Here is a 54887-nt window from a genome sequence, read left to right on the forward strand (position 1 = left end):
CGAGCGCGAGCTGGGTACGCCGCCGCGCCGCCTGCCGGCGGAACTCGGCCCGGAACGGCAGGGTCGCCGACGGCCGGTAGCCCGCCGCCGCTCCACCCCGGCCCGCCGTACGCACGGATGACGACTCTCCCATCACCGGTCCCCGCTCCCCCGAGAGTTCTCGCCGACCAGGGCGAGGAACGCGTCCTCCAGGCGGCGCCGGGGCACCACCCGGTCCACCCCGATGCCGGCCCGGACCAGCTCGGCCACCACCTCACTGCGGGCGGTGCCGTTGGTGTCCACCACCAGCCCGCCGTCCCCGCCCGGCAGCACCCGTACGCCGTCCAGCCGGTCGAGCACGCTGCGTGCCGCGTCCGGGTCACTCACCTCGAACAGCACGCTCGGCGACTCGCCGACGATCTCCTCGACCGGGCCGGAGGCGACGATCCGGCCCTTCGTCACCACCACCGCGTGGGTGCAGGTCTGTTCCACCTCGGCGAGCAGGTGGCTGGAGACCAGCACCGCCCGCCCGTCGGTGGCGTACCGCTGGAGTACCCGGCGCATCTCGGCGATCTGCGGCGGGTCCAGGCCGTCGGTCGGCTCGTCGAGCACCAGCAGCTCCGGCAGGCCCAGCATGGCCTGCGCGATGGCGAGCCGCTGCCGCATGCCGTGGCTGTACTTGCGGGTCTTGCGATGCACCGAGTCGCCCAGCCCGGCGATCTCCAGCGCCTGGTCGAAGTGCGCCTCCGCCCAGGGCCGCCCGGTCGCCCGCCAGTACGCCTTCAGGTTCTCCAGGCCGGACAGGTGCGGCAGGAACCCCGGCCCCTCCACCAGCGCGCCGATCCGGGACAGCACCGGCGATCCGGGCACCAGCCGGTGCCCGAAGACGTAGATCTCGCCGGCGGTGGGCTGGGTCAGCCCCATCAGCACCCGCAGGGTGGTGGTCTTGCCGGCGCCGTTCGGCCCGAGCAGGCCGACCACCTGGCCGGGGTGCACCTCGAAGTCCACGTTGGAGACGGCGACGAAGCCGTCCGCGTACTCCTTGCGGAGCTGGCGGACGACGAGCGGCACACCCGCGTACTCCGGGTGGACCGAGCTGTCCTGGCGACGGTGCCGGCGGCGGGCGACCAGGACGACCACGGCGAGCCCGACCGCGATCGCGGCGAGCAGGCCGACCAGCGTCCAGCGCCAGACGGTGGCCGTGGTGGGGATCGGCTGGGCGTCGACCGTGGGCAGGGTCAGCGGGCCGCCGCCGAGGGCGACGGTGTGCACGGCCGGCTCGGCCGGGGTCGCGTACGCCTGGTCGGAGGTGGACACGACGACCCGCAGCCGGTGCCCGGACTCGATCCGGCGGACGATCGCCGGCAGGGTGACGGTGACCGGCTGGGCGGCGTCGATCGTCGCCGGCAGATTGGTCAACCGGACCGGCGCGACCAGGCCGTCGGGCAGGGTGGCCGCGCCCTTGGGGTCGACGTCGTAGAGCTTGACGAAGAGCACCGCCTCGCCGGTGGGCGAGGCCGCCCTGATCCGTACGGTCGGCGCGCCGACCACGTCGACCGGCTCGGCCAGCGGCGCGGACTCGAACCGGGCGTGCTGGCCGGGGATGTCCCCCGCCACCCCGTTCAGCAGCGAACCGACCGCCCCGGCGAACGGCACCGAGGAGATCGCCGCCGGGTTGCCGTTGGGCGGGTTCGCGACCGGCCGGGCCGGGCCGGTCAGCGTGACCTCGGTGCGGCCCTGCCCGGCCAGCCCCGGATAGTCGGCGGTGTGGTAGCCGGTGGCCACCAGACCCCGGTCGAGCGCGTCGAAACCGGCGATCCGGGAGAAGGTGAAGGAGCCGCCCGGTGCCGAGCCCTCGCCCTTGACGTAGTGGTCGAGCCACTGCGCGGTGAGGAACTTCACCCGGTCGGAGTCGGAGGTGGGACCCGCGCCACCGTCGTGACCGCCGGTGAACCAGGCGACCCGGACGGGGGTGCCGGCGGCGGCGATGCCGCGCGCGTTGGCGTCCGCCTCGGTGAGCGGGAAGAGGGTGTCCGCCTCGCCCTGCACCAGCAGGGTGGGCGCCTTGATCCGGTCGAGCACCCCGGCCGGGGAGGAGCGGCGCAGCAGGTCGACCGCCTGGGCATCGGCCCGACCGGTGGTGGCGATCCGCAGGTACGCCGCGCAGACGTCGGCGGCGAACCGACCGCAGGACGGGTCTGCGGGGCCTCCGGGCACCCGCCCGGAGCTGGTGCCGGGACCGGCGCCGGGCTGCGGGCTGGGCGCGCCGGCCGACGCGGGGGCGCCCTCCGGCTGGCCGGCGGTGGTGCCGGAGACGCCGGCCGGGCCGGAGCCGACGCTGCCGCCGCCGCCGAAGAAGAGGCCTGCCCACCCCTTCTTGAACACGCCCTCGGTCGGCGCCTTCCCGGTGCTCTCCGGCAGGAAGGCCCGGGACAGGTCGTTCCAGGTGATCATCGGGACGATCGCGTCGACCCGGCGGTCCTGCGCGGCCAGCAGCAGGGCCAGGCCGCCGCCGTACGAGCCGCCGACCACGCCGACCCGGGGGTCACCGGCCGCGTCGAGGCGGATGTCGGGGCGGGCGGCGAGCCGGTCGATCAGGCGTTGCGCGTCCCGCACCTCGTAGTCCGGGCTGTCCAGGTGGATCTCCCCGCCGCTGCGGCCGAAGCCCCGCGCGGTCCAGGTGAGCACGGCGTACCCGTGGTCGGCCAGGTCCTCCGCGTCGGCGCGGACCGACTCCTTGGTGCCGCCGAAGCCGTGCGCCAGCAGCACCGCCGGGACCCGGTGCCGGGCCGAGGCGTCCCGGGGCAGGTAGAGCGTGGTGTCCAGGTCGACCGGCTGGTCGCCGGCTGGTCCGGAGTGGACGGTCACCAGCCCCGACTCGGTCCGGAAGCCGGGCCGTTGCGGCCGGGCCGCCCAGGCCACGGCGGCGGCCACCAGGACGGCCGCCACCACCACGGCGACCACCCGGCGACGGCGGGTGGCGAGGGCACGCCGGATCCGCGGGACGGCGAGCGGTGATCTCATGCGGCACACGGTACGGCCCGGAGGCTGTGGGCTACCTGAGATCCGCCGTACGGCTGTCCAGTTGGGTCGTTCGACGGACGAATCCGGTCGACCGTGGAGAGCCCCGAGCATTCCGGTGAACGGAGTTCTGATTCCGCGAATTCACGCGTACGCCCGTAAACCGCTGCCAATCCGGCCATCTCGGCGACCGTCACGAACCGCTGCGTGATCACCGGAACAACCGGACGTGACACAACCCGAACTGACGCGAAGCCGACTCGGCGAGGGTGGTCGCACCGCACGCCGGTCCACTACTTTCCGTCCGGTTGCTTCCCGCCCGGTGCCCAGGACCGCGCACGCAGTCAGTCCAGACCGACCCGTCACGAAGAGGACCGTCACGGTGACCAGCCCCACCCGGCACGACAACGTCGACCGGCAGCGCCCTGCCGAGGACCTCAGCCCCGAGGCCCGCACCTTTCACTGGCTGCTCGACTCGTTCACCTCCAGCACGGCCGGGGTGGTGGAGGCGATCGCCGTCTCCGCCGACGGGCTGCTGATCGCCACCTCGGGCAGCAGAGACCGGTCCAACGCGGAACGGCTCGCCGCCGTCGTCTCCGGCATGACCAGCCTCGCCGGGGGCGCCGCGAGCTGGTACGCGCTCGGCGTCCTCAACCGGGTGATCGTGGACATGGCCGAGGGGTACCTGCTCATCGGCGCGATCAGCAGCGGCTCGGTGCTCGGCGTGGTCGCCGACCGCTCGGCGAACCTCGGCACCCTGGCGTACGAGATGACGCTCTTCGCCGGCCGGGCCGGCGGGACCCTGAGCCCGCGGCTGATCAACGAGCTGAAGAACCGCGTACCGCGCCCGGCCGTGGACCGGGTGACCCGGGCGAAGCGGGCCTGAGCCCGCCGCCGGTCCGCCCCGGATCGGGCAGGGCGGACGCGCGCCACGGGCGCCACCTGCGGCCGGCGGCTACTGTCGGGCGGGTGGCGGAACCCGAACTGACCCTGACCGCGAGCCTGCGACCGGCCGCGCTGGACGCCCGGCGCGGCGTCGTCCGCCTGCACCCGGAGGTGCTGACCGCGCTGGCGCTGCGCCCCGGCGACCCGGTCCGGCTGGCCGGCCGGCGGGTCACCGCCGGCATCGCCGCCCCGGCCGAGCCGGCCGCGAGCGCGGCGCTGCTCCACGCCGACGACCTGATCCTGGGCAACCTGGGCCTGCGGGACGGCGGGCAGGTGCGGATCAGTCCGCTGCCGGTGGTCCCGGCCCGCGCGGTGACCCTGGCCGGCCCGGTCGGGATCGTCGCCGCGGTCTCCCCGGAGATGCTCCGCCTCGCCCTGCTCGGCAAGCCGGTCACCACCGGCGACGACGTCTCGCTGCTGCCGCAGGACGTGCTTCCCGACGCCGCGGTCCGCGGTCTGGTCGAGGCCGCCCGGCGCAGCCTCGCCAACACCGTCGGCTACGCCTGGACCAGCACCCTGCTCACCGTGGTCGCGGCCGATCCGGCGGCCGGTGCGCTGGTCACCATGGACACCGTGGTCGGCTGGGAGCACGGCCCGGCCACCCGCGGCTCCGGGGCGGCCGGCCAGGACCCGGGCGGCCGGCTGAGCGTCGGCGCGACCGGGACCGGCGGGCGGACGCCGGTCGGCCGCCCGGGGGAGGCCGGGGCCGGACCGGCCCCGGCGGTGCCCGGCCTCGCCGAGCCGGCGGAGGCTCCGGGCCTCGACGAGTTGCCCGGATTGCGGGCCCAGGCCGAGGAACTGACCGAACTGCTCGATCTCGGCTTCCACCACCGGGAGGTGCTGGGCCGGCTCGGCACCACCGTGTCGCTGGGCGTCCTGCTCAGCGGGCCGGCCGGCTCGGGTAAGTCGGCGCTGGTCCGCGCGGTCGCCGCCCGGGTACGCGCCCGGGTGCGCCCGCTGTGGGCGCCGGAGCTGGCCGCGCTGACCAACGACGCGGCGGCCCGCCGGCTGCGCGAGGCGGCCGAGGAGGTACGCGCCGACGGTCCCGCCGTCCTGCTGGTCACCGACGTGGAGGCCGTCGCCCCAGCCGACGAGCCGGGACCGTTGGCGACGGTGTTCCGGCAGGTCGTCGCCGAGGCGGTCCGGGCCGGGGCGGCCGTGGTCTGCACCACCGGCCGGCCGGAGGCGGTGGACCCCGTCCTGCGCACCCCGGACCTGCTCTCGCTGCGGATCACCGTCCCCCTGCCCGACCAGGCGTTGCGCCGGGAAGTGCTGACCGTGCTCACCCGGCAGGTGCCGCTCGCCGAGGACGTGCGGCTGGACGAGGTGGCCGCCCGTACGCCAGGGTTCGTCGCCGCCGACCTGGCCGCGCTGGTCCGCGAGGCCGGCGTACGGGCGGCGCTGCGGCAGAAGACGGCCGAGACGCCGACGGTCGCGATGGCCGACTTCACCGCCGCGCTGGAGGTGGTCCGACCCACCACGATGGCCGAGTCCACCCTGGAACTGGCCTCGGTGACCCTCGACGACGTCGGCGGGCTGCACGAGGTCAAGGAGACGCTGACCGAGTCGGTGCTCTGGCCGCTGACCTACCCGGACACCTTCGCCCGGCTGGGCGTGACGCCACCACGCGGGGTGCTGCTCTACGGGCCGCCCGGCTGCGGCAAGACGTACCTGGTCACCGCCCTGGCCGGCTCCGGGCGGGCGAACGTGCTGTCGGTGAAGGGCGCGGAGCTGCTCTCCAAGTGGGTGGGCGAGAGCGAACGCGCGGTCCGGGAGCTGTTCCGCCGGGCCCGCGAGGCGGCGCCGACGCTGGTCTTCCTGGACGAGGTGGACGCGCTCGCCCCGGTCCGTGGTCAGGCCACCGACGGCGGTACGACCGACCGGGTGGTGGCCGCCCTGCTCACCGAGCTGGACGGGGTGGAGGCGCTGCGCAACGTGGTGGTGGTCGGCGCGACGAACCGGCCGGAGCTGGTCGACCCGGCGCTGCTGCGCCCCGGCCGCCTGGAACGACTGGTGTACGTGCCACCGCCGGACGGCCCGGCCCGGGCGGAGATCCTCCGGGCGGCCGCCCGGAACGTCCCGCTCGCCGACGACGTCGATCTGACCGCGCTGGGCGGGGAACTGGACGGCTTCTCGGCCGCCGACTGCGCGGCCCTGATCCGCGAGGCGGCGCTGGCCGCGATGCGCGAGTCCCTGACCGCCACCACGGTGACCGCCGCCCACGTCGCGGCGGCCCGCCCCCGGGTCCACCCCTCCCTCGACCCCGCCCAACTGGCCGCCCTGGCCGCCTACGCCGCTGACCGCCGCTGATCATCGGCGGGTCAGTCGGTGGGGAGGAGGGGGCCCAGGGGGCCCAGGTCGAGGTTCAGGTCTTCGGGGGAGAGGCCGAAGTAGTCGCGGAGGTGGGCCATCTGCTCCTCCAGCGCCATCAGCGTGCTGCCGATCCGTTCGACCTGCTCGTCGGTGAGGTCACCCAGGTCGACCCGGCGCAGCGCCTGCCGTTCCATCAACTGCCGCAGCAGCTCGACGACCGTCAGCACCAGACTGGCGAGTCCCCGTTCGACCGAGTCGCGGTCCACCGCGAGCCGGCGGTCCAGCGGCCGGACCCGGGGCGCCTGCCACTGCGGTTCCCCCAGCGCCGCCGCCAGTTCGGCCGCCTCGTCGCGCCCGGTCACGGTGCGACCTTCGCGCCGGACGGGTCGAACTCGGGCGGGGCGAGAGCGCCGACCGAGGCGACCAGCGCGCGCAGCGAGACGCGTACCAGGTCGATGTCGGCGATGGCGAGGGTGATGTCGCCGGAGATCACCACGCCGGTGGCGAGTACCCGGTCGAGCAGGTCGACCAGGGCCACCGGCCGGTAGGCCAGCGGATCGTCCGCGCTGCTCGGGGCGAGCGTGGTCACGCCCATGCCGGCCCCCGCGCACCCGGGCGAGCCGCCGCCGCGGTCACGTCGGCGTCGGGACCCCGCTGCGGCTCCGCCGACGGTTCCGCGACGAAGGAGTACGGCGGCCAGGGGCCGGTCAGCTCCAGCCGGATCGCCGGGTGCCGGTCGGCCAGCTCGCCGATCAGCGCCGAGAAGCCGTCCAGGCCGGTCCGGTCGATCAGGTACGCGCTGTTGAGCACCATCGCGGCGGCCGCGCCGGAGAGCCGCCGGTCCTGTGGGGCGTGCCGGCGGGCGGCGACCGCGTACCCGGCGAGGGCGGTGTGCACGGCGACCGCCGCGTCGGCGGCCACCCGCTGCCCCTCCTCCCGAGCGGTGAGCTGGGCCCGGCGCCGCCGCAGGTACGCCGTACCGGGCCCGCCCCCACCGGCGGGCTGCTCGCCCCGCGCGGTCGCGCCGGGGACGACGTACCCCTTCACACCCCACTCCTCGCGGCCGGTGAGCCGCGCCAGCGCGTCGGCCAGTTCGCCGCGCCGCCCGGCCAGCGCACCGGCCACCCGGTCGTCGTCGCGGTACACGGTGGCGAGCCGGGCCGGCACCACCGCGCCGGCCCGGGAGAGCGCGTCGACCACGCCGTGATGCGCCCGGGCGGCCCGTTCCAGCCAGGCCAGGTCCTCCAGGTTGCGGCGCAACGCCTCCTCGCCGTACTCGACCAGCGGGGCGTCGCTGACCACGGCGACCAGCCCGGCGGCCGGCAGCGCCCGGACCGGCGTGCCGGCGATCCCGGTGATCCCGGCCAGCGTGCCCGGGGCCGCCTCGGCCACCACGCCGTGCAGCCAGACACCGGTGTCCGGCCTGGCGGTGGCCGGGGTGCGGTCAGTGGTCGTACTCATCCCACTCCTCCCTCGCGGCCCGCTCGGCGACACGCGGCCGGCGGGACGCCTCAACCTCCTCGGGGTCGCGCGGGCCGGGCTCGACCGGCGGGCGGGCCCGGGAGCTGAGCCACGGGTCGTGCTCCCACCAGTCGATGCCGATCTGCCGCGCGGTGTCCACGGAGGCGATGACCAGCCGCAGCTTCAGCGTCAGCAGCTCGATGTCGAGCAGGCTGACCCTGATGTCGCCGGCGATCACGATGCCCCGGTCGAGGACCCGTTCGAGGATGTCGCCGAGGTTGGCCGGCTCGTGCCCCGCCGGCAGCACCTGCCCGGAGTTCTGCACCACCGTCATCGACTCAGTCCCCCTTGCCGCGCTGGTAACGGCGCGTCCGTTGGTAACCGAGCAGGCTGCCGATCATGTCCAGCTCGACCTGGTAGAGGCCGAGCAGATCGGTCGACGCCGGGATCCGGTGATCCTCGACCACCTCCACCTCGACCAGCCAGCCGTCGTCGATCGGCTGGATCGAGGTGGCCCCGAGCGGGTCCTTGCCGGTCAACCCGGCGATCTGGCGCAGCCCCTCGCGAGCCGCCTCGGCCGCCGTGATCGGCTGGTAGTCGTCCTCGACGACGTCCCGGCCGCCCCGTTCACGGTCGCCGTCGCCGCGGCTGCGTACTGATGCCATGTCATCTCCCTCACCCGCGGTGCCGCTCGCCCACCGGCGGGACCAGCCGGTCCAGCACGCGCTCCTGGCCGCGGTCCCGCTCCTCCGGGGTGATCTCGTCGGCCTCCGCCGCCCGGTCCAGTTCCTCCAGCTCCCGGCGAACGTTGACCGGGTCGTACTGCTGCGTCTCCGCCTCCCGGGCGATCACCTCGACCACCGCGGTGAGCCCGCGCACCGGGGCGTACGGCAGGGTCAGCAACGTCCAGAGGATGTCCACGGCTCACTCCACCAGCTGGTACGCGCTGACGAAGTCGTACGGGGCGACCGGGCCACGCAGGCGCATCCGGATCAGGTTCCGCCGCTGCTCGGCGAACCCCTCCACCGCCCGGACGAAGTCGTCCTCGTCGTCGGCCGCGACCAGGAAGGCGAGCTTCACCGCGTCCAGCTCGTGGCTCGGCGGGCGGACCGCGTTCGCCACCGCGTACCGGCCCACGGCGTCGACCAGCTCGCGGTTCTCCGCCTCCCGGCGCAGCGCCACGGCCTCGCTGATCATCTCGCCGAGCCGGATCCGCTGCTCCCGGCTCTCCGCCTCCGGCCGGCCGCGCACCTGGCCGGCGAGGGCCGCGGCAGAGGAGTCGCCGGCCAGGAAGCCGGAGATGAACGCCGGCTCGACGAAGCGCCCGTGCACCAGATACTGGAGGCGGTCGTCGAGTTCCGCCAGCGCCGCGACGAACCGGTCGTGGTGCGCGTCCAGCAGGTCGCCGACCGCTTCCGCGCCGGTCACGACCGTGCCGAACCGGACCGGCAGCACCGGCGCGACCACCACCGTCCCGTCGAGCAGCGTCTCGTACGCCGTGAGGTCGGCCGGGCGGCCCAGGGGCTCCTCCAGCCCGACCTCACTGACCAGCGCGGCGAGGTTGCCGTGCCGGATCGCGGTGACCTCGCTCGGCGGCGAACCCACCCCCTCCGCCTCGGGGATCGGCTCCACGTCCGAGGGCACGATGCCGTAGATGAACACTCCCGTCTCCTGGGCCATCTCAGCGCTCCCTCTGCCGGGGCCGGGGCCGGTCCCGGTCGCGGCTCCGGTCGTCGTCGGGGTCGTCGTCGGGGTCGAGACCGCTGAACGCGTCCCGGACCGCGCCGCCGAGCGCGCCGGCCGCCCGGCCGAGCCCGGAGACCGCCCGGCCCTTGGTGACCGCGCCCGAGGCGTCCTCGATCAGGTCCGGCAGGCCCTTCTGCTGCTTCGGCACGATGCTCAGCCGGTCGACCGCCTCGGCGAACCGCAGGTACGTCTCGACGCTGGCGACCACGATCCGGGCGTTGACCTCCAGAAGCTGGATGCCGATCACGGCGACCGACACCTGGGCGTCGATCACCACGCCCTTGTCCAGCACCGTCTCGACCACGTCGGCGAGGGTGCCGCCACCCCCGCCAACGCGTTCCAGGGCACTACCGGGCTGACCCGTTGCCGTGCTGACCGTCATTCCTCTCGCTCCTCCCGACGACGACCGGCCACCGGCCGTCGAGGTGGCTCCAGCGAGCGGCGGACCGTCGGGCGGGGGCGCGGCCGTTCCGCACGCGGCGTCGGTTCCTCCCGCGACTGCGGTCGGCGGGCCCGCCCGGGCTGCCGGCGCCGTGGCGGTTCCTCCGTCTCCGCCGGCTCCTCGACGTACTCGTCCTCGTCGTAGTCGTCGCCCTCGTCGTAGGCGTCGTACTCCGCGTCTTCCTCGGGCGAGCGGCGGCGCTGCGGCGGGCGGCGGCGATCATCGGGTTCCTCGGCGCGGCCCCGCGATCGTTCCCCGGCCTCCTGTTCCTCGCGGAGCGCGGTCTCGTGGTCCCTGACCACCCGGGAGTCCTCGATCTCGCCGCGCCAGCCCTCGACCGAGTCGGGGTCGAGCACGGTCTCGGTCATCACGTACCGGACAAAGTGCTTCAGCTCCAGCCGCACCCGGCGGCCCTGGGCGCGCCAGAGGTTGCCGGTACGCTCGAAGAGGCCCTGCGGCTGGTACTCCAGGACGACGAGAATCTTCGTCAACTCGGGGCCGATCTCGTGGAAGCTGACCGTGCCGTCGACCGCCCCCTTCTCGCCCTTCGACCGCCAGTGGATCAGGCGGTCCGGGATCTGCCGGACGATGGTCGACTCCCAGGTCCGGTGCGACCAGAGCACCTGGGCCTTCCAGGTCAGCTTCTCGTCGGACTCGGTCTCGGCCCGTTCGACCTTCTTCATGAAGCTCGGGAAGTCGCCGAACCGGGTCCACTGGTTGTACGCGACCCGGACCGGCACGCCGACCTCGATGGTCTCGACGATGTTGGTGACCTTCGGCATCCGGCCGCCCCGGCCACCCTTGCCGCCAGCGCCGACCGCCGACATCAACTTCTCCTTACCGCCGGCCAACCCGGCATGGAACACGGCCTTCATCGGGGAGTGGCCCTCGGCGAGCTTCTGCACGCCGGTGGCCGCGGCGATCAGCCCGGGGCCACCGCCCTGCCTGGCGTACTCACTGAGCCGCCCGGTGGCGTCGGCGATCCGATCGGCCACCGACTGCACGGCCCGCTCGGCGAGGGCGTCGGCCAGGTTGCGCAGCTCGCCACCGAGCTGGTCCCGTGCCCTGCCCGCGAGATCGCTGGTCGCCATGGTCACCGCCCCCGTTCCCGGCCGCCGGCCTCGGCGCGGTCCTCGTCGTCCCGCGCGGCGGGCTGCTCGTCCAGTTCCTGCTCCTCGTCGGGGGCCGAGCGCTCCGGTGCCGCGCCCTGCTGACCGGCGCCGGACCTACGGCGCAACGCGTCGGCACCACCGCGCAGCTTGCCGCTGAGGGTGTCGATGCCGCTGCCGGCGGCGGCGGTCGCCGCGGCCCTGCCCGCGCTGGCGAGCGGACCGCCGAGCCTGGTCAGGTTGCTGAGCTGGGGGGAGGCGTTCATCAGGTCCGTGCCGTATTTCAGCAGGCCACCGGGCTGTTGACTGGCCCGGCCGATGGCCACCGCGGCGGCGAGGGTGAGTGCGGTACGCAGCTTCCTGCGGCGGCCGATGACATAGCCGAGGCCCACCGCCAGCGCGATCCGAGCTCCGCTCTTCATCAGTTCTCCTTCGCTCCCCGGCGGACGCGGACACCCGTTCGTGTGGGGCAGGCCGGAAAACAGCTACCGGGGATCAGCGGAAAGGGCCTGCGACCGGGCGTCCGGTATTGGCGGACCCGGCGGGCAGTACCCGACCCCCTATTCGCAAAACATTTTTGCGGAACTCTTGAGGCGCGGGTCACCGGCGAATCGGACACCGGGAAAACGGCGGCAGGATACGCGTAAAGCGGTTAGCTGACCCAGGCTGAGCAGGGAAGAGGAGATAGCGGCAAAAGTAGGGCGGCGGTGTCAGCGGGCCGGCAGGACCGAATCCAGGCACATCTGCGCGTACAGCTTCCCGCCTTTTTCGCGCAATTCCGCGCCGCATTTTCTGAGTACGGAGACAGCGCCCTGGTTCTCCGGCGTCGTCTCGGCCACGACCGTGTGCATACCGGCCGCCGCGGCGGTGTTCAGCAGTTCGCGCAGGGCGGCCGCACCGAGTCCCCGGCCCCGCGCCGAGCGCCCCAGCCACATCCCGGTCTCCACCGTCCCGGGCTCGTCCCGGCGGGTCATCCGGACCACGCCGACCACCTCGCCACCGGCCACGATCGCGTACATCCGGGTGCGGGTGGGGCCGTCCAGGCCGCCGAAGCTGGCCCGGTGGAACTCCCGGAACGCGTCCCGACGGGCCAGCGACCAACCGGCCGGGGCGTCCACCGGGGGCATGACGTCCTCCGGCTCCGCCTCTGCCGCCGCCACGGAGAGCAACGGCTCCAGGTTTCGCTCGTCCACCAACTCCAGTCGTACGACACCCGTCACGAGCCGCAGTCTGCCGCCCCTGCCGGTCCACGTCCACCCCTTTGGTCCCGGACTGCCGGTCTGGACGAGCGGATCGGCCGGTCGTACCCCGTCCGGGTTCCACCTCACGCTCCGTTGTCATCCGACCGGACGTTCCGCCGTCGGCCGGTCCTCACCCGGCCGGGTCGAACGCGCAGAACACCACCGAGGCGTCGTCGGTCCGCTTGTGCCGGCGCAGCCGGTCCGGGTGGTCCCGCTCGGCGGCCCGGACCCGGCCGATCAGCCCCTCGGGCCCCTCCGCCGCCGTCACGTCCAGCAGGCCGGCCCAGTCGAAGAGGCCGAACTGCTCGACCGCGCAGGACGCTCCGTCGCTGAGCAACGCCGCCCGCCGAAGTGCCCCCGGCCCGCGCAGCGGCAGCGTCCCGGTCAACGCGTGGTACGCCGCGTCCGGGTCGGCGGCGGCGGCCCAGTAGCCGTGCGTCCGGTTCATCCGCTCCCGCTGCACGATCACCGACCGGCGGAACCGGGTCACCGGATCGGTGTCGGCCCGGGGCAGTTGGTCGACGGTACGGCGCAGCTCCGCCATGGCCGCGTCGAGCCGGTCGTCGGAGACCACGCTGACCTGGCCGCCGGCGTCCAGCACCAGTGGGCTGTCGCAGAGCACCAGGTAGTCCACCTGGTCGCCGCCCTCACGGAGCAGGCAGACGGTGGACGACGGGGTGCCCGGATGGTCGAGGTCGCACTCCCCGCCGTGGTCGGCGCGGACCGCCAGGATGGCCGCCGCCAGGCTGCTCATCAGGGTCGCCGCCGGCCGGGCCGCGACGGCCAGACCGATCCGGGCGGCCAGGTGCCGGACGTACCAGGCGGGCCCGTGCACGCAACCGGTGTCGAAGCCCTCCGGCACCGTGGCCCCGTCGAGGACCCCGACCAGCGGACCGAACCGGAAGACCACGTCCTCGTTCACCGGCCGGCCGGGGGCCGGGTCGGAGGCGGAGCGTACCCGCATCATCGGCGCCGTCCCGATCGGCCGGGCCGGCTGACTCCCGGTCGCGTACCGGCGATCTGGTGCCCCCATCCGTCGACTCCCTCCGTCGCCCGCCCGCCTACCCCGACCGGCGGACGCCATGCCCGGGGCGCTCCCGCAGGTCCGCCGAGCAGGCGGCCTGGCTCCTCGGCCGACCGGAGCGCGCCGCCTGCGGGCGTCAGCGCCGCCGGGTGCGGAGATCAGTGCCGCGGCTCAGGGGACGTCAGCGCCGCCGGTCGCGGGTCCGGGTGGAGCGCAGCCGGCGCAGCCGGCCGACCAGCACCGGCTCGGCGGCCAGCGCGGCCGGGTGGTCGAGCAGCGCGTTGAGCAGCTGGTAGTACCGGGTCGCGGAGAGCCCGAAGGTGTCCCGGATCGCCTGTTCCTTCGCGCCGGCGTGCCTCCACCACCGCTGCTCGAAGGCGAGGATCTGCCGGTCCCGTTCGGCGAGCCCGTCACCCGCTGCGGAACCGTCGTCCGTCGGGCGCACCTCGGCGGCGGGCTGTCGGGCCTCCGTCCGCTCGGCAGCGGGCTGTCGGGCCTCCGTCCGCTCGGCGGCGGGCGCGGGACCGGCGTCCGCCGGCTCGACCAACGGGCGCGCTCCCCCACCCGCGTGCACCGCGCCCTCGTCGGGCGCGGGATCGGCCTCGACGGCGGGGGCGGAACGGGGCGGCGGGACGGTGGCGCCGGTGTCCCGGCGCACGCCGTCGGCCGGCGACGGGACGGGTCCACCGGCCTCTCGTGCGGCGTCGGCGGGCCCGGACGGCTCAGTCCGGCCGGCGGCGGCCGGGGAGGCGTCGGCGGGCATGGCGCTCCTCGGAGAAACGGACGACCGGCGCGGCGACCACCGGCCGGGGAGCCCAGCCTAACCAGCGGCCGCCCCGACCGCATCGGACGTGATCTCCGCGCCGCCGACCGGGGCCGGCGGCGCGGACCACGGTCAGGCGATGTCCCGCCGGCGCATCATCCAGAACGCGGCCACCAGGACCGCCGCCCCGCCCAGGCCGAACACCAGCGCCGAGTCCTGCCAGGTGATCAGCAGCTCCGCCGGATGGCACTCGCCCTTGGCGAAATCGCACACCCGGTAGTCGAGCAGCTCCACCCGCTTCATGAACCACGCCTGCGCGTAGGTGGAGAGGAGGTACCGGTCGCCGAACGAGACCCCGAGCACGCCGACCGCGATGCGGATGGCGACCTCGCTGATCCCGAAGACCGCCACGGCGGCCCCGAGCGCCATCGCGGTGTGCCGCCCGAGCGAGGCGAGCCCGAACGCGGCCGCGCCGATCAGCAGTACGATCCCGACCGCCCGCAGACCGTCCAGCCCGATCGACTGCCAGGCCCCGGCGGTCATCTTGGCGGTGCTCCCCCGGTAGGTGCCGATGAGCCAGAAGGCCAGCGTCCAGAGCCCGCCGAGCACGATGCTCACCCCGAGGGTCGTGGTCAGCACGGCGGCCAGCTTGGTGCCGAGCACGGCGAGCCGTTTCGGCCGCCAGAGCAGCAGGTTCATCATTCCGCCGGAGGCCCACTCGGCGCCGACGAAGGAGGCGCCGACGAGGAACGCGAAGAGCGCGACCGCCCCGGCGAACACGGCGATGAACATCGGGAACTCGGCCCGGAAGTCGAACTGGTAGGGCAGGTTCCACTTCGGGTCGAACATCTCCGGCTGCGGCATCCAGTCCCGGCCGCAGTTCGGCCCGTACCGCTCCTCGGTGCTCTGGTCACCGCGGGCCACGGCGGCGTCGCAGTCGGCGACGGTCTTCTTCCACTGCTCCACCGACTCGCGGTACTGGGTGTCGGCCTTGACCTGGGCCTCCGCCACGATTTCCTTGGAGAGCTTGTGGCTGGAGAAGCTGAACGCGGTGGCCACGCCGGCCAGCCCGAGCACCAGCAGGACCAGCAGCAGCCGGGTGAGCCGGCGCTTGGCCAGCCGGCGCAGTTCCGTGACGAAGAGGCTCATGCCGTCTCACCGACCTTCGTGGACTCGTCGACCTGGCGGTGCTGGCCGGGGACCGGCGCGGTGGCGGTCAGTTCGAGGAAGACGCTCTCCAGGTCGACCGCGACCGGCGTCAGCTCGCTGACGTACAGGCCCTGCTCGGCGAGGAGGCGGCTGACCGCGGCGGGCTTGTCGACGCCGGCGAGCATCAGGTGGTCCGGTTCGGTGGTGGTGACCTGGATCCCCGCCCGGGTGAGCGTGTCGGCGGCCTGCGGCAGGTCGGTGACCGCCTCGAGCCGGACCCGTACGGTGCCGTGCGAGTGGGCGGCGAGCACCTGCTCGACCGGTCCGAACGCGACCCGCCGGCCCAGCGAGATGATGGTGACCGAGTCGCAGATGAGCTGGATCTCGCCGAGGATGTGGCTGGAGAGCACCACGGTCATGCCCGAGGCGGCGAGGTCCCGCATCAGGCTGCGCATCTCCCGGATGCCGCCCGGGTCGAGGCCGTTGGCGGGCTCGTCCAGGATCAGCAGCTTCGGGTTCTTGAGCAGCGCGGAGGCGACCGCGAGGCGCTGCTTCATGCCGAGCGAGTAGGTCTTCACCCGCTCGCCGGCCCGGTCGCGGAGCCCGACCAGCTCCAGCACCTCGTCGACCCGCTGCCGGGGCAGCTCTCCGGCCTGGGCGAGCAGGCCGAGGGTGTCGCGCGCGGAGAAGTGCGGGAAGAACTGTGGGCTCTCCACGATGGCCCCGACCTGTCCGGCGACGACCGGCAACGCCTGCGGCAGCTCATGGCCGAGGATGGCCATCCGGCCGCCGTTGGCCTGGATGAGGCCGAGCAGGGTACGCAGTGTGGTGGTCTTGCCCGAGCCGTTCGGGCCGAGGAAGCCGTGCACCTGCCCGGCCTCGACCCGCATGTCGAAGCCGTCGAGCGCGTGACGTGTCCCGCGCTTCCGGCTCCGGTACGTCTTGCGGAGACCTTCGATCTCCAGGACAGCCGTCAAGCTGACCTCCCCCGATGAGTAGTGACAACGGACACCATACGCGGTATGCAGCGGCCACCAATACCCGGTATGCACGTGTCGCGTTGTTAAGCGGGGGCCCTTCCTCTACCGGAGGCGTTAAGAAGGGGCCCCTCCTTACCGCTCAGGCGCAGACGACGTGTACGCCGGCGTCGCGGAACGCCTGCACCAGGGCGGGGGGAGCGCCGGAATCGGTCACCAGCGTCTCCACCCGGTCCACGGGGCAGATCCGGGCGAAGGCGTGACCGCCCAGCTTGGACGAGTCGGCGATCACCACCACCCGCTTGGCCCGGGCCACCATGAGACTGTTCATCGCGGCCTCGCCCTCATGGTGGGCGGCGGCGCCGAGCTGCGGGTCGATCGCGTCCACGCCGAGCAGCGCGACATCCAGGGTCACCTCGCGCAGCAGCGCCCCGCCCAGCGGGCCGACCAGTTCGAACGACTTGGGCCGGACCACGCCCCCGGCCACCACCACCTTCATCCGCGAGCGGACCAGCAGCTCGTTGGCGATGTTCAGGGCGTTGGTGACCACGGTGAGCTGGGCACCCTCGGCGCTGGTGTTGAGGTCCGGCCGGACGGCGAGGGCCCGGGCCACCTCGGTGCTGGTGGTGCCGCCGTTCAGGCCGACCACGGTGCCCGGGGAGACCAGCGCCGCGGCGGCGGTGCCGATCCGCTGCTTCTCGGCCGAGTGCTTGGCCGTCTTGTAGCGCAGCGGCAGGTCGTACGAGACACCGTTGGCGACCGCCCCGCCCCGGGTACGGGTGATCATCTGCTGCTGGGCGAGCTGGTCGAAGTCACGCCGGATGGTGGCCTGGGAGACGTCCAGGCGCTCGGCCGCCTCCTCGACACTGACCCGGCCACTGTCGGTCAGCATTTCGAGCAGCGCGTTCCAGCGGGCGTACCGGTCCACGGCGGGGGCCTCCACTGACTCTGCACGAACCGTGATTGGTTGCGTGCACAGTAGTGCGCGAAACTGCCGAGGCGCAAAACCCTGACCTGCGCAATCCCAGAGTCGGTTGCCACAACCACCCGACTTCGCGCAGAATGACGCGCGAAAGGCGGCCATAACGAGCCGTATTGCGCAAGGTCTCCCCTGGCGAGGAGTTGTCATGGCGTACGTGCACGCGGAGATCGCGAGCCAGCCCGACCGCTGGCGGGAGGCGGCGCGACTCGCCCCGACCGTCGCCGACCACCTGCCCCGGCCCGGCGAGCGGGTGACCGTCGTCGGCTGCGGCACGTCGTGGTTCATGGGCATGGCGTACGCCGGGCTGCGCGAGCGCGCCGGCCAGGGCGAGACCGACGCCTTCCAGGCCAGCGAGTTCCCCGCCGGCCGGCGCTACGACCGGCTCATCGCGATCACCCGCTCCGGCACCACCACCGAGGTGCTGGACCTGCTCGCCGCGCTGCGTGGCCACGTCCCGACCACGGTCCTGGTCGGCGACCCGGCCTCCCCCGCGGTCGAGCTGGCCGACGCAGCCGTGCCCCTGCCCTTCGCCGACGAACGCTCGGTCGTGCAGACCCGCTTCGCCACCACCGCGCTCGCCCTGCTCCGCGCCCACCTCGGCGACGACCTGGGCCGGCTGGCCGCCGACGCCGAGGTCGCCGTGCGGGCCCCGCTGCCGATCGACTCGGCCACCATCGAACAGGTCACCTTCCTCGGGCGCGGCTGGACGGTCGGACTCGCCCAGGAAGCCGCGCTGAAGTGCCGCGAGGCGGCCACCTTCTGGGCCGAGGCGTACCCGGCGATGGACTACCGGCACGGCCCGATCTCGGTCGCCGCCCCCGGGCGGCTGGTGTGGGCGTTCGGCGGGATCCCCGACGGGCTGCCCGAGGACGTGGCCGCCACCGGCGCCGCCTTCGTGCACAGCCGTACCCACGGCTGCCGCACGGTGCTGACCAGTTGGGCGGCCGGCCGTACCCCGGTCGACCCGATGGCCGACCTGATCCTGGCCCAGCGCTTCGCGGTCTCCCTCGCCACCAGCCGTGGCCTCGACCCGGACGCGCCCCGGCACCTGACCCGCTCCGTGGTGCTCGCGTGAGCGAGCGCAGCGAGCGGATCAGCCGGCTCAGCGCTGAGGTGCCTCACGGCGCCGGCGAGCGAAGCGAGACGGCGGCGTGAGCTCAGGCGACGAGGTCGTCGTCGCGCTGGACGTGGGCGGCACCGGGATGAAGTGCGCCCTGGTCCGCCCGGACGGCACGACGGTGCACGCCGAGCGGCACGCCACCGAGGCGGCCCGCGGCCCGGAGGCGGTGGTCGGCACGATCCTCGACGTCGCCGAAGGGCTGGCCGGCAAGGCACACGCCGCCGGGCTGAAGGCCGTGGCCTGCGGGATCGCCGTGCCCGGGGTGGTCGACGAGACTCGCGGGGTCGCCGTCTGGTCGGCGAACGTGGGCTTCCGGGACGTACCACTGCGGGAGCTGGCGCGGAAGCGGCTGGGCCTACCCACGGCGCTCGGCCACGACGTGCGGGTGGGCGGCCTGGCGGAGGCCCGGCTCGGCGCCGGCCGCGAGGCCAGCCAGGTGCTCTTCGTCGCGATCGGCACCGGCATCGCCGCCGCGCACGTGGTCGACGGGTCGGCCGCCGCCGGCGCGCACGGCGCCGCCGGCGAGATCGGCCACATCCTGGTACGCCCCGACGGGCCGCGCTGCGGCTGCGGTCGCCCCGGTTGCCTGGAGGCGCTGGCCTCGGCCGCCGCGATCGGCCGCCGGTACGCCGAACTGGCCGGCGTTCCGGTCACCGCCGCCGAGGTGGCTGACCGGGCGGCGGCCGGCGAGCCGCTGGCCAGCCAGGTCTGGCGGGAGGCCGTCGAGGCGCTCGCCGACGGGCTGGCGACCGGTCAGGCGCTCTACGACGTGGCGACGATCGTGATCGGCGGCGGGCTGGCTCAGGCCGGCCCCCGACTGCTCGACCCGCTGCGCGCGGCACTCCGGGAACGGCTGACCTTCCACCGGGAGCCGCACCTGGTGGCGGCGGCCCTCGGCGACGAGGCCGGCTGCCTCGGCGCCGCCCTGCTCGCCCTCGACGCCCTGGACAAGGAGAGCCGATGACCCTGCGAGTGTCCGGCAAGGTGGTGACCCCGACCGGCGTGATCCGGCAGGGCTGCGTGGAGGTCGTCGGCGACCGGATCCGGGCCGTCGCCGAGTACCCGTCGGTACGGGACGGGCACTGGATCGTGCCGGGCTTCGTGGACATGCACACCCATGGCGGCGGCGGGCACACCTTCACCACCGGGGACGCCGGGTCGGCCCGCGAGGCGGCCGGGTTCCACCTGCGGCACGGCACCACCACCCTGCTGGCCAGCCTGGTCAGCTCGCCGTTGGCGCTGATGCGGGAGGCGACGGCCGCGTACCGGCCGCTGGTCGAGGCCGGGGTGCTGGCCGGGGTCCACTTCGAGGGACCGTACCTGTCGGCGGACCGGTGCGGCGCGCAGAATCCGGAGTTCCTCCGCGACCCGTCCACCGACGAGTTGGCGGAGCTGATCGAGCTGGGCGGCGGCACGGTCCGGATGGTCACCCTGGCCCCGGAACGGGACGGCGCGCTGGAGGCGATCAAGCTGCTGGTCTCGCATGGCGTGGTGGCCGCGGTCGGGCACACCGACGCCACCTGGGCGCAGACCCGGGCCGCCGTGGACGCCGGGGCCACCGTGGGGACGCACCTTTTCAATGGGATGCGACCGGTGCACCACCGGGAGCCCGGGCCGGTGGTGGCCCTGCTCGACGCGCCGAACGTGGTCTGCGAGCTGGTCGCCGACGGGGTGCACCTGCACGACGGCATGCTCACCTTCGCCGCCTCGTCGGCCGGCCCGGAGCGGACCGCGCTGATCACCGACGCGATGGCCGCCGCCGGCATGCCCGACGGCGAGTACGAGCTGGGCGGCCAGGCCGTGACCGTGGCCGACGGGGTGGCCCGGTTGAGCCGGGACGGCGCGATCGCCGGCAGCACGCTGACCATGGACGCCGCCCTGCGGCACGCCGTCGCGGCGGGGGTCACACTGCCCGACGCCTGCCGGATGGTCGCCACCACCCCGGCTCGGGCCATCGGGCTCGGTGACCAGGTCGGGGCGTTGCAGGCCGGGCTCCGGGCCGACCTGGTCGTGCTCGACGACGAGCTCAACGTGGTCCGGGTGATGCGGGCCGGCACCTGGCTGGAGTGACGCTGCGGGCGGCGGTCGGGGCGGGAGACAGCCCCGGCCGTCAGCCGGCGGTGGGCACCTCGACGCCCAGCACGGCCTGCTCGTCCGGGCGGTGCACCAGCACGTCCGACAGGTACGACTGCACGGCGTGGCGCATGCCGACGTCCCGGCCGGCCCGCTCGGAGAGCAGCCACTTGTGCTCGATGATCTGGGTGAACAGCTCCTGCGGCTCCAGCTTGCTGCGCAGGTGCGCGGGCACCGCCCGGACCACCGGCTCGAACACCTCGGTGAGCCAACGGTGCGCCGCCTGCTGCTCGTCGGACAGGTCGCTCTCGGTCCGGTAGGCGTCCAGGTCGTTGAGGAGCTTGCGGGCCTGGTTCTCCTCGGCGTCCAGGCCGGTGAGCCGGAGCAGCCGGCGGGTGTGGTAGCCGACGTCGACCACCTTGGGCCGGACCAGGTAGCGCCCGTTGTCGGCGCTGGACATGGCCACCTCGGCGACGTCGAAGCCCAGTTCGTTGAGGCGGCGGATCCGCCCCTCGATGTCGTGCCGGGCCTCCCGCTCGACCTGCTGCTCGTAGGTGATCTCGTGCCAGAGCCGCTCGTACCGCTGCACGACCTCCTCGCAGACCACCTCCGGGTCGATCGACTCGTGCAGCAGCCCGGCGGCCTGGAGGTCCAGCGCCTCGCCGAAGATGTTCACCCGCGCGATCTCCAGGTCCTCACCGCGCTGCCCGTTGGAGAGCGCGCGGTGCAGCGCCCCGGTCTCGGCGTCCACCAGGTACGCGGCGAACGCGCCGGCGTCCCGCCGGAACAGGGTGTTGGACAGCGAGCAGTCGCCCCAGAAGAAGCCGGTCAGGTGCATCCGGACCAGCAGCACCGCCAGCGCGTCGAGCAGCCGGTTCATGGTCTCCGGCCGCAGCATCCGGGAGAAGAGCGCCCGGTACGGCAGCGAGAACTGGAGGTGCCGGGTGATCAGCACCGGGTCCAGCGGGCGGCCGTCGTCGGCCTGCCGGTCGGCCACGATCGCGATCGCCTCGACCGACGGGAAGTCGATCCGCTCCAGGGCCCGGAGCAGGTCGTACTCCCGCTCGGCGACCCGCTCGCCGGTCTCCTTCACGGCGTAGACGTAGTCGCCGAGTCGGACGAAACGCACGATGTGCCGCGAGATGCCCTGCGGCAGCGCGACCAGGTGCTGGGCAGGCCACTCCTCTAGCGGGGTCGACCAGGGAAGGTCGAGCAGTGCCGGGTCGACGAGGGCCGAAGTGATCCGCACGGGAACAAGTCTGACGGCTGACCCGGCGACGCGCTTCCCATCGTGGGCCGGCACACAACCGCCGAACGGCCGCGGCGGGTCGGCCGCCGCCGACGGCCGGTAGCGTGGTCGCGTGCGGGAGACCACTGGGGTACGCAAGAAGCTGCGGCTCCGACCCGTCCGGCCGTCCGGCTGGTGGTTCGACGGGCTGCTGCTCGCGGCCCTGGTGGGCCTGACCGTGGCGCTCGCCACCGATCACCTCTTCGGCCTCGACCGGGGGGTCGCCGACTGGGCCGAGGAGCACCGTCCGACCGTCGCCCGGTGGGCCGCGATGATCCTCAACTATCTGGGCCAGGGCACCCCGCTGACCCTGCTCGCGGCCGGGCTCGGGGTGGTGGTGGCGGTCCGGCTCCGCTCGGTCCGCCCGGTGCTGCCGCCGGTGGTCGCGTTCGTGCTCACCTACCTGACCATCGGGCCGTTGAAGGTGTGGACCGCCCGGCCCGCGCCCAGCGCCAGCGTCAGGGAGCCGTTCCTGCCGCCCGACCAGACGTTGCCGCTGTTCCAGCACGACCTGCCGGTGCGCTTCGCGCAGTCGTACCCGTCGGGCCACGTGGCCAACGCGATCGTCTGGTACGGCATGCTCGCCCTGCTCCTGGCGCCGCTGCTGGGCACCCTCGGCCGGGCCGTCCCGCCCCGGCTGGTTGCCGTGGTCCGGGTGGTGCCGCCGCTGGTCGTCCTCTGCACCACCATCTACCTCGGCTGGCACTGGCTGACCGACTCGGTCGCCGGGCTGCTGCTCGGCCTGCTGCTGGACCGACTGCTGCACCGGGTGCCCTGGAACGACCTGCCGTTGCCCGGTGCGCTGCGGAAGTGGGACCGTCCGTTCATCTCGGCCCCGTAGCCTGCGCCCATGGTGCAACTGGCGCGGCGGCTGGCCGTACCCGATGCGGTGGTCATCGGGCTCGGGTCGATGCTCGGTGCGGGCGTCTTCGTGGTCTTCGCCCCGGCCGCCGCGGCGGCCGGCGGCATGGGGCTGCTGGTCGCGTTGGCCCTGGCCGGCTTCATCGCCTACTGCAACGCGACCAGTTCGGCCCGGCTGGCCGCCCGCTACCCGGAGTCCGGCGGCACCTACGTCTACGGCCGGGAACGGCTGCACCCGTTCGCCGGTTTCCTCGCCGGCTGGGGGTTCGTGGTCGGCAAGACGGCGAGTTGCGCGGCGATGGCGCTGACCATCGGGGCGTACCTCTGGCCGGGGCGGGCGCGGCTCGTCGCGGTCCTCGCGGTGGTGGCGGTGACCGTGGTGAACCTGCGCGGCATCGGCAAGACCGCGGCCGCCACCCGGGTGCTGGTCGGCCTCACCCTCACGGTGCTCGTCGTGGTGGCGGTGACCGGCGCGCCACACGTCGCGTTCGACCGGCTGGACGGCCTGAGCGGGACCGGGGCCGGCGGCATACTGACCGCCGCCGGCCTGCTCTTCTTCGCCTTCGCCGGGTACGCCCGGATCGCCACCCTCGGCGAGGAGGTCCGCGACCCGGCGCGGACCATCCCCCGCGCGGTACCGCTCGCGCTCGGCATCGTGCTGGCCATCTACGTGGTGCTGGCCGGGGTCGCGCTCGGCGTGCTGGGTGAGGAGCGGCTGTCCACCGCCGCCGCGCCGCTGGCCGACACGGTCTCCGCCGCCGGGCTGCCCGGCCTCGCCTGGCTGGTCCGCGCCGGGGCGACCGTGGCGGTGACCGGGGTGCTGCTGTCCCTGCTCGCCGGGGTCGGCCGGACCACGCTGGCGATGGCCCGCCGCCGGGACCTGCCCGGCGTACTGGCCGCCGTCCACCCGCGCCTGCGGGTGCCGCACCGCGCCGAGCTGGCCGTGGCCGCCGTGGTGGTGGTCGTGGTGGCCCTGGGCGACATCCGGGGCGCGATCGGCTTCTCCAGCTGCACGGTGCTGGTCTACTACGCGATCGCCAACGCCTCGGCGCTCACCCTGGGGCGCGAGCCGGCCCGGAAGGTCCCGGTGCAACTGCTGGCCGGGCTGGGGCTGGTCGGCTGCCTGGTGCTGGCGGTCAGCCTGCCGGTGGCCAGCGTGGTCGCCGGGTTCGGCGTGCTCGCTCTCGGCGCCGTCGGGTACGCCCTGCGCCGCGTCGTCGGCCGCGCCTGACCCGGGTCACTCCTCCGGTTGCCGCGGGGCCGGCGTCCCGGCCGGCTCCGGCGCGACGCGGGCGGTCTCCCGGAGCAGGGCGGTCAGCCCGGCCCGTCGAGCCACCACGGTCAACCGGTCCCCCGCCCGGATCACCATCCTCGGGTCGGCGGACCAGTCGGTCTTCTGCCCGGCCCGGCTGTGCGCGAGCAGGCGTACCTCCCCGGGGCGGGCGACCGCGGCGAGCGGGCGACCGTCCAGCGGGGAGCCGGCCACCACCGGCACCTCGGTGACCAGCAGCGCGTGCCGACCGACCGGGATGGTGGCGATCACGGCACGGTCCAGCAGCGCCGCCGCGAACGCGGGCGCGGCCAGGTACGACACGCTGCGCGAGTTGCCGATGCCGAACGCCTGCTGGATCCGCTCGGCGAAGTCGCCGTCGAACAGTCGCAGCACCACCCGCAGATCCGGGTCGAGGCTGCGGGCGTTCAGCGCGGCGCGCAGGTTGACCCCGTCGTCGGTGGAGACCACCACCAGCGCCTGGCAGGTCGCCACCGAGGCGGCCCGCAGCGTCTCCTCCTCGCCGGCGTCCCCGACGATCAGCGGTACGCCCAGCCGGTGCGCCAGCGGGGCCCCGCGCGCGTCGGGGTTCCGGTCGATGGCGACCACCTCGACCCCGAAGTCGTACAGCTGGGCCATCACCCGGGTGCCGATGTTGCCCAGCCCGACCACCACCACGTGGCCGGTGCGGTCGGGTTGGAACCGGCCGTTGTGCAGGGCGAGGCGGGCGTTGACGATGCCGTCGACCACGGCCGCCGTGATCAGCGGGATCAGCGCCAGCCCGGACAGGTTGAGCACCACCTGCATGACCTGTGCGGCGGTCGACTTGTCGACGTCCGGATCCTCGCCGCTGAGGGTGTCGACCAGGGTGAGATAGAGCGCGTCGGACCAGCTCACGTGCGCGGCGCGGGCATTGAGCCAGCCGAGGACGGCGATCACGCCGAGCAGCACCAGCACCGCGATGCCGATCTTGCGGGTGGCGAAGCTGCGGAGCGCGCGGAGCAGCACCGCCACGGGCCGCCGGCGTCGCCGGGCCCGGACCAACCGGCGGGCGGCCAGCTCGGTGCCGGCCGGCTGCCCGGTCGCCTCGGCCAGCACCACGTCGGCCGCCGCCTCGTCGGCGGGCAGCACCCGGACCAGCTCCGGGTCGGTGGTGACGGCCAGCCCGCAGACGACGTCCCGCGGGCGTACGTCGGCACGGCGAGCGGCGTAGAGGGTCCGGCCCGCGTGCCGGAAGTGGGTGGGGGCCAGCTCGCCGAGCGCGGCGGCGACGAACGCCGGTGCCGCCATCGCGGCGTCGGAGAGCACCGCCGAGTCGGGGAAGAGCTGCCGCAGGCCGTTGGCGAGGCTGGTGTTGAACATGCGTACCACCAGGCGCAGCCGGGGCTCGACCTCCTGGGCGCAGAACGCGGCGTGCATGTTGCCCACGTCGTCCTGGTGCAGCAGGGCCAGCCCATCGGCGCCGGCCAGCCCGGCCCGCCGGAAGGCGGCCTCGTCGAGCCGGTCGGCCAGGACCACCTGGACGCCCTCGATGTCCCGGCCGTCGGGCCCCTCGGTACGCCGGCGCTCGGGCACGACCAGGGTGACCCGGACCCGCCCGGTGGACGACTCGGTGGCGAGCAACGATCGGACCACCCAGTACGCCAGTGGGTCGGAGCCGCAGACCACGTAGTGCGGGTGGACGTCGCCGTTCGCTCGGAGCCGCCACCCGGCAGCGCGGCGCGCGCGGTCGCGCAGAGGCTCGGCCATGCCCGGATCGTAGTCAGCCGCTCGCGACGCCCGCAGCCCTTCGATCACGCACGCCGACGTCCTCACCAATCGAAATGCGTTGCCCGCCGCTCCCGTACGGCCCTACCGTGATCGCGCAAGGTCAACCACCGCTCCGGGAGCCGTCGATGTCGCTACGACACACCGCCACTGTGCCGTCGTGGCTGTTCAGCGACGGTTACCGAGCCGAAGGTCCGCACGCCAGGTGGCCCGACTGACGCGTCCACGCGTGTTCGTCACAGCCGCCCGTCCCGTGGACCAGGGCGGCTTTTTGCTGCCGTTCCACCGACCGTGAAGGGAGAGCCCGGTGGACGCCGTCCTCGTTGTCAACGCCGACCTCGGCCCGCTGCACCGGGTCACCGTCCAGCACGCGATCCGGATGCTCTGCCGGCGGGTCGCCGAGATCCACGAGGCCGAGCCGGACCGGCTGATCGGGGTCTTCCCGATGCCGCGTGTGGTCCGCCTCGTCCGCTACGTCGTCACCCGGTGGCGGTTCAGCTCCGGCCCGGCCTGGTCCCGGGGCGGGGTGCTGCACCGCGACGGCTGGCGGTGCGCCTACTGCGATGGCCCGGGCAGCACCATCGACCACGTCCTGCCCCGCTCGCGCGGCGGCCGGAACACCTGGAGGAACACCACCGCCGCCTGCTACGAGTGCAACCAGCGCAAGGGCGACCGGACGCCGGCCGAGGCGGGGATGCCGCTGCGGCGCGAACCGGTGACGCCGACCTGGGCGGCGCTCGCGGGGCGGTGACGGCCGGCCGGCGGGCACAGGGGGCCGCGTCGGGGGTACGCCTCCGGCGCGGCGCCCGCCGGCCCTCCCCCCACTCGGACGGCCTCCTCCCGCGGCCGGCCCGCTTCGGCCGGACAGCCCACGTCGCCGGGCAGCCCACGTCGGCCGGGGCGGCCCGCGTCGCCGGGCTGCCCACGTCGGCCGGGGCGGCCCGACTTGCGGCATGTTGTGGTCTCCGGCGCGGAGGAAACCACGATGTGCCGCAAGGCGAGTCGATCAAGCGACGACGCCGCGACCTGCCGCAAGGCGAGTCGATCAAGCGACGACATCGCGACCTGCCGCAAGGCGAGTCGATCAAGCGACGACGCCGCGACCTGCCGCATGCCGCGTCGATCAGACCGACGGCAGCCGCCCTGCCGCGCGGCGAGTCGATCGAAGGCGTACCCCAGGGTCGGGGGCGGTCAGCGACCGGCGGGTGGGGTCCAGCCGAAGCGTGGCGGCCGGCGCTCGTTGGCCGCCGCGACCCCCTCGCGGGCCTCGCCGCTGGCCCGGACCTGCCCGTGCCACCAGGCGATCCGCGCGTCGTCGGCCCGGTCGTCGATGATCTCCTTCGCCGCCATGACGGTGAGCCGGGAGCGCTCGGCGACGGCGGCGGTGACCGCCGCCACCCGGTCGGCCAGGGCGTCGGCCGGCAGCACCTCGTCGACCAGGCCGATCCGTAGCGCCCGCTCGGCGTCGACCAACTCGCTGGTGAACAGCAGGTGCTTGGCGGCGGACGGGCCGACCAGGCGGGCCAGCCGGCGGGTGGTCGGCGCGGGATAGACCAGCCCCAGCCGCGCCGGGGGTACGCCGAACCGGGCGTCCGCCGCGGCGAGCCGCAGGTCACAGGCGACGGCGAGCTGGCATCCGCCGCCGACGCAGGCACCCTCGATCGCGGCGATGGTGGGCTTGGCGAAGGCGGCCAGCCGCTCCTCGGCGACCACCGCGATGCTGCTGTCACCGGCCTCCAGCAGCTCGTCCAGGTCACCCAGGTCGGCGCCGGCGCAGAAGGTGCCGCCGGCGCCGGCGAGCACCAGCACCCGCACCGCCGGGTCCGCCTCCAGCCCGTCGAGCAGAACCGGGAGCTGCCGCCACATCGCCGGGGTCATCGCGTTGCGGCGGGCCGGGTTCCGGATCAGCACGGTGGCCATCGGACCGGTCACCGCGACGGTCAGCTCCGCGTCCGCCATGTCTCCTCCTCCGCCGCCGGTCCGGCCGACCATAACGGCGCGGGCCCGACGACCACCCGCGTGGGGTGGCCGCCGGGCCCGCCGACGGTACGGCCGGGTCAGGAGACGTCGACCGCGGTGTCGTCAACCACGAACGAGGTCTGCAGCAGGACGTCCTCGGTGGCGGTGAACTTCAGCGTGACGGTCTGCCCGGCGTACGCGGCCAGGGAGAAGGACTTCTGGCTGTACCCGGCGGCCTTGTTCAGGTTCGAGTACGTGGCCAGGGTCGCCAGCACCGTGCCGGAGGAGTTGAGCACCTGCACCGTGAGCTTGTCGTACGCGGTGGTGGTGGTCGACTCCGAGCTGTCGATGTGCAGCCAGAAGCTGAAGTTGTACGACGTGCAGCCCGCCGGCAGGCTCACCGACTGCGACAGCGTGTCGGTGTGGGTGCTGCCGTAGCCGTCCATCCAGGCGTTCCACGTCCCGCCGTGGGTCGGCTGGCCGCTGGAGCCGTACTGGCCGATCACCCCGGACGTGGTGCTCCACACGGTGTTACCCGACTCGAAGCCGGGGTTGCCCAGCTTCTGGCCGGCGCCGGTGCAGCCACCGATCGGGCCCACCGTCAGCGTGTACGTCGTCGTCTTCGTGCCCGACGTCGCGGTGCCGGTGACCGTCACCGGGTACGTCCCGGACGGGGTGCTCGACGAGGTGCTGATGGTCAGGGTCGACGAACCGCCCGAGGTCACCGACGACGGGCTGAACGACGCGCTCGCACCGGTCGGCAGGCCGGACGCGGAGAACGTCACGGTCTGCGCGGTGCCGCTGGTGGTCGTGGTCGCCACGGTGGTGGAGACCGCGTTACCCGCGACCACCGAGCCGGCGGTCGGCGAGAGCGAGACGGAGAAGTCGTTGCCGGTCGACCCGCAGGGCGCGTCGTTGCCGGCCACGTTCACCGCGGTCCACGCCGCCTGGACGGTCTTGTACTCGGTGGAGCAGTTGCCGTACAGGTCGGTGGCCGCCTTGAGGGTGTACGCCCGGGCGGTGTTGGCCGGGTTGCTGGTGTTGACGTACGCGGTGTTCGAGGTGAAGTACACGTCGAGCGCCCGGTACCAGATCTTCTCCGCCTTCTCGCGGCCGATGCCGGTCACCGCCGGGGCGGAGCCGCAGACCGGCGAGGTGCCGTACGCGGTGGCGCCGGTGCCCTCGGCCAGGTTGAAGAAGAAGTGGTTCGCCACGCCGGACGAGTAGTGCACGTCGACGTTCTTGGTCGAGGTGGACCAGCAGGAGTGCGACGAGCCGTCCAGCGACGGGTTGTACATGTAGCGCAGCGGGGTCCCGTTGCCGTTGATGTTGATCTTCTCGCCGACCTGGTAGTCGCCCGGGTCGCTCGGCGCGTCGGCGTAGAACTCCACCATGTTGCCGAAGATGTCGCTGGTGGCCTCGTTGAGACCACCCGACTCGCCGGAGTAGACCAGGCCGGAGAGCGCCTCGGTGACACCGTGGCTCATCTCGTGCCCGGCCACGTCGAGCGAGACCAGGGGGCGCGAGTTGCTGGAGCCGTCGCCGTAGGTCATCTGGGAGCCGTCCCAGAAGGCGTTGACGTAGTTGCTGCCGTAGTGCACCCGGCTCGGCACGCCGGTGCCGTTGCCGAAGATGCCGTTGCGGCCGTGCACGTTCTTGAAGTAGTCGAAGGTCTTCGCCGCGCCGAAGTGCGCGTCGACGGCCGCCGACTGCCGGTTGGAGTTGGTGCCGTTGCCCCAGGTGTTGGTCGAGTTGGTGAACGTCGTGCAGGTGCCGCTGGTGGTGTTGTTCATGTCACAGGTGCGGCCGTTGCCGTGCGACGGGTCCACCAGCTGGTAGGTGCTGCCGGAGAGCGTCGTGTCGATGCTGACCGTGCCGGTGTAGATGCCCTGGCCGCTGCCGACCACCGCCTCGATCTCGTCGTACGAGCCGATCACCTTGCCGCTGGTGGCGTCGGTGATGACGTGCAGCTTGGACGGGGTCTGCCCGTCGGCCTGCCAGCCGGAGGCGACGGTCTCCCAGGCCAGGCGCCCCTTGCCGGAGCTGGCGTCGACGAACAGTTCGGGCGTGCCCACGGCGGTGAGCTTGCCGGAGAACGCCTTACGCGCGCTGGCCTCGGCGGCGGTCGAGCTGACCTTGGCGGTGGTGCTCAGCGCGAGCGGCGCGGTCAGGCCGACCGAGGTGCCGTTCATGGCGCCGTTCGGGGCGGTGTGGACGACGAAGTCACCGCCGTAGACGCGCAGGCCGTGGTAGGTCCGGGTGTACCGGGTGTGGGCGGCGCCGGAGGCGTCCACCCGGGTACGGACAGCCTGGTACGCCTCACCGTCGGCGCCCTGTACGGCACCGGGGTTGGCGCGGAGCAGACTGTCCGCGCGAGCCGCCGCGGACTCCGCGGCCGGGGCGTTGGGGGTTGCCGCGTACGCCGTGGTGGTGACGCAGGTCAGCACGCCGCTTGTAAGCAGTGCCGCGCTGACTGCGGCAAGGGGTCTTTTCACGGGCCCTCCTGAGGGGGAAAGTTGTGACGGGGGTAGTCACGGATGTAGATATAGCGATACATCGAGGAAAGCGAAAGGGGGCAGGCGGATTCCTGCCGGGGACACTGGCCGTTCGGATGAGGCGGCGCAGGTGGGTGGAACCGGCTGGCACTGCCGTGCGTCCAATCCGGCATGAGATCGGTTCCCGTCACCACGGCCGTCCTCGCCGCGCTACTCAGCCCCCTCGCCGGGTGCGCCCAGGCCGGCGAGACCGGCACCACCCCGACCAGCACGCCGACCGGTGGCCCGGTCAGCACCTCGACCGGGGGCCCGGCCAGCACCCCGACCACCGCGCCGAGCACCGAGCCGACCATCGCCGCCGGCACCGGCCCGGCCGGCCGGGCGGGCGTGGACGTGGTGCTGACCAGATCCGGCGGCTTCGCCGGGCTGGACGACACCGTGACCGTGACGCCCGACGGCCACTGGACCAAGGTCGACCGGGCCGGCGCCACCCGTAGCGGTCAGCTCGACCCCGGGGACCTGGACCGACTCCGGCAGCTCACCGCCGACCGGCGCCTGCTCGCCGAGGCCACCGCCACCGACCCGGTCAGCACGTGCGCGGACGCCTTCACCTACCGGCTCACCGTGGGTGCGGTCACCACCAGCTACGTGGACTGCCCAACCGAGCACCCGCCCGCCACCACCACGGCCGTGGTCGAGCTGCTCACCCAGGTCACCGACTGAGGTCCCGGCCACCCGCCGCACAAATGCCGGGAGGCGCGGGCCTGGCCCGCGCCTCCCGACGACAACTACCCGCAGTCAGCGGACCACCCGCAGCAGGGTCACCGAGACCCAGGCCCAGCCGGCCGCCACGGCCACCGCGAACACCACCAGCGCCACCGCCTGACCACCACCGGCCATCAGCGCCAACCAGGCCGCCGCGAAGAAGACACCGGTGACCCCGCTGTACGCCGCCCAGCCACGCTCGCCGCGCCGGGCGAAGCGGCGGGCGGCGATCAGGCAGGCCGCGATGAGCGCCGAGAACGCGACCGCCCCGGCGCCGAAGTGCGCGACGCCGTGCCAGCTCACCGGGCCGGGACCACGTGGCGTGCCGGCGGGGAAACCGTCGAGCGGATCGGCCACGAAGACCCCCGCCAGGACCAGGCCGAGCCCGTACTGGCCGAGCAGCCAGGGGCCGCTGACCGGACCGAGGCCGGGATGCGGGGTCCGCCGCAGCGCCAGGGCCGCCCCGACGCAGAGCAGCCCGGCGAGGACGAAGTCGCCGATCTGCACCCAGCCCAGGTCCCCGTTGCTGAGCACGCTGACCGGGTGCCGGCGGAAGTCGAAGCCCTCGCGGGACAGCCCCTGGACCAACGCGACCGCCACCCAGAGCGGACCGGCCACGACGCCGCCGGCGAGCAGCACCCGGTCGACGGAATTCCGCACCGCCGGCCGCGTGCTGATCATTACGGAACCCGGGCCGCCCATCTCAGGCCCGCGGGAACATCTGGCCGATGCGGATCTTGTTGCCGAACGGGTCACGGATGCCGAAGTCGATGCCGTACGGCCGCTCGGTCGGCTCGTCGAGGATCTCCACGCCCTTCGCCACCAGATCCTCGTACGTCTTGTGGGCGTCGTCGGTGGTGATGGAGAGCCACCCGCTCAGCGCCCCCTTGGTGAGCAGCTCGCGGACCTGCTCGGCGGTGGCCGGGTCGAGGGCCGGCGGCCCCGGCTTCTCCAGCAGGATCTCGCGCTCCGGGTCACCCGGCAGGCTGACCGTGAGCCAGCGCATGAAGCCGAGGTCCACGTCCGCGGTGACCTCCATGCCGAGCTTGTTGACGTAGAAGTCGAGGGCCTCGTCCTGGTCGAGGACGTAGATCTGGGAGCGGGAAATCGCGTTCATCGTCATGCCGAAAACGGTAGGGCAACGCCCTGACCTGCTGCTTATCCAAAACTGACCGGTTCGGTGCGGTCACCGGTCACCGTTGCGCGCGGCGTCGCTCGGCCGCATCCACACCTTCACGAAGCAGCTCGGCACGGCCGCCGCGACCGCCTTCCGCCGCCGGTACTCCGACGGCGACTCGCCGACGATGTCGCGAAACGTGCGGCTGAACGTGCCCAGGCTGGCGAAGCCCACCGCGTAGCAGATCTCGGTGACCGGCTGGTCGGTCTGCACCAGCAGGTACATGGCCCGTTCGACCCGACGGCGTTGCAGGTAACGGTGCGGGGTCTCGCCGAAGGTGGCGCGGAAGGTACGGATGAAGTGCGCCTCGGAGACGTACGCGATCCGGGCCAGCGCCGGCACGTCCAGCGGCTGTGCGTACGCCCGGTCCATGGCGTCCCGGGCCCGCAGCATCGCCCGGTTGGACTCCTCGGCCGCCCGGCTCATCCAGCCGCCTCCCCGTCGACGACCAGGTCGAGTTCGCGCAGCTGGTCGGGGTCGGCCACCACCTCGATCCCGATGATCCGGTCGGTGACGGTGAAGCTGATCGCGAGGCTGGTCCGGCCGCCCACGACGACGACCGCGCCCGGCATGGCGTCGACGAACGCGGGCAGCGCGCCCTGGGCCCGCCCGTTGAAGAAGCCGGCCACCCCGGCCGCGCCGCGCACCTCGGCGCTGCCGCCCATCCGGGCGGCGGTGGCGTCGCCGCGCAGCACCACGTACGGGTCGAGCAGGCTGACCAGGTCGTCGAAGCGACCCTCCCGGGAGGCGGCGAGAAACGCCTCGACCACCCGACGCTGCCGGGCTGGATCGGTCTGCGGGTCGGCGGACCGGCTCTGCACCCGGCGCCGGGCGCGGCTGGCGATCTGTCGTACGGCGGCGGCGCTGCGGTCGACCACCGGCGCGATCTCATCGAAGGAGACGGCGAACATGTCGTGCAGCACGAAGATCAGCCGTTCGGTGGGTCCGAGGGTGGTGAGCACCACCTCAAGCGCCCGCCCGACCGACTCGGCGAGCAGCGCCTCCTGCTCCGGGTCACGCCCGCCGACCGCCTCGGCGGGCGGCTCGTCTCCGGCCACGCCCGCCGGTTCCTCGTGCCGGGCGCTGCCGGACCGCAGCCGGTCCAGGCAGACCCGCCCGACGGTGGTGGTCAGCCAGCCCGGCAGGTTGTCGATGGCGTCGGTGTCGGTGCGGGTGAGCCGCAACCAGGTGTCCTGCACGGCGTCGTCGGCCTCGGCGGATGAGCCGAGCATCCGCTGGGCCACCGCACGCAGCCGGGGGCGCTGTTCCTCGAAATGCCGGGCCAACAGGTCGGTGCCGCTCACGACCTCGCCATCCCACACCCCCAGTGACTGCCGTCACATCTGTCACGCCACTCGTCCGGGCCTCGACATCCAGGTGACGGACGGCGCGACGAACGCCGGCCAGCCTAACAGGACAGGATGGATCAAAATGGCTCTCGAAGCACGCATCCAGAACACGGCGGCCCTGTTCCCCGACGCGGTGAAGGGGATCAACCTGATCTACAAGGCCGCGCACTCGGCGGGCGTACCCGGCAACACGCTGGAGCTGGTCCACCTGCGGGCCAGCCAGATCAACGGGTGCAGCGCCTGCGTCGACTCCGGGGCGCGCAACGCCCGGAAGGCGGGCGAGACGGAGGAGCGGCTGTTCGCGGTGGCCGCCTGGCGGGAGACGCCGTACTTCACCGACGCGGAGCGGGCCGCGCTCGCGCTGGCCGAATCGGCGACCCGGCTCGCCGACCGGAGCGACCCGGTGCCGGACGAGGTGTGGGACGAGGCGGCTCGCCACTTCGGAGAGAAGGAACTGGCCGCGTTGGTGCTGTGGATCGCCACCACCAACTTCTTCAACCGGCTCAACGCGACCACCCGCCAGCCGGCCCCGCAGCACTGGGGCTGACCGCCGGCTGGCGGCCCTCGCGGTGTCGGTCGTGGTCGTTGCGGCGGCCACGACCGGCCCGCGGCCCCGTCGGGCGGCCGATCGCCCCTCACGCCCGGCCGATCGCCTTTCACGCCCGGGCGGTCGCCCGACGGCCCGCCCGCGGGTCGTCCGGCGTCACGGCCGCCGGTCGTCCGGCGTCACGGCCGGCTGCCGCCGGGCGGTGGGGCGGCCTTGGTCGCCTGCTGGGCGGCCTCGATGACCTCGGTCAGCGTGGCGTGCAGCTTCCGCAGGTCGGCGAGGGGCATACCGAGCCGCTCGACGATGGCCGGCGGAATGCGCTCGGCCTCGCCACGCAGGGCCCGCCCCCTGGCGGTCAGGGTCACCGCGAGGCTGCGCTCGTCGGCCGGGTTCCGCTCGCGCTGGAGATAGCCGATCGCCTCCAGGCGTTTGAGCAGCGGCGACAGGGTGCCCGGGTCGAGCTGCAACAGGCGGCTCAGTTCGCGTACGGACAGCGGCGCGTGCTGCCAGAGGGCGAGCATCACCAGGTACTGCGGGTGGGTCAGGCCCATCGGTTCGAGCAGCGGACGGTACACGGCCACGACGCCACGGGCCGCGACGGACAGTGCGAAGCAGACCTGCTGCTCCAGCGCCAGCGGGTTGTCGAGCTGGCCCGGGTCGCCCGTCCCTTCACCGATTTTCGCCACGGTGCTACCGTACCAATAATTTGTGCACAAACTATTTGACCACCAACCGACGGTCGCGGTACGGAGGCTGGACGATGGCTGACGAGGAGAAGAAGGCGCCTGGCGAGGGTGGACGCCTCCTGGGATGGGTGTTCCGCAACCTGGCCGGCCCGCCGACCGTGGAGGGTGCCGTCCAGGGCGGCTCCCGGCAGGCGCGCGACCTGTGGAAGGAGGACCTCGAACGGCGTAAGCAGTGGAGCCGCGAACAACGCGAGCGCAAGCGCGCCGAACGCGAGGCCCGACGCGGACAGTGAGCCACGGTGGTCGTGGCCGACCGACGAAAGAGTGGCACCCCCGGAACGGGAGTGCCCGACAACGTTGGAGCCCCCGGCCGGGATCGAACCGGCGACATCTCGCTTACAAGGCGAGTGCTCTGGCCAGCTGAGCTACAGGGGCGTGTGGTGCCGTGGTCAGCATAGCGACTGACGTCGGGAAATCCCGCTCGGCAGGGGCCCCCGAGCATGGAAAACGTCAATTTCCCGACCTCGACACCGACGGATCCTCGCCACACCCGCTGCGGGTCGGGAGGATTGCTGCCTCACCGTGCCCGTGTGACCGTTATGCGGTATGCGATCCGTCCCACCGGTTGTTCACCGTCTTGGCACCGTCGCAAAACCCGTTTACCGTGCAGTGACACGGACGACATCCCGGTCGGCCTCGGCTGCCCGGGCGACGTCCGTTGGCCGGCACCGTGGGTGCCGGTCGCTCCTTCACTCGGATCGTCCGGCACGTTCCTGCCGGTGAAAGGAATCGCTCCACCATGGCTACGGTCACCTACGCGAAGGCGTCCCGGATCTACCCGGGCACCGAGCGCCCCGCGGTCAACCAGCTCGACCTCGAGATCGGCGACGGCGAGTTCCTCGTCCTGGTCGGCCCGTCGGGTTGCGGCAAGTCCACCAGCCTCCGGATGCTCGCCGGCCTGGAGGACGTCGACGACGGCGCCATCTACATCGACGACCGGGACGTCACCCACCTGCCGCCGAAGGCCCGCGACATCGCGATGGTCTTCCAGAACTACGCCCTCTACCCGCACATGACGGTCTACGAGAACATGGCCTTCGCGCTGAAGCTGCGCAAGACCTCGAAGTCGGAGATCGACCGGCGGGTCAAGGAGGCGGCCGGGCTGCTCCAGCTTGAGGAGTTCCTCAGCCGCAAGCCGAAGGCGCTCTCCGGCGGCCAGCGCCAGCGGGTCGCCATGGGTCGCGCGATCGTCCGCGAGCCGCAGGTCTTCCTGATGGACGAGCCGCTGTCGAACCTCGACGCCAAGCTCCGGGTGCAGACCCGTACGCAGATCGCGTCGCTGCAGGCCAAGCTCGGCGTCACCACGGTCTACGTCACCCACGACCAGGTCGAGGCCATGACCATGGGCCACCGGGTCGCGGTCATGCTCGACGGCGTCCTCCAGCAGGTGGACACCCCCCGGGCGCTCTACGACACCCCGGCCAACGTCTTCGTCGCCGGCTTCATGGGCTCCCCCGCGATGAACATCAAGACCGTTCCGCTGACCCAGCAGGGTGCCGCGTTCGCCGAGATGAGCATCCCGCTGACCCGCGAGCAGGTCGAGGCGGCCAAGGCCGAGGGCGGCGACGGCAAGGTCACCGTGGGCTTCCGCCCGGAGGACTGCGACCTGGTCAGCCCGACCGAGGGCGGCATGCCGGTCGTGGTCGAGCTGGTCGAGGACCTGGGCTCCGACGCCAACATCTACGGCCACGCCGCGCTCGAGGGTCACAACGAGCGCTTCGTCGTCCGGACCGACCGGCGCTCCATGCCGAACATGGGCGACACCGTGTTCGTGAAGCCGCGCCCGGGCCGCAGCCACGTCTTCCACGCCACCACCGGCAAGCGCATCTGACGTACGCGAAATGGGGCGGTCCGCCACGGCGGACCGCCCCATTTTCGTCTCTGCGGATGCGGGTTACGCCTCGACGGCGCGTCGACGGGCGACCTCGGCCAGGGTGACCGCGGCGGCGACGCTGGCGTTGAGCGACTCGACGTCGGAGACCATCGGGATGCTCACGGTCAGGTCGCAGGTCTCGCCGACCAGGCGGGACAGCCCCCGCCCCTCCGAGCCGACCACCACGACCAGCGGGCCGACCGCGGCCTCCAGGTCGTACAGGTCGGTCTCGCCGTCAGCATCCAGGCCGACCACGACGAAGCCGGCGTCCTTGCACGCCTTCAGCGACCGGGTCAGGTTGGTGACCTGGGCGACCGGCACGCGCGCGGCCGCGCCGGCGCTGGTCCGCCAGGCGGTCGCGGTGATCCCGGCGGCCCGTCGCTCCGGTACGAAGACACCCTGCGCGCCGAACGCGGCCGCGGACCGGATCACCGCACCGAGGTTGCGCGGGTCGGTGACCCCGTCCAGCGCGACCAGCAGCGGGGCGGCCTGCTCCAGCGAGGCCGCCATCAGGTCCTCGAACGGCTCGTAGGCGAACGGCGGCACCTGGAGGCCGACGCCCTGGTGCAGCACGCCCCCGGTCAGCCGGTCCAGCTCGGCCCGGCTGACCTCCAGGATCGCGATGCCCCGGTCGGCGGCGGTCCGGACGATCTCGTTGACCCGGTCGTCGATCTCGATGCCCTGGGCGGTGTAGAGGGCGGTCGCCGGCACCTGGGCGCGCAGCGACTCCAGCACCGGGTTCCGCCCGACCAGCAGCTCCGGGCCGTCCTTGGCCGGGTTGGACCTGCGGCCCGGGGCGACCCGGGGACCGCTCCGGCCGGTGGCCTTGCCCTTGCCGCCCTTTAACGGGGTGCCGGGCCGGCTGCCCTTGCCCCAGGTGGTGTCCTTGGTGCCCGGCTGGCCGATCTTGGGGGCACGCCCCTCCTCGGCCGCCGAGCGGCGTTCCTTCTCCTGCTTCCAGGCGGTGCGCTGCGGAAGCTTCTCGGTGCCCGAGTACGCCTTGTGCCAGGGCCGCTCGTCGGCGGGCAGGGTCCGGCCCCGGCCCGCGAGGGCCTCCCGGTTCTTGCCGCCGGAGCCCTTCGGGGCACCCGCCTTCGGCGTCAGTCGCCGGCCACGGCGCTGCGAATTGCCGGCCATCAGTCCTGCTCTCCAATAGTCCAACGGGGGCCCTGGGGGGTGTCCTCGACCACCACGCCAGCCTGCTTGAGCTGGTCGCGTACGGCGTCGGCGGCGGCCCAGTCCTTGCGGCTGCGGGCCTGAGCACGCTGCTCCAGAGCGAGCGCGATCAGGGAGTCGACCACGTCGCGCAGATCGCTCGCGCGGCCGCCACCCGTCCAGGCCGGGTCCAGGGGATCGACGCCGAGGATATCCAGCATCGCCCGCGCGGCGGCCAACGTCGTGCGCACGGTCACATCGTCGCCGGCGGTCAGCGCGGTGTTGCCGTCGCGCAGGAGGTCGTGCAGCACGGCGAGGGCGGCCGAGGTGTTGAGATCGTCGTCCATCGCCGCGGCGAAGCCGGCCGGCAGCTCGCCGAGCTGCCCGGCGCCGACCCGCTCGGCGGCCCGCTGCACGAAGCCCTCGATCCGCCGGTACGCGACCGCGGCCTCGCGCAGCGCGTCCTCCGAGTAGTCGATGCGGGACCGGTAGTGCGCGGCCGCGTAGTAGTAACGCAGCTCCACCGGGCGCACCCCGAGGGACGCCACGTAGTCCAGGTCGAGGGCGTTGCCCAGCGACTTGCCCATCTTCGCGCCACCGATGCTGAGCAGGCCGTGGTGCACCCAGTAGCGGGCGAAGGGCAGGTCGGCCGCCTGGGACTGGGCGATCTCGTTCTCGTGGTGCGGGAAGGTCAGGTCGAGCCCGCCGCCGTGGATGTCGAACTCGGGGCCGAGATAGCGCCAGCACATCGCGGAGCACTCGATGTGCCAGCCGGGCCGGCCCCGGCCCCACGGCGACGGCCAGTACGCGTCCGCCGGCTCGTCCGGCTTGGCCCCCTTCCAGAGGGCGAAGTCCCGCGGGTCGCGCTTGCCCCGTTCGGGGGCGTCCTCGGCGGACTGCATGTCCTCCGGCGACTGGCCGGAGAGCGACCCGTACGCGGGCCAGGAGGCCACGTCGAAGTAGACGTCGCCGGAGCCGTCGGTGGCCGGGTAGGCGTGCCCGGTCTCGATCAGCCGGGCGATCAGCTCGTGCATCTCCGGGATGTGCCCGGTGGCCCGCGGCTCGTAGGTGGGCGGCAGCACGTTCAACGCCCGGTACGACTCGGCCAGGATCTGCTCGTTGGCGTACGCGATCGACCAGAACGGGCGGCCCTGCTCCATCGCCTTGACCAGGATCTTGTCGTCGATGTCGGTCACGTTGCGGATGAAGGTGACCTCGAAACCGGACGCGATCAGCCAGCGGCGCAGCACGTCGTAGTTGACGCCGGAGCGAAGGTGGCCGATGTGCGGCGGGGCCTGGAGGGTGAGACCACACAGGTAGACGCCCACCTTGCCGACTTCCCGGGGGACGAAGTCCCGGACCGTTCGGGTGGCGGTGTCATACAGGCGTAGCGTCACCGTACAAGGGTAGCCGTCCGCGCATTTCGGGGTCGCCGGGAGCCGGTCGTACGCTGCGTGCTGTGGATATGTCGGCACGCGCGGGTGAGCCGCGGTCCCGAGCCGGGGCGCCGCCGGGCGAGCCGCCGGCCCGTGGCCCGGAGCCGGCCCGTGGCCCCGAATCGGCCCGTGGCCCCGAATCGGCCCGTGGCGTGGAATCGGCCCGTGGCGCGGAGGCGGCGGGGGTGGCCGGGCGCGGCGGGGAGACGGCGCAGACCCTGGACCGGGGGCTGCGGCTGCTGCACCTGGTCGCGGACGCGCCCGGTGGGCTGACCGTCACCGAGGCGGCGAACCGGCTGGGCGTCGGCCGCGCCGTGGTCTACCGGCTCGTCGGCGCGCTGACCGGACACGGCATGCTACGCCGCGACGGCGAGGGCCGGCTGCGCCTCGGCGCCGGCGTGCTGCACCTGGCCCGGCGCGCCCAGCCACTACTCGCCGAGGGGGCGCTGCCCGCGCTGCGCCGGCTCGCCGAGCAGGCCGGCGCGACGGCACACCTGACCGTGGTCGAGGGCGGCGAGGGGGTCGCCCTCGCGGTGGTGGAGCCGAGCTGGACGTCGTTCCACGTGGCGTACCGGACCGGGTCCCGCCACCCGCTGGAGCGGGGCGCGGCGGGGCGGGCCATCCTCGCCGGCCGGGCGGGGGCCGCCGGCCCGGTCAGCACCAGCGGGGAGCTCCAGTCCGGGGCGTACGGGGTGGCCGCGCCGGTGCTCGGGGTGCCCGGGCTGGAGGCGAGCGTCGGGGTGGTGTCGCTGGCCGCGCTCGACGTGGACGTGGTGGGCCCCGAGGTCACCGCCGCCGCGGCCGCGGTAGCCACGGCCCTGGCCGGGGCTTGATCGACTCCGCGCCCTGACCCGGGTGTGATCGACTCCGCGCTGGCCCGGGGCGTGATCGACTCCGCGCTGGCCCGGGGCGTGATCGACTCCGCGCTGGCCGGGGGCGTGATCGACTCCGCGCTGGCCCGGGGCGTGATCGACTCCGCGCTGGCCCGGGACGTGATCGACTCCGTGTGCGGCAACATGTGGTCTCGTCATCGAGTTTGACCGCAACATGCCGCACGCTGAGTTGATCTCACGCCGTGCAGCTGAGCTGATCTCGCATAGCACAGCTGACGGCCGTGGTGCCGGTTGTCCACAGGCCGACGGTAGCGACCCGGCGGCGGTTGTCCACAGGGGTGTCTGCGGAGGGCATCGGGCCGGCAGGCTGGTCAGCATGCCTCCTCAACCACACCGGCCAGACCTCCTGGCGTGGCGAGTGTTCCGTGGCTCCGACGTGGTCCGGAGCGGCCTGCTCACCCGGCATCAGCTCCGCAGCTCGGCCTGGATTCGGGTCCGCCACGACGTCTACGCCGACGCCCGCCTCGATCGAGACCACGCGCTGGCCTGCCGGGCGGCAGCGCTCCAACTGCCGTCGGACGCGCTGATCGCCGGGCCGTCGTCCGCGTACCTGCACGGCATCGAGCACGCCGCCGATTTCACCGACGACGTCCATGTTCTCGCGCGCCGCCCGGCCGGGCTGCGAAGTCAGCACCGGCTCCGGGTTCATTCGACCCTGAGCACAGTGCCGGCGCCCGGGCCTGACCAACCCGGCCAGCTACACACAGTGCCGGCGCTCGGGCCGCGCCAACCCGGCCAGTTGCACACAGCGCCAGCGCTCGGGCCACGCCAACCCGGTCAGCTACGCACAGTGCCGGCGGCCGGGCCACACCAACCCGGTCAAGGGCCACGCCAACCCGGTCAAGGGCCGCTTGAGCCCTCGCGGCCGCTTCGGGGGGCCGACGCGCCCCTGATTACGGCCGACGCGCCCCTGACGTTCGCGACCGACGCACCGCTGCGGACCGGCCCGACGGACGCCGCCTGGGAGACCGCCGTCTGGTTGGATCCGATCCGCGCGGTCGGGATCGTCGACGCGTTGCTCGGCCGGGGCCTCACCACTCCGGCAGCTCTCGCCGAGATCGGCGACCGCAATGCCGAGCGTCCGGGCGGGCGGCGGGCACGCTGGGTGTTCGGCCTGGCTGACCCGAGGGCGGGATCTCCGGCCGAGTCGGCCCTACGGGTTCGCCTGGTGCTCGCTGGGCTACCGAGGCCGCTGGCGCAGCACCCGGTTCGGTTGCTGTCCGGCCTGGTGCTGCATCCGGACCTGTCCTGGCCCGAGTTCCGGGTCGCCGTCGAGTATGACGGCCAGTGGCACGCCGACCCGGATCAGCTCCACCGGGACCGGCGGCGGCTGAACCAACTGGTCACGGCCGGCTGGCTGGTGCTGCACGTGACGAGCCGCCGCCTCCACCACGAGTTTTCCGCGGTCATCCGGGAAGTCCACGCCGCCCTGGCCTCCCGGGGCTGGCGCCGTTGAGGGCCGCGCTGCCCTGCTTGGTCAACTCCATGTGCGGCAGGTCGCGGTCAAAGTCGGTGACGAGACCACCTGTTGCCGCACATCGAGTCGATCAACAGCCTGCCGGAGTGTGGGTGGCACCGCGGCCCGCTCCGCCAGAAGGCCGGGCCGCCGCGTGTCACCGCTCGGCGGTCAGCGCCGGCTCGGCCGGGGCGGGCGGGACCGCCTCCGGTGTGCCGCGCAGTTCGTCGAGCCGGACCAGGGCCACTCCGACCACGATCAGCACCCCGCCGAGCAGTTGGACGGAGCTCGGCAGCTCGCCCAGCACCAGCCAGGCGATCAGCACCGCGAACATCACCTCGGTCAGCCCGACGAACGAGGAGAGCCGTGCGCCGAGCAGCCGGGCCCCGGCGACGCCGGTCAGGTACGCGACCACGGCCGCGATCAGCGACAGGCCGGCGATCGGCACCAGCCAGCTCATCTGGTGCCCGGCGAAGGTCACGTCGCTGGCGCTCGCCCGTAGCGGCAGCACCCCGATCACGCCGAGCAGGCCCAGCGCCAGCGCGCCGCCGGCCATGCCCCCACTGGCCATCACCACGGACGGCAACGCGGCGTCGACCCGCCCGGCGATGACGTAGTAACCGGCCAGCCCGACACCTGCACCAAGCCCCCAGAGCACCCCGACCGGGTCGAGCCGGCTGGCACCGGCCAGGTCCAACACGAACACCAGCCCGCCCAGCGCGGTCAGCGAGCCGGCCACGGTGAGCAGTCGGGGGCGCTGGCCGTGGACCAGCCACATCCAACCGACCACCAGCACGATGCCGAGGTACTCCAGCAGGAGCGCGACGCCCACCGGCAGGTAGCGGACCGCGTTGAAGAAGCACGCCTGGGCGACCGCCACGCCGAGCACTCCGAACACGACGATCGTGCCGGCGTTACGGCGCAGGACCGGCCAGCGGCCGCGCAGCGCCAGCACGGCCGGCACGGCCAGGACCAGCGCCGCGATGCCGACCCGGGCCAGCACGACCGCCTCGGCGGACCAGCCGCCGGTGATCAGCGAACGGGCAAAGGTGCCCGAGGTGGCGAAGGTGACCGCGGAGATCAGGGCCAGGCCGAGGCCGACGCCGGACCGTTCACGCATCGACAGCTCCTTGATCCGCGAGTTCATCCGCACGTTCGGTCACAAGTGAAACAGGGTTATGCTGATGACGCTAGGCCGGCATCCTGACAGGAGTCAAGTTGCTCTTCGCTCATGACACCGTGTGTGGTCTGGTCGCCGCCGCCGCTCTGGTCAACACCGCCGGCCCAGACCGGGAGGGCCTGCCCGACGTGGCCGCCCTCGACGGGTTCGTCGCCGCGCACGGCTGGACCGGCCGGCACGAGCACACCGACGGGGAGCTGCGTCAGGTCCACGCCCTCCGCCCCCGGCTCCGCCGGATCTGGTACGCCGACACCGACGAGGTGGTGGCGATCGTCAACGGGCTGCTGCGCGAGTCTCGTGCGCTGCCCCAACTCATCCGGCACGACGACGAGCCGTACCACGTACACGCCGTGCCCCGCGACGCGCCGCTGGCGACCCGGATGGCGGTCGAGGCGGCCATGGCGCTGGCCGACCTGGTCCGGATGGACGAGCTGGCCCGGCTGCGCATCTGCGACCACCCGGCCTGCGACAACGTCCTGGTAGACCTGTCGAGGAACCGATCCCGCCGGTTCTGCGACGCCGGCTGCGGCAACCGCGCCGCGGTGAGCGCCTACCGGGCCCGCAAGGCGGCGTCCCGCTCCTGACGCACCCGGGCGGGTCCTCCCGGTCGTGTCCGGTCCCGGGCATCGGGTCGTCGAAGAGCAGGTGGCAGGCGTGGACGCCATCGCTTCGGCCCAGACCCGAACGGACGGGCCAACGGGTTCGCGGCCAGGCGCGCTTGGTCGCGTCAGCGCGGCGGCGCGGCGACGAAGGCCCGCCAGGCGTACGGGTCAAAGGTGAGCACCGGCCCGGTCGGGTCCTTACTGTCCCGCACCCCAACCACCCCGGGGAGGTTCGTCGCCACCTCGACGCAGTCGTTGGTCTGGGCGCTACGGCTGCTCTTCCGCCATGTGGCGCCCGTCAAACCCATGACTCCGCCACTTCCCTCACCAGTTCGATGGACTCCTGCGGGGGCAATGCCTCGCCAAGGGTAGCCTCCCAGACCCGTTGCAGCCGACCGAGATCCGCCGGTTGATCAAGCTCCTGCCCACCCACCTGCGTGCCGAGGAACGCCAAGTCAATTCCCTCGCGGAGAGTCGCGAGGATGAACGGGCCGCCGAGGCCCGGATATTCCTGCGCGGACCGCGGCACGACGTGCAGCCGGACTCGGGGATGCTCAGTCGCGATCCGCGCCAGGTGCGTCGTCTGGTCGCACATGACCTTGCGGGTGCCGACCTGACGGCGAAGAGCGGCCTCGTCGACCACCGCCACCAACCGTGGCGGCTGCTCGTCGTAAAGAATGCGCTGGCTCTCCATCCGCTCGTTCAGCCGCCGATCGACATCCTCCGGTTCGAGCAGGCCACCGGCCTCGAAGACGGCGCGGGCATATGCCTCGGTCTGCAGCAGGCCGGGCACGTACAGCGGCTCGAACCAGCGCAGCATCTTCGCCAGCGCAACAATTTCGCCTCTGCCGCGTAGCCAGGGTTGGGCTCGGTCGAGGCTGACCAGGTCGGCGAGCATGCGGCCGAAGAGGCCGCCGGTGTCGAGCGCCTTGTCGAACTGTTCCAGGTACTTCGGATTGGGTGGCTGTTGGCCGAGCTCAACGGCGCTGACCATCGACGGTGAGTAGTTGAGGGCCTTGGCCAGTTCGTCCTGGCTCCAGCCGCGGCGTACCCGCGCCCGGCGCAGCTCTGCCACCAGGAACGCCGCCGCCGTCATCCGCCCGTTCGCCATCTCCAGCCGCCCTCCAGGACCGGGTTGATCGACTCCAGCGCCGCGCCACCGGCCACCCGGCCCACCCCCACAGCGCCTCGGACAACGCGGCCAAACGCTTCCGACCGTAGTGCTGTCCTCAGCAGACTGTGAAGCGCGACGCTCGCCGCTCTTCCCCCGGGCGCGACGTCGCGGTGGGACCGCCCGCACCCCCGGCCGGGCGGTCCCGCCCAGCCGGGGTGATGTCGCAACCGATTCAGCTCGAAAGCGAGGCTGTGCCATGTCCCGATCCGCCCGGCAGACCTGGTTCCCCCGCGTTCCCCGGCTGGCCCGCAACCAGCGCCCAGTGCCGCTCGCGCCCCGGCACCGCCGCGTCTGGCGCGGACTGCGGCCGGACTGTTCCTGCGGCCTGCGCTGGCGAAACTGCCCGGACCGGCACATGACCGTGCCGACCGAGCCCACCGGGCCAACCGCGCCGACCATGCCGAATCGCCCCGCATGGGCGGACGCCACCGTGGCGAACCCGCAGGTCGGCCGCGTCGGGTGGCTCACCCTCGCCCAGACCTGGCGGGCCAACGGCGGCCGGTGGTGACCGGCGCGGGGCCGTCGACCCGACCGCACCTGCCGCTACGCCCGCTCTGGCTCTGCCGGGTGTGCGCCGCGCCCTGGCCGTGCGCCGCCGCGCGCCTCGCCCTGGTCACCGAGTACGCGACCGATCCGGTCGGGCTCAACGTCTACCTCTGCGGCGTGCTGTACGAGGCGACGGCCGACCTGCACCGACTGCACCCGGACGACGGACCCGACCCGGCCGTGCTCTTCGACCGCTTCCTCGCCTGGGCGCGGCGGCGGGCAACACCGTGACCCGGTCAGGGATGGGTCATCCGGAGCAGGTCGAGGGCCTCGTCGAGCTGGGTCTCGCTGAGCTTGCCCGAGGCGACGTGCCCCCGGGAGATCACCACCTCACGGATGGAGACCTGCTTCGCCAGCGCCTCCTTGGCGATCGATGCGGCCTCGTCGTACCCGAGGTGGCGGTTGAGCGGGGTGACGATCGACGGCGAGCCCTCGGCGTACGCCAGGCAGACCTCGGCGTCCGCGACCAGGCCGACCACCAGGCGGTCGGCGAAGAGCCGGCTCGACGCGGCCAGCAACTTGATCGACTCCAGCAGGTTGCGACCCATCACCGGGAGCATCACGTTCAGCTCGAAGTCGCCCTGGGACCCGGCGAACGCCACCGTGGCGTCGTTGCCGATCACCTGGGCGCAGACCTGCCGCATCGCCTCGGCGACCACCGGGTTCACCTTGCCGGGCATGATCGACGAGCCCGGCTGAAGATCGGGGATACGCAACTCCCGCAGCCCGGCGCGCGGGCCGGAACCCATCCAGCGGATGTCGTTGGCCATCTTGTACAGCCCGACGGCGATCGTGCGGAGCTGGCCGGAGGTCTCCACCAGCGCGTCCCGTGCGCCCTGCGCCTCGAAGTGGTTGCGCGCCTCGGTCAGCGGCAGGCCGGTAGAGGCGCGCAACTTCTCGATCACCTTGCCGGCGAAGCCCAGCGGGGTGTTGATGCCGGTGCCCACGGCCGTGCCGCCCAACGGCAGCTCGGCCAGCCGTGGCAGCACCGCCTCCAGCCGCTCCACGCCGTAGCGGACCTGGGCGGCGTACCCGCCGAACTCCTGACCCAGGGTGACCGGTGTGGCGTCCATCAGGTGGGTACGCCCCGCCTTGACCACCGTCTCGAACTCGGCCGCCTTCTCCTCCAGCGCCCCGGCCAGGTGCTTCAGGGAGGGGATCAGATCCTCCACCACGAACTGGGTGGCGGCCAGGTGGATCGACGTGGGGAAGACGTCGTTGCTGGACTGCGAGGCGTTGACATCGTCGTTCGGGTGCACGTCGCGGCCCAGCTCCCGGCCGGCCAGCGTGGCGATCACCTCGTTCGCGTTCATGTTGGACGACGTCCCGGAGCCGGTCTGGAAGACGTCGACCGGGAACTGGTCGTCGTACCCGCCGTCGGCGACGTGTGCGGCAGCGGTGGCGATCGCCTCGGCCACGTCCGCCCCGATCACCTCCAGCTCGCCGTTGACCTGGGCGGCGGCCCCCTTGATCTGCGCCAGCGCCTTGATCTGGGCCGGTTCGAGGCCGCGCCCGGAGATCGGGAAGTTCTGCACCGCGCGCTGGGTCTGCGCCCGCCACAACGCCTCGGCGGGCACCTCCACCTCGCCCATCGAGTCGCGTTCGATCCGGTAACCGGTCGCCTCTGGAGTCGTCACGCGTACCATCCTGCCGCGCCGGACGCCACCGCGCAGATGATCGCTCAGCCCAGCTCGGCCAGCAGCGCCTCGGTCGCCCGCTGGTCCGCGGACTCGATCTGGCGGAACAGTGCCAGCGCCCGGCTGGCGTACGTGCGGGCCTGGCGCGGGTCGGTGCCGCGCAGGCAGCGGGCCAGCTGACGGGGGCGGTGTGGCCGCCGGAAGTCCCCCTACCGGCGGGCACACCGACGTCGATGGCCGCGCCCCGGGCAGGAACGCCGGGACGCCCTCCCGGAACTGGCCCGAGGGTCACCGCCGGTCGCCCGAAAGTCACGAGCGCACTGGGCACTCATCTACTTAAGATCATGTAAATGTCTGTGCTCCCTTCGGAGGCTGTCACATTGGATGTCAACGGGGCTTCCACCGGCGTGCCCACCGCACGCACTCGGCGGGTACCACGCCGGTTCCTCAGCACCGGCCTCGCGGCCCTTCTCACCACCACGGGCGCTCTGGCCATCACCGGCCAACCAGCCGCCGCCGGCGTGACCCGCTGGGTCGTGCCCACGAGCACCAGCTACACCGACGCCCGCCAGCCGGCGCAGGCGTTCCCGGTCGCCGCCGGTGAAAGCCTGCCCCTGGGCACCTGGGAGGCCGACGGCGCGAAGCACACCTCGCGGTCCTACTTCACCTTCGACCTCACCCCCTACCCGGGGAAGGAGATCATCAGCGCCGAGCTGCGGACCGGCGAGGCACGGGTCGACGACTGCACGAAGCCGCGCGAGGTGGAGCTGTGGCGTACGGACACCCCCGAGGCCGCGCCGACCTGGGCGAACGCCCCAGCGGTGCACGAGAAGATCGGTGACCTCGGCGCCACTGCCACGCCCTGCCCGGCCGGCTACCTGGAGCTGCTGGTCACCGAGGCGGTGCAGCGGGCGGTCAACGAGGGGCGGGACTCGCTCACCCTGATGGCCCGGATCGCCGGGGACCACGAGCAGGCCAAGCACTACAGCCGGTGGATCGAGCGGCCCGGCATCTCGCTGGACGCCAACGCCGCGCCGAACATGCCGGGCAAGCTCACCGTCCACGAACTGACCTGCGCCGACGGGCTGCTGATCGGCACCACCACGCCGATCCTCTCGGCTGAGGTGACCGACCCGGACAAGGTGGACGGCTACGCGGGCGACCTGGTGAGCACCACCTTCGCCTGGTGGCCGGTCGATCGTCCGACGGAGCGGACCGAGTGGACCTCCTACTCGAAGTCCGCACCGGCCCGCTTCTCGTACTCGGTGCCGGCCGGGCTGATGGTCAACAACGGCACGTACGCCTTCGCGGTCAAGGCCGCCGACCAGCGCGCCAGCTCCGACTGGTCGCCGGAGTGCCGGTTCACCGTCGACACGGAGGCACCGGCGCAGCCGACCGTCACCTCCACGGACTATCCCGATGACGATGGGTGGTACGGCGGCCCGGGCATCCCAGGCGAGTTCACCTTCACCGCCAACGACGGCACCGACAGCGTGGGCTTCCGGTACTCGCTCATGGGGGCGCTGCCGACCTACGTGGCCGCCGACGCGCCAGGCGGCTCGGCGACCGTGACCATCACGCCGGGCAAGAACGGCCCGAACCTGCTCGATGTCGAGGCGGTGGACGCGACGGGCAACCGGTCGCCGGTCACCCGCTACGTGTTCCGGGTACGCGACACCAGCCCGACGATCACTGACGGCAATCCGACGGCCGGGTACGGCGAACCGCGCACCCTGACCTTCTCACCCCGCATGGAGAACGTGGTCGAGTACACGTACCGGCTCAACGACGGGCCGGAGCAGACCGCCGCAGCGGCGGCCGACGGCACCTCCACGATCACGATCACCCCGACGAAGCCGGGCAACAACGACGTGTACGTCCGCAGCCGCACGGCCGACGGCCTGCTGTCCGGGGAGGGCTCGTACCGCTTCAACCTCGCCAGCAAGCCGACGGTCACCTCGGTCGAGTACCCGATGGGCAAGACGGGCGCACCCGCCGGCACCCCCGGCACGTTCGTCTTCGGGCCAGGGATGCCCGGCGTGGCCGAGTACGTCTACTCGTTCGACGGCCGCCCGACGGAGACCGTCGCGGCGGGCGTGGACGGCTCGGCGTCGGTGACGTACACCCCGACGACCGCGGGGCCCCACCGGATCACGGTCTACACCCGGACCGGCGACGGACTCGTGTCGGAGACCTTCACCGGGTCCTTCCTCGTCGCCAGGGCCGCCTGACGACCGGCACGGACCTACGACCGGGCGGCGGACCGGGCCACGGGGGCGAGCCCCCGGCCGGTCCGCCGCCACCGGTCACAGGAACGCCGGGACGGCGGTGGAGTGTTGCCCGTCCCCGGACACCGCCCGATAACCGAACGCCGCCCGTTGGTCCAAGGATTTAAGATCACAGAAGCTTTCCGCGCGTCAATCGGAGGTTTCATGTCGATTCGGCTCAGGGGTCCGGCGCGCCGGGCGACCACGGCGTCCGTCGCACTCCTACTGGCCACGGGCGGCCTGGTGTCCGTGACCGGGCAACCAGCAGCGGCCCTCCTAGACTACGTAACCCCGACCAGCGTCGCCTGGACCGACGCCCGGCAGCCGACCAACTCCTTCTCCTCTGCCGACGGCACGGTGCCGGTGGGCACCTGGGAGACCGACGGGGCCAAGCACACGGCTCGGGCCTACTTCACCTTCGACCTGAAGCCCTACCGGGGGCAGCGAATCGTCTCGGCCCGCGCCATCACCGGGGAGACGAAGGTCAACGACTGCGACAAGCCACGCGAGATCGAGCTGTGGCGGACCGACCCGCTCGCCGGCGCCCCGACCTGGAGCACCGCTCCGACGCCACGGGAGAAGGTGGCGGACATCGCCTACCCCGATGTGCCCTGCCGGAGCAGCTTCATCGGGGTGATGATCACGGAGGCGGTGCGCCAGGCGGTGGCGGACGGGCAGGACCAGCTCACGCTGATGGCCCGGGTCGCCGGCGGCCACGAGGCGAACATGCACTACGGCCGCCAGATCAAGAACCTCGGCATCTCCCTGGACCACAACACGCCGCCGGACGTTCCCGAGCAGCTCACCGTCGAGGGCAAGGCGTGCGACAGCGCGCTGACGATCCGCGCCACCGGGCCGACCTTCCGGGCCCGCGTCTCCGACCCCGACGCTGGAGAAGCCGGGGAAAGCGACCAGGTGGCGGTGACCTTCGCCTGGTGGCCGGTCGACCGGCCGGCCGAGCGGACCGAGGCGACCCTCGACGGTCAGTCCAACCCGACCACGTACGTGTACATACTCCCGCGGGGCACGCTCACCCACGGGACCACCTACGCGTTCGCGGTGCGGGCATCCGACAGGTACGACAGCTCGGACTGGTCGCCGGAGTGCCGGTTCACCGTCGACACGGAAGCGCCGCCCGCCCCGACCGTCACCTCCACCGACTACCCGGCCGCAGACGATGCGGAGGCCGGCGGGCCCGGTGTCCCGGGCAGCTTCACCTTCACCGCGTACGCCGACGATCTGGCGGGCTTCAGCTACGGCGAACCCGGTTTGAGTTCGCACTTCGTACCGGTGGACGCGTCGGGCCGGTCGGCGACGGTGAGCTACGCGCCGATGGGGTTCGGACCGAGGCGGCTCGTCGTGGAGAGCGTCGACAAGGCCGGGAACTTCTCCGAGGGAACGACCTACGAGTTCCGGGTCCGCTACACCGCGCCGACGATCATTGACGAGGACCCGGAGGCACCGGCCGGTACGCCACGTCGGATCACCTTCGCTCCACAGATGGAGAATGTGGTCGAGTACACCTACCGGCTCAACGAGGGCGAGGAGATCACCGTCCCCGCTGACGCGGACGGCATCGCACGGGTGACCATCACGCCGGAGGTCGCCGACGCGTACTTCCTGTACGTCCGGAGCCGGACCGCGGACGGGTTGCCCTCGGGCGAGGCCTGGGCCTTCCTCTGGGTGCCGGAAGCGGAGTGACGACGGCGGGGCGCCGGGATTTCCCGGCGCCCTTTTCGCGTACGCCGAGGGTCAGCGGCGGCCGACGGTGAGGACCGGCTTGGTGACCTCGGCGAAGAAGTCGTTGCCCTTGTCGTCGACGACGATGAAGGCCGGGAAGTCCTCCACCTCGATCTTCCAGACCGCCTCCATGCCCAGCTCGGGGTATTCGAGCACCTCGACGTGCTTGATGCAGTCCTGGGCGAGCCGGGCGGCAGGGCCGCCGATCGAGCCGAGATAGAAGCCGCCGTGCTGCTCGCAGGAGCGGGTCACCTGGGCGGAGCGGTTGCCCTTGGCCAGCATCACCATCGAGCCACCGGCCGCCTGGAACTTCTCCACGTACGCGTCCATCCGGCCCGCGGTGGTGGGGCCGAACGAGCCGGAGGCGTAGCCCTCGGGGGTCTTCGCCGGGCCGGCGTAGTAGACGGCGTGGTCGCGCAGGTACTGCGGCATCGGCTCGCCCGCGTCCAGCCGCTCGGCGATCTTGGCGTGCGCGATGTCCCGGGCCACGACGAGGGGGCCGGTCAGCGAGAGGCGGGTCTTCACCGGATACTTCGACAGCTCGGCGCGGATCTCGTCCATCGGCCGGTTGAGGTCGACCCGCACCACCTCGGAGCTGTCCAGCTGGGCGTCGGTGACGTCGGGCAGGTAGCGCGCCGGGTCGGTCTCCAGGCGCTCCAGCCAGACGCCCGACGGGGTGATCTTGGCGACCGCCTGCCGGTCGGCGGAGCAGGAGACGGCGATCGCCACCGGGCAGGAGGCACCGTGCCGGGGCAGCCGGACCACCCGTACGTCGTGGCAGAAGTAGCGACCGCCGAACTGCGCGCCGATGCCGAAGTTGCGGGTCAACTCCAACACCTCGGCCTCCAACTCCAGGTCACGGAAGCCGTGCGCGCTCATCGAGCCCTGCGTCGGCAGCGCGTCGAGGTATTTCGCCGAGGCGTACTTGGCGGTCTTGAGGGCGTACTCGGCGGAGGTGCCGCCGATGACGATCGCCAGGTGGTAGGGCGGGCACGCCGCGGTGCCGATCAGCCGCAGCTTCTCCTCCAGGAACTGCATCATCCGCGTCGGGTTCAGCAGCGCCTTGGTCTCCTGGTAGAGGTACGACTTGTTGGCCGAGCCGCCGCCCTTGGCCATGAACAGGAACTTGTACGCGTCCGGGTGCCCGTCCGGGTCCTCGGCGTAGAGCTCCACCTGGGCGGGCAGGTTGCTGCCGGTGTTCCGCTCCTCCCACATGGTCAGCGGGGCGAGCTGCGAGTAGCGCAGGTTCAGCCGGGTGTACGCCTGGTAGACGCCGCGCGAGATGGCCTCCGCGTCGGTGCCGTCGGTCAGCACGTGCCGGCCGCGCTTGCCCATCACGATCGCGGTGCCGGTGTCCTGGCACATCGGCAGCACGCCGCCGGCGGCGATGTTGGCGTTGCGCAGCAGGTCGAGCGCGACGAACCGGTCGTTCGGCGAGGCCGCCGGATCGTCGATGATCGACCGGAGCTGGGCCAAATGCGCCGGGCGCAGGAAGTGGGCTATGTCGTGCATCGCCTCGGCGGTCAGCGCGGTCAGCGCGGAAGCCTCGACGGTGAGGAACCGACGGCCACCCGGGCCGTTGACGACATCGACGCCCTCGTCGGTGACCAGGCGGTATTCGGTCTGGTCGGGACCGGTCGGCAGCAAGGGAGCGTACGAGAACGCGGCGGCACTGCTCATGACGAAAGAGCCTAGGGCAGAGGCGTCGATCGGTGACACCCGCCGGGTACGTCCTGGGACGCCGCTCTCACCCGCCGTCGGCGCAGAGTTCCCGCTTCGGTCCACAACCGCCCGGGCCGGACGGGGGCGGGTAGTCGCCACCCGGATTCGCCCCGGGCGCTCCCCCCTCCGCGGGCGCCGGCGCGACCGGGGCGCCAGCGCCCCAGCGGACGTACCCGATCTCCCGCCCCTCCCCGATGATCATGCCGTGCGGGCCGACGGCAAGGGCATTCGACGAGGTCCGCAGCGCCACCAGTTCCCGACCGGTGCGTGGCTCGACCGCGACCAGCCGGGACGGCTTCTCCTCGACGATCACCGCCGCGTACGGGGTGAGCGCCGCGCCGCTCTTCTCGCCGGCCGGCCGGGTCCACCGGTCGCGGTCGACCGACAACTCCCGCCCCAGGATGGAGCGCTTGTCGGCGCTGCGCACCAGCGCGTACCGGTCGTCGACGGCGAGCAGCTTCTGCCCGTCCGCACCGACCTGGAGCAGCCGGCCGTCGTACCCGTCGATCACCACCTCGCGGCCGTCCGGGGCGACCCCGATCAGCACGTTCCGGGCCCCCTGCGGGTCGTCCCGCTGCACGCAGCCGGCGTAGTCCGCGGTCCGTAGGTTCACCCCGGACCGCCGCCACACCTCCCGCCCGGTGGCCGGGTCGACGCCGGAGATGGCGAAGTAGCAGCCGCCCTCCCGGGAGGTGGCGGTGATCCGGAGCAGCCGCCCGCCGACCACCGCCAGCCGCTCGTCGCGGCCGGGCTCGACGTTCTGCAACACCCGTCCGGTGGCGGTGTCCACCACGTGCACCCGCCCGTCCACCGGGAAGCCGAGCAGCGGCGGGATCGCCTCCGGCCCGGCCACCTCGCCGTCGATGCGCGACGCGCCCAGCCGCCGGGTGCCGAGCAGCCCCGGGTTGTCGGCGAGCATCCCGGTGTGCACGCCGGGCAGGAACGCGGTCCACAGCGGCCTCGTGCCGCGCGGCTCCCAGGCGCTGAGCGTGCAGTCGGTCGCCTGCCCGCAGCGCGCGTCGAGCAGCAGGTTGCGGTACGTCCACACCGCCACCGCCGCGTCGTCGCGGCGGCGAACCGCGCCGGTGGTCGGGTCGAGCAACTCGTACCCCTTGACCAGGAGCTTGCCCACGGCGACGACCGCGTCCCGGTCGCCGCCGGCGACCGCCGCCCAGTCCGCCTTGCGCTCCCAGAGCTGCGTGCCGGTGGTCAGGCTGCGCGCCTCGACCCGGGTACGCTGCTCGACGATCACCGTGTCACCGGCGATGGTGACGCTCTTCGGCGTGCCGCCGACCCGCTGCTGCCAGACCACGTCCGGCTCGGAGATCGGCTCGCTCCGGTCGATCCATTCCCAGATCCCGGGGAACGGATTCCACACGCCGGTGGCGGCGAGCACGACCACGACGATGAGCCCCAGCAGCAATCCGCCGCGTACGCCAAGGCCCTTCACACCGCACACGGTAGCGACGATCACCGTCCCGCCGAGCCCGCGCCCGTGCGTGTCGCGCCGCTTTCTCCGCCCGGCGGCGTGTTAGGAGGGGCCCCCTGCTCTACCGGAGGCGTTAGGAAGGGGCCCTTCCTTCGGCTGGGCCGCGGAGCGGACCAGCGGCAGCGTGCGGTAGGGGATCTGCTCGGCGAGCGCGATGATCGTGGATGCCCGGCGGATCCCCTCCGAGGCGACGATCTGGTCGATCACCCGCTGAAGGTCGCTGTTCGACCGGGCCACGATGCGGCAGAGCAGGTCGCTGGTGCCGGTGATGGTGTGCGCCTCCAGCACCTCGGGGATGGCGGCCAGGTGCGCGGTGACCGGGTCGTGGCCGTGCCGCTGGCTGATCTCCAGGGTCACGAAGCTGGTCACCCCGAAGCCGATCGCGGCCGGCGAGATCTCCGGGCCGAAGCCGCCGATCACCCCCCGGTCGACCAGCTTGTCGAGCCGGGCCTGGACGGTGCCCCGAGCCACCCCGAGCCGGCGGGAGCACTCCAGCACCCCGATCCGCGGCTCCTCGGCGAGCAACGTGAGCAGTCGTGCATCCAGCTCGTCGAGCTGTACATCCTGACCAGCGTTCATGAGGTTTCACTCTACTGAATGCGCAACCTGACCAGGATTTTTGCCAACTGTTGCCCAACCGGCGGCCGCGCCGCGATCCTCGCCACACCAGCACACCAACGGCGGCCCACCAGGCCGGCCGGTACGCAAGGGAGGCCACCATGACCCAGGCGATCGACCGACCCGACTCGACCGAGGAGGTCGACGTCGACGCCCTCGTCGGCGCCGTCGACCACGACATCACCCGGGACCCGTTCCCGGTCAAGGGGCTCGACCACGTGCACTTCCTGGTGGGCAACGCCAAGCAGGCCGCCCACTACTACTCCACCGCGTTCGGCATGACCTGCGTGGCGTACCGGGGCCCGGAGCAGGGCTACCGGGACCACGCCCAGTACGTGCTGACCAGCGGCTCGGCCCGGTTCGTGCTGACCGGCACGGTCCGCCCGGACGCCGAGGGCGCCGAGCACGTGGCGAAGCACAGCGACGGCGTCTCCGACATCGCGCTGGAGGTGCCGGACGTGGACGCCGCGTACGCGCACGCCACCGCCCAGGGCGCGACCGGCCTCGTCGAGCCGCACGACGTCACCGAC

At 73.1% G+C, this 54887-nt stretch carries 57 protein-coding genes, 1 tRNA gene and 3 pseudogenes (2 of these 61 only partly in view); 23 read left to right on the forward strand and 38 right to left on the reverse strand.

Going from position 1 to position 54887, the window contains the following annotated elements:
* Both GA0070604_RS29190 and GA0070604_RS29195 read right to left on the reverse strand, forming a co-directional pair.
* Window positions 1-133: the start of an ABC transporter permease gene (locus GA0070604_RS29190; protein ID WP_091125785.1), read on the reverse strand. The gene continues 755 nt to the left of window position 1, outside the view; 133 of the gene's 888 nt are visible here — the first part of the coding sequence; the start codon lies at window positions 131-133; its stop codon lies off the left edge, out of view.
* The gene (locus tag GA0070604_RS29195; RefSeq protein WP_091125789.1) at window positions 133-3003 is read right to left on the reverse strand and encodes an alpha/beta fold hydrolase; all 2871 of its coding nucleotides are present in this window, start codon (window positions 3001-3003) and stop codon (window positions 133-135) included. Before GA0070604_RS29195 ends, GA0070604_RS29190 begins: the two co-directional genes overlap by 1 nt.
* A gap of 379 nt (window positions 3004-3382) precedes the next feature.
* Here GA0070604_RS29195 and GA0070604_RS29200 point away from each other — a divergent pair, with 379 nt between their 5' ends.
* From GA0070604_RS29200 to GA0070604_RS29205, 3 genes and pseudogenes are all read left to right on the forward strand, one after another.
* Window positions 3383-3886 (forward strand): roadblock/LC7 domain-containing protein, encoded by a 504-nt coding sequence (locus GA0070604_RS29200; protein WP_091125793.1) that lies wholly within the window; start codon window positions 3383-3385, stop codon window positions 3884-3886.
* A gap of 83 nt (window positions 3887-3969) precedes the next feature.
* Window positions 3970-4564 (forward strand): annotated as a pseudogene (locus GA0070604_RS34430) (AAA family ATPase); the annotation flags it as partial.
* A 131-nt stretch (window positions 4565-4695) separates the two neighbouring features.
* Window positions 4696-6255: pseudogene (locus GA0070604_RS29205) on the forward strand (AAA family ATPase); the annotation flags it as partial.
* Window positions 6256-6266: 11 nt separating this feature from the next.
* Here the strand turns inward: GA0070604_RS29205 and GA0070604_RS29210 are convergent.
* The 16 genes from GA0070604_RS29210 to GA0070604_RS29285 form a co-directional block, all read right to left on the reverse strand.
* Window positions 6267-6620: a gas vesicle protein K gene (locus GA0070604_RS29210; protein WP_244162116.1), complete on the reverse strand. Its 354-nt coding sequence runs from the start codon at window positions 6618-6620 to the stop codon at window positions 6267-6269.
* A complete protein-coding gene (locus GA0070604_RS29215) occupies window positions 6617-6853 on the reverse strand; it encodes a gas vesicle protein (protein ID WP_091125800.1) in 237 nt (78 codons plus the stop codon). The genes GA0070604_RS29210 and GA0070604_RS29215 overlap by 4 nt, the downstream gene beginning before the upstream one ends.
* Window positions 6844-7719 carry a GvpL/GvpF family gas vesicle protein gene (locus tag GA0070604_RS29220; RefSeq protein WP_091125804.1) on the reverse strand — a complete coding sequence of 292 codons (876 nt, stop codon included), beginning with the start codon at window positions 7717-7719 and terminating at the stop codon, window positions 6844-6846. Before GA0070604_RS29220 ends, GA0070604_RS29215 begins: the two co-directional genes overlap by 10 nt.
* Window positions 7703-8053: a gas vesicle protein gene (locus GA0070604_RS34480; protein ID WP_091125807.1), complete on the reverse strand. Its 351-nt coding sequence runs from the start codon at window positions 8051-8053 to the stop codon at window positions 7703-7705. The genes GA0070604_RS29220 and GA0070604_RS34480 overlap by 17 nt, the downstream gene beginning before the upstream one ends.
* Before the next feature lie 4 nt (window positions 8054-8057).
* Entirely contained in the window at window positions 8058-8384 is a 327-nt protein-coding gene (locus tag GA0070604_RS29230) for a gas vesicle protein GvpO (protein WP_091125809.1), read from the reverse strand.
* 10 nt (window positions 8385-8394) lie between these two features.
* Window positions 8395-8640, reverse strand: coding sequence for a gas vesicle protein GvpG (locus GA0070604_RS29235; RefSeq protein ID WP_091125811.1), 246 nt, complete (start codon window positions 8638-8640; stop codon window positions 8395-8397).
* Window positions 8641-8643: 3 nt separating this feature from the next.
* The gene (locus GA0070604_RS29240) at window positions 8644-9399 is read right to left on the reverse strand and encodes a GvpL/GvpF family gas vesicle protein (RefSeq protein WP_091125814.1); all 756 of its coding nucleotides are present in this window, start codon (window positions 9397-9399) and stop codon (window positions 8644-8646) included.
* Window position 9400: 1 nt separating this feature from the next.
* Complete coding sequence (gene gvpJ, locus GA0070604_RS34485) at window positions 9401-9847, reverse strand: gas vesicle protein GvpJ (RefSeq protein ID WP_091125818.1); 447 nt, start codon at window positions 9845-9847, stop codon at window positions 9401-9403.
* A complete protein-coding gene (locus tag GA0070604_RS29250; protein ID WP_091127496.1) occupies window positions 9844-10998 on the reverse strand; it encodes an SRPBCC family protein in 1155 nt (384 codons plus the stop codon). Before GA0070604_RS29250 ends, gvpJ begins: the two co-directional genes overlap by 4 nt.
* A gap of 2 nt (window positions 10999-11000) precedes the next feature.
* The gene (locus tag GA0070604_RS29255) at window positions 11001-11438 is read right to left on the reverse strand and encodes a hypothetical protein (protein WP_091125822.1); all 438 of its coding nucleotides are present in this window, start codon (window positions 11436-11438) and stop codon (window positions 11001-11003) included.
* A 288-nt stretch (window positions 11439-11726) separates the two neighbouring features.
* The gene (locus GA0070604_RS29260) at window positions 11727-12236 is read right to left on the reverse strand and encodes a GNAT family N-acetyltransferase (protein WP_091125825.1); all 510 of its coding nucleotides are present in this window, start codon (window positions 12234-12236) and stop codon (window positions 11727-11729) included.
* Between the two features lie 151 nt (window positions 12237-12387).
* On the reverse strand, window positions 12388-13290 hold the full coding sequence (locus GA0070604_RS29265) for a hypothetical protein (protein ID WP_091125828.1): 903 nt from the start codon (window positions 13288-13290) through the stop codon (window positions 12388-12390).
* Between the two features lie 172 nt (window positions 13291-13462).
* Entirely contained in the window at window positions 13463-14044 is a 582-nt protein-coding gene (locus tag GA0070604_RS29270) for a DUF3263 domain-containing protein (RefSeq protein ID WP_091125830.1), read from the reverse strand.
* A 132-nt stretch (window positions 14045-14176) separates the two neighbouring features.
* Window positions 14177-15193: an ABC transporter permease subunit gene (locus tag GA0070604_RS29275; protein WP_091125835.1), complete on the reverse strand. Its 1017-nt coding sequence runs from the start codon at window positions 15191-15193 to the stop codon at window positions 14177-14179.
* Window positions 15190-16170 (reverse strand): ATP-binding cassette domain-containing protein, encoded by a 981-nt coding sequence (locus GA0070604_RS29280; RefSeq protein ID WP_091125838.1) that lies wholly within the window; start codon window positions 16168-16170, stop codon window positions 15190-15192. Before GA0070604_RS29280 ends, GA0070604_RS29275 begins: the two co-directional genes overlap by 4 nt.
* 142 nt (window positions 16171-16312) lie before the next feature.
* Window positions 16313-17098 carry a DeoR/GlpR family DNA-binding transcription regulator gene (locus tag GA0070604_RS29285; protein ID WP_091127497.1) on the reverse strand — a complete coding sequence of 262 codons (786 nt, stop codon included), beginning with the start codon at window positions 17096-17098 and terminating at the stop codon, window positions 16313-16315.
* A 199-nt stretch (window positions 17099-17297) separates the two neighbouring features.
* On the opposite strand from GA0070604_RS29285, the gene GA0070604_RS29290 reads away from it, so the two are divergent.
* The 3 genes from GA0070604_RS29290 to nagA all read left to right on the forward strand — a co-directional run bounded on the left by GA0070604_RS29290 (window position 17298) and on the right by nagA (window position 20342).
* Entirely contained in the window at window positions 17298-18227 is a 930-nt protein-coding gene (locus GA0070604_RS29290; protein ID WP_091125842.1) for an SIS domain-containing protein, read from the forward strand.
* 76 nt (window positions 18228-18303) lie between these two features.
* Window positions 18304-19236, forward strand: coding sequence for an ROK family protein (locus GA0070604_RS29295; protein ID WP_091125846.1), 933 nt, complete (start codon window positions 18304-18306; stop codon window positions 19234-19236).
* Entirely contained in the window at window positions 19233-20342 is a 1110-nt protein-coding gene (gene nagA, locus GA0070604_RS29300; RefSeq protein WP_091125852.1) for an N-acetylglucosamine-6-phosphate deacetylase, read from the forward strand. The genes GA0070604_RS29295 and nagA overlap by 4 nt, the downstream gene beginning before the upstream one ends.
* Before the next feature lie 40 nt (window positions 20343-20382).
* Here the strand turns inward: nagA and GA0070604_RS29305 are convergent, their stop codons facing one another.
* On the reverse strand, window positions 20383-21594 hold the full coding sequence (locus GA0070604_RS29305; protein ID WP_091125856.1) for a DUF4032 domain-containing protein: 1212 nt from the start codon (window positions 21592-21594) through the stop codon (window positions 20383-20385).
* Between the two features lie 142 nt (window positions 21595-21736).
* On the opposite strand from GA0070604_RS29305, the gene GA0070604_RS29310 reads away from it, so the two are divergent.
* Window positions 21737-22474, forward strand: a complete 738-nt coding sequence (locus tag GA0070604_RS29310) for a phosphatase PAP2 family protein (RefSeq protein ID WP_208602364.1) — start codon at window positions 21737-21739, stop codon at window positions 22472-22474.
* A gap of 9 nt (window positions 22475-22483) precedes the next feature.
* Window positions 22484-23725 carry an APC family permease gene (locus tag GA0070604_RS29315; protein WP_091125863.1) on the forward strand — a complete coding sequence of 414 codons (1242 nt, stop codon included), beginning with the start codon at window positions 22484-22486 and terminating at the stop codon, window positions 23723-23725.
* 6 nt (window positions 23726-23731) lie between these two features.
* Here the strand turns inward: GA0070604_RS29315 and GA0070604_RS29320 are convergent, their stop codons facing one another.
* Entirely contained in the window at window positions 23732-25513 is a 1782-nt protein-coding gene (locus tag GA0070604_RS29320; protein WP_091125866.1) for a potassium channel protein, read from the reverse strand.
* A gap of 325 nt (window positions 25514-25838) precedes the next feature.
* Between GA0070604_RS29320 and GA0070604_RS29325 the strand changes: the two genes are divergently transcribed.
* Window positions 25839-26282, forward strand: a complete 444-nt coding sequence (locus GA0070604_RS29325; protein WP_091125871.1) for an HNH endonuclease — start codon at window positions 25839-25841, stop codon at window positions 26280-26282.
* A gap of 440 nt (window positions 26283-26722) precedes the next feature.
* On the opposite strand, the gene GA0070604_RS29330 is transcribed toward GA0070604_RS29325, so the two are convergent.
* Complete coding sequence (locus tag GA0070604_RS29330; protein ID WP_091125874.1) at window positions 26723-27490, reverse strand: enoyl-CoA hydratase/isomerase family protein; 768 nt, start codon at window positions 27488-27490, stop codon at window positions 26723-26725.
* A gap of 98 nt (window positions 27491-27588) precedes the next feature.
* Window positions 27589-29985, reverse strand: coding sequence for a M4 family metallopeptidase (locus GA0070604_RS29335; RefSeq protein ID WP_091125878.1), 2397 nt, complete (start codon window positions 29983-29985; stop codon window positions 27589-27591).
* Window positions 29986-30156: 171 nt separating this feature from the next.
* Here GA0070604_RS29335 and GA0070604_RS29340 point away from each other — a divergent pair, with 171 nt between their 5' ends.
* A complete protein-coding gene (locus GA0070604_RS29340) occupies window positions 30157-30708 on the forward strand; it encodes a protealysin inhibitor emfourin (RefSeq protein ID WP_091125881.1) in 552 nt (183 codons plus the stop codon).
* A gap of 75 nt (window positions 30709-30783) precedes the next feature.
* On the opposite strand, the gene GA0070604_RS29345 is transcribed toward GA0070604_RS29340, so the two are convergent.
* From GA0070604_RS29345 to GA0070604_RS29360, 4 genes are all read right to left on the reverse strand, one after another.
* Window positions 30784-31431 (reverse strand): DUF998 domain-containing protein, encoded by a 648-nt coding sequence (locus tag GA0070604_RS29345; RefSeq protein WP_091127498.1) that lies wholly within the window; start codon window positions 31429-31431, stop codon window positions 30784-30786.
* 22 nt (window positions 31432-31453) lie between these two features.
* Entirely contained in the window at window positions 31454-31873 is a 420-nt protein-coding gene (locus GA0070604_RS29350; RefSeq protein WP_091125885.1) for a VOC family protein, read from the reverse strand.
* Between the two features lie 63 nt (window positions 31874-31936).
* Entirely contained in the window at window positions 31937-32353 is a 417-nt protein-coding gene (locus GA0070604_RS29355) for a helix-turn-helix domain-containing protein (RefSeq protein ID WP_091125888.1), read from the reverse strand.
* Window positions 32350-33231: a sigma-70 family RNA polymerase sigma factor gene (locus GA0070604_RS29360; protein ID WP_091127499.1), complete on the reverse strand. Its 882-nt coding sequence runs from the start codon at window positions 33229-33231 to the stop codon at window positions 32350-32352. The genes GA0070604_RS29355 and GA0070604_RS29360 overlap by 4 nt, the downstream gene beginning before the upstream one ends.
* 127 nt (window positions 33232-33358) lie before the next feature.
* On the opposite strand from GA0070604_RS29360, the gene GA0070604_RS29365 reads away from it, so the two are divergent.
* Window positions 33359-33823, forward strand: a complete 465-nt coding sequence (locus GA0070604_RS29365) for a carboxymuconolactone decarboxylase family protein (protein WP_091125892.1) — start codon at window positions 33359-33361, stop codon at window positions 33821-33823.
* 179 nt (window positions 33824-34002) lie between these two features.
* On the opposite strand, the gene GA0070604_RS29370 is transcribed toward GA0070604_RS29365, so the two are convergent.
* Window positions 34003-34509: a MarR family winged helix-turn-helix transcriptional regulator gene (locus GA0070604_RS29370; RefSeq protein ID WP_244162117.1), complete on the reverse strand. Its 507-nt coding sequence runs from the start codon at window positions 34507-34509 to the stop codon at window positions 34003-34005.
* Window positions 34510-34583: 74 nt separating this feature from the next.
* Here GA0070604_RS29370 and GA0070604_RS29375 point away from each other — a divergent pair, with 74 nt between their 5' ends.
* Window positions 34584-34802, forward strand: a complete 219-nt coding sequence (locus GA0070604_RS29375) for a hypothetical protein (RefSeq protein WP_091125896.1) — start codon at window positions 34584-34586, stop codon at window positions 34800-34802.
* Between the two features lie 65 nt (window positions 34803-34867).
* On the opposite strand, the gene GA0070604_RS29380 is transcribed toward GA0070604_RS29375, so the two are convergent.
* Window positions 34868-34944: transfer RNA gene (locus GA0070604_RS29380), tRNA-Thr, on the reverse strand.
* A gap of 364 nt (window positions 34945-35308) precedes the next feature.
* Here GA0070604_RS29380 and GA0070604_RS29385 point away from each other — a divergent pair.
* Window positions 35309-36400: an ABC transporter ATP-binding protein gene (locus tag GA0070604_RS29385; RefSeq protein ID WP_091125898.1), complete on the forward strand. Its 1092-nt coding sequence runs from the start codon at window positions 35309-35311 to the stop codon at window positions 36398-36400.
* 63 nt (window positions 36401-36463) lie between these two features.
* On the opposite strand, the gene rlmB is transcribed toward GA0070604_RS29385, so the two are convergent.
* Window positions 36464-37579 carry a 23S rRNA (guanosine(2251)-2'-O)-methyltransferase RlmB gene (gene rlmB, locus GA0070604_RS29390; protein WP_091125903.1) on the reverse strand — a complete coding sequence of 372 codons (1116 nt, stop codon included), beginning with the start codon at window positions 37577-37579 and terminating at the stop codon, window positions 36464-36466.
* The gene (cysS, locus tag GA0070604_RS29395; RefSeq protein ID WP_091125907.1) at window positions 37579-38994 is read right to left on the reverse strand and encodes a cysteine--tRNA ligase; all 1416 of its coding nucleotides are present in this window, start codon (window positions 38992-38994) and stop codon (window positions 37579-37581) included. Before cysS ends, rlmB begins: the two co-directional genes overlap by 1 nt.
* Window positions 38995-39056: 62 nt before the next feature.
* Here cysS and GA0070604_RS29400 point away from each other — a divergent pair, with 62 nt between their 5' ends.
* Entirely contained in the window at window positions 39057-39866 is an 810-nt protein-coding gene (locus GA0070604_RS29400; RefSeq protein WP_244162118.1) for an IclR family transcriptional regulator, read from the forward strand.
* Window positions 39867-39934: 68 nt separating this feature from the next.
* Window positions 39935-40099: pseudogene (locus GA0070604_RS29405) on the forward strand (hypothetical protein); the annotation flags it as partial.
* Between the two features lie 2 nt (window positions 40100-40101).
* On the opposite strand, the gene GA0070604_RS33805 reads toward GA0070604_RS29405, so the two are convergent.
* Window positions 40102-40575 (reverse strand): hypothetical protein, encoded by a 474-nt coding sequence (locus tag GA0070604_RS33805; protein WP_244162119.1) that lies wholly within the window; start codon window positions 40573-40575, stop codon window positions 40102-40104.
* 330 nt (window positions 40576-40905) lie between these two features.
* Between GA0070604_RS33805 and GA0070604_RS33810 the strand changes: the two genes are divergently transcribed.
* Window positions 40906-41382 (forward strand): endonuclease domain-containing protein, encoded by a 477-nt coding sequence (locus tag GA0070604_RS33810; protein WP_244162120.1) that lies wholly within the window; start codon window positions 40906-40908, stop codon window positions 41380-41382.
* A 157-nt stretch (window positions 41383-41539) separates the two neighbouring features.
* Here GA0070604_RS33810 and GA0070604_RS29415 read toward each other — a convergent pair whose 3' ends face one another.
* Entirely contained in the window at window positions 41540-42502 is a 963-nt protein-coding gene (locus tag GA0070604_RS29415; RefSeq protein ID WP_091127501.1) for an EamA family transporter, read from the reverse strand.
* 98 nt (window positions 42503-42600) lie between these two features.
* Here GA0070604_RS29415 and GA0070604_RS29420 point away from each other — a divergent pair, with 98 nt between their 5' ends.
* Window positions 42601-43146, forward strand: a complete 546-nt coding sequence (locus tag GA0070604_RS29420; protein WP_091125921.1) for a CGNR zinc finger domain-containing protein — start codon at window positions 42601-42603, stop codon at window positions 43144-43146.
* A 143-nt stretch (window positions 43147-43289) separates the two neighbouring features.
* Here the strand turns inward: GA0070604_RS29420 and GA0070604_RS29425 are convergent, their stop codons facing one another.
* A complete protein-coding gene (locus GA0070604_RS29425; protein WP_091125925.1) occupies window positions 43290-43472 on the reverse strand; it encodes a DUF397 domain-containing protein in 183 nt (60 codons plus the stop codon).
* Window positions 43463-44275, reverse strand: a complete 813-nt coding sequence (locus GA0070604_RS29430) for a helix-turn-helix domain-containing protein (RefSeq protein WP_091125929.1) — start codon at window positions 44273-44275, stop codon at window positions 43463-43465. Before GA0070604_RS29430 ends, GA0070604_RS29425 begins: the two co-directional genes overlap by 10 nt.
* 259 nt (window positions 44276-44534) lie before the next feature.
* Between GA0070604_RS29430 and GA0070604_RS32170 the strand changes: the two genes are divergently transcribed.
* Window positions 44535-44846, forward strand: a complete 312-nt coding sequence (locus GA0070604_RS32170) for a hypothetical protein (protein WP_141721407.1) — start codon at window positions 44535-44537, stop codon at window positions 44844-44846.
* On the forward strand, window positions 44843-45115 hold the full coding sequence (locus GA0070604_RS29435; protein ID WP_377593551.1) for a hypothetical protein: 273 nt from the start codon (window positions 44843-44845) through the stop codon (window positions 45113-45115). The genes GA0070604_RS32170 and GA0070604_RS29435 overlap by 4 nt, the downstream gene beginning before the upstream one ends.
* Window positions 45116-45120: 5 nt before the next feature.
* Here GA0070604_RS29435 and GA0070604_RS29440 read toward each other — a convergent pair whose 3' ends face one another.
* Window positions 45121-46530 (reverse strand): class II fumarate hydratase, encoded by a 1410-nt coding sequence (locus GA0070604_RS29440; protein WP_208602191.1) that lies wholly within the window; start codon window positions 46528-46530, stop codon window positions 45121-45123.
* Window positions 46531-46557: 27 nt separating this feature from the next.
* Here GA0070604_RS29440 and GA0070604_RS32820 point away from each other — a divergent pair, with 27 nt between their 5' ends.
* From GA0070604_RS32820 to GA0070604_RS29450, 3 genes are all read left to right on the forward strand, one after another.
* A complete protein-coding gene (locus GA0070604_RS32820; protein ID WP_167363592.1) occupies window positions 46558-46701 on the forward strand; it encodes a hypothetical protein in 144 nt (47 codons plus the stop codon).
* 227 nt (window positions 46702-46928) lie between these two features.
* Complete coding sequence (locus GA0070604_RS29445; protein WP_091125941.1) at window positions 46929-48752, forward strand: DNRLRE domain-containing protein; 1824 nt, start codon at window positions 46929-46931, stop codon at window positions 48750-48752.
* Window positions 48753-48953: 201 nt separating this feature from the next.
* Window positions 48954-50489 carry a hypothetical protein gene (locus GA0070604_RS29450; RefSeq protein ID WP_091125944.1) on the forward strand — a complete coding sequence of 512 codons (1536 nt, stop codon included), beginning with the start codon at window positions 48954-48956 and terminating at the stop codon, window positions 50487-50489.
* 51 nt (window positions 50490-50540) lie between these two features.
* On the opposite strand, the gene GA0070604_RS29455 is transcribed toward GA0070604_RS29450, so the two are convergent.
* The 3 genes from GA0070604_RS29455 to GA0070604_RS29465 all read right to left on the reverse strand — a co-directional run bounded on the left by GA0070604_RS29455 (window position 50541) and on the right by GA0070604_RS29465 (window position 54318).
* Window positions 50541-52208, reverse strand: a complete 1668-nt coding sequence (locus GA0070604_RS29455) for a fumarate hydratase (protein WP_091125947.1) — start codon at window positions 52206-52208, stop codon at window positions 50541-50543.
* Window positions 52209-52275: 67 nt separating this feature from the next.
* Window positions 52276-53709 (reverse strand): outer membrane protein assembly factor BamB family protein, encoded by a 1434-nt coding sequence (locus GA0070604_RS29460; RefSeq protein WP_091127502.1) that lies wholly within the window; start codon window positions 53707-53709, stop codon window positions 52276-52278.
* A 72-nt stretch (window positions 53710-53781) separates the two neighbouring features.
* The gene (locus tag GA0070604_RS29465) at window positions 53782-54318 is read right to left on the reverse strand and encodes an Lrp/AsnC family transcriptional regulator (RefSeq protein ID WP_091125949.1); all 537 of its coding nucleotides are present in this window, start codon (window positions 54316-54318) and stop codon (window positions 53782-53784) included.
* 140 nt (window positions 54319-54458) lie between these two features.
* Between GA0070604_RS29465 and hppD the strand changes: the two genes are divergently transcribed.
* Window positions 54459-54887, forward strand: the 5' end (the start) of a protein-coding gene (gene hppD / locus GA0070604_RS29470) for a 4-hydroxyphenylpyruvate dioxygenase (RefSeq protein WP_091125953.1). The gene runs 777 nt beyond the window's last position; 429 of the gene's 1206 nt are visible here — the first part of the coding sequence; the start codon lies at window positions 54459-54461; its stop codon lies beyond the right edge, outside the window.

Source organism: Micromonospora eburnea, assembly GCF_900090225.1.
Lineage (GTDB): Bacteria > Actinomycetota > Actinomycetes > Mycobacteriales > Micromonosporaceae > Micromonospora > Micromonospora eburnea.

What these genes read in the sequence shown, in the direction of transcription:
- GA0070604_RS29330 (WP_091125874.1), bottom strand. Translation starts at nt 27,490, where the DNA reads ATGGCGGACGCGGAGCTGACCGTCGCGGTGACCGGTCCGATGGCCACC.
- GA0070604_RS29355 (WP_091125888.1), bottom strand. Translation starts at nt 32,353, where the DNA reads ATGAGCCGGGCGGCCGAGGAGTCCAACCGGGCGATGCTGCGGGCCCGG.
- GA0070604_RS29455 (WP_091125947.1), bottom strand. Translation starts at nt 52,208, where the DNA reads ATGAGCAGTGCCGCCGCGTTCTCGTACGCTCCCTTGCTGCCGACCGGT.
- GA0070604_RS32170 (WP_141721407.1), top strand. Translation starts at nt 44,535, where the DNA reads ATGTCCCGATCCGCCCGGCAGACCTGGTTCCCCCGCGTTCCCCGGCTG.
- GA0070604_RS29320 (WP_091125866.1), bottom strand. Translation starts at nt 25,513, where the DNA reads ATGGCCGAGCCTCTGCGCGACCGCGCGCGCCGCGCTGCCGGGTGGCGG.
- GA0070604_RS29340 (WP_091125881.1), top strand. Translation starts at nt 30,157, where the DNA reads ATGAGATCGGTTCCCGTCACCACGGCCGTCCTCGCCGCGCTACTCAGC.
- GA0070604_RS29375 (WP_091125896.1), top strand. Translation starts at nt 34,584, where the DNA reads ATGGCTGACGAGGAGAAGAAGGCGCCTGGCGAGGGTGGACGCCTCCTG.
- GA0070604_RS29220 (WP_091125804.1), bottom strand. Translation starts at nt 7,719, where the DNA reads ATGAGTACGACCACTGACCGCACCCCGGCCACCGCCAGGCCGGACACC.
- GA0070604_RS29230 (WP_091125809.1), bottom strand. Translation starts at nt 8,384, where the DNA reads ATGGCATCAGTACGCAGCCGCGGCGACGGCGACCGTGAACGGGGCGGC.
- GA0070604_RS29450 (WP_091125944.1), top strand. Translation starts at nt 48,954, where the DNA reads ATGTCGATTCGGCTCAGGGGTCCGGCGCGCCGGGCGACCACGGCGTCC.
- GA0070604_RS29415 (WP_091127501.1), bottom strand. Translation starts at nt 42,502, where the DNA reads ATGCGTGAACGGTCCGGCGTCGGCCTCGGCCTGGCCCTGATCTCCGCG.
- GA0070604_RS29440 (WP_208602191.1), bottom strand. Translation starts at nt 46,530, where the DNA reads ATGGTACGCGTGACGACTCCAGAGGCGACCGGTTACCGGATCGAACGC.
- GA0070604_RS29255 (WP_091125822.1), bottom strand. Translation starts at nt 11,438, where the DNA reads ATGAAGAGCGGAGCTCGGATCGCGCTGGCGGTGGGCCTCGGCTATGTC.
- nagA (WP_091125852.1), top strand. Translation starts at nt 19,233, where the DNA reads ATGACCCTGCGAGTGTCCGGCAAGGTGGTGACCCCGACCGGCGTGATC.
- GA0070604_RS29275 (WP_091125835.1), bottom strand. Translation starts at nt 15,193, where the DNA reads ATGAGCCTCTTCGTCACGGAACTGCGCCGGCTGGCCAAGCGCCGGCTC.
- GA0070604_RS29350 (WP_091125885.1), bottom strand. Translation starts at nt 31,873, where the DNA reads ATGACGATGAACGCGATTTCCCGCTCCCAGATCTACGTCCTCGACCAG.
- GA0070604_RS29315 (WP_091125863.1), top strand. Translation starts at nt 22,484, where the DNA reads ATGGTGCAACTGGCGCGGCGGCTGGCCGTACCCGATGCGGTGGTCATC.
- GA0070604_RS29290 (WP_091125842.1), top strand. Translation starts at nt 17,298, where the DNA reads ATGGCGTACGTGCACGCGGAGATCGCGAGCCAGCCCGACCGCTGGCGG.
- GA0070604_RS29270 (WP_091125830.1), bottom strand. Translation starts at nt 14,044, where the DNA reads ATGCCCGCCGACGCCTCCCCGGCCGCCGCCGGCCGGACTGAGCCGTCC.
- GA0070604_RS29385 (WP_091125898.1), top strand. Translation starts at nt 35,309, where the DNA reads ATGGCTACGGTCACCTACGCGAAGGCGTCCCGGATCTACCCGGGCACC.
- GA0070604_RS34480 (WP_091125807.1), bottom strand. Translation starts at nt 8,053, where the DNA reads ATGACGGTGGTGCAGAACTCCGGGCAGGTGCTGCCGGCGGGGCACGAG.
- GA0070604_RS33805 (WP_244162119.1), bottom strand. Translation starts at nt 40,575, where the DNA reads ATGAACCCGGAGCCGGTGCTGACTTCGCAGCCCGGCCGGGCGGCGCGC.
- GA0070604_RS29265 (WP_091125828.1), bottom strand. Translation starts at nt 13,290, where the DNA reads ATGGGGGCACCAGATCGCCGGTACGCGACCGGGAGTCAGCCGGCCCGG.
- GA0070604_RS29365 (WP_091125892.1), top strand. Translation starts at nt 33,359, where the DNA reads ATGGCTCTCGAAGCACGCATCCAGAACACGGCGGCCCTGTTCCCCGAC.
- GA0070604_RS29215 (WP_091125800.1), bottom strand. Translation starts at nt 6,853, where the DNA reads ATGGGCGTGACCACGCTCGCCCCGAGCAGCGCGGACGATCCGCTGGCC.
- GA0070604_RS29195 (WP_091125789.1), bottom strand. Translation starts at nt 3,003, where the DNA reads ATGAGATCACCGCTCGCCGTCCCGCGGATCCGGCGTGCCCTCGCCACC.
- GA0070604_RS32820 (WP_167363592.1), top strand. Translation starts at nt 46,558, where the DNA reads ATGATCGCTCAGCCCAGCTCGGCCAGCAGCGCCTCGGTCGCCCGCTGG.
- rlmB (WP_091125903.1), bottom strand. Translation starts at nt 37,579, where the DNA reads ATGGCCGGCAATTCGCAGCGCCGTGGCCGGCGACTGACGCCGAAGGCG.
- GA0070604_RS29345 (WP_091127498.1), bottom strand. Translation starts at nt 31,431, where the DNA reads ATGATCAGCACGCGGCCGGCGGTGCGGAATTCCGTCGACCGGGTGCTG.
- GA0070604_RS29425 (WP_091125925.1), bottom strand. Translation starts at nt 43,472, where the DNA reads ATGGGTTTGACGGGCGCCACATGGCGGAAGAGCAGCCGTAGCGCCCAG.
- GA0070604_RS29250 (WP_091127496.1), bottom strand. Translation starts at nt 10,998, where the DNA reads ATGGCGACCAGCGATCTCGCGGGCAGGGCACGGGACCAGCTCGGTGGC.
- GA0070604_RS29465 (WP_091125949.1), bottom strand. Translation starts at nt 54,318, where the DNA reads ATGAACGCTGGTCAGGATGTACAGCTCGACGAGCTGGATGCACGACTG.
- gvpJ (WP_091125818.1), bottom strand. Translation starts at nt 9,847, where the DNA reads ATGACGGTCAGCACGGCAACGGGTCAGCCCGGTAGTGCCCTGGAACGC.
- GA0070604_RS29430 (WP_091125929.1), bottom strand. Translation starts at nt 44,275, where the DNA reads ATGGCGAACGGGCGGATGACGGCGGCGGCGTTCCTGGTGGCAGAGCTG.
- GA0070604_RS29240 (WP_091125814.1), bottom strand. Translation starts at nt 9,399, where the DNA reads ATGGCCCAGGAGACGGGAGTGTTCATCTACGGCATCGTGCCCTCGGAC.